A 55,687-nucleotide genomic window follows, 5' to 3' on the forward strand; every position below is an offset into this window, starting at 1 on the left:
CAGCCGGCGCAGCACGCCGGGGATGCGCGGGAACTCCGCCTGGAAGCCGCGGCGCAGCCCGGTGGTGAGGCCGTCCAGCCGGCCGGCCCGGAAGCTCGGGTCGAGCATGACCCGGCCGGTGAGGGCGATCACCCAGGCGATGTAGCCCCAGTACGCGAGGAAGTCGCGGGAGAACTCCTCGCCGAAGGGCAGGGTGGTCGGCACCACCCGGTGGCCCATCGCCTCCAGCCGGGCGGCGGTCTCCTCGACGGCCCGGCGGGTCGCCTCGTCGGTCTTGGCGGTCGGTGAGTCCACCACCAGGCCGATCCGCAGCCGGCGCTCCCCGGGCCCCTCGACCAGGCCGAGCGGGGGCAGTTTCGGGTTGCGGTGGTGGCGCTCGGCGGCGGCGAAGAAGGCGGCGGTGTCGCGCACCGTGCGGGTCACCACCCCGTCGGTGACCAGGTCGATCGGCAGCTTGCCGCCCTGGGCGTTGGTGACCAGCCGGCCGCGGGTGGGCTTGAGGCCGACCAGTCCGCAGCAGGCCGCCGGGATGCGGATCGAGCCGCCGCCGTCGTTGGCGTGCGCGATCGGCACCACGCCGGCGGCCACCAGGGCCGCCGAGCCGCCGGAGGAGGCGCCGGGCGAGTGGGAGGTCTTCCAGGGGTTGCGCACCGGCTGGGCGGTGGCGAACTCGGTGGAGGCGTTCAGGCCGAACTCGGGCAGCCGGGTCTTGCCGAGCACAGCCAGGCCGGTGGAGAGCAGCTGGTCGGCGAAGGGCGCGTTGCGGCGGGCCGGGCGGGCCCGGTAGGCCTCGCTGCCCATGGCGGTCGGCAGGCCGCGCAGGTCGACGTTGTCCTTGAGGTAGGTCGGCACGCCCCAGAGCGGGCCGCCGATGCCCTCGCGGCTGATCCGGGGCCGGTCGTGGCTCGCGTGGGCGACGGGCAGCAGCGCGCCGTCGATCCGTCCGGCGCGGGCGACGGCGGCCGCGACCAGCTCCCGGGGGTTGACCTCGCCGGCCCGGACCAGGGCGGCCAGGGCCACCGCGTCGTGCGTGCCGAGGGCGTCGTCGGTGAACGCGTGGGCCCGCTCGTCGGCCATCCCAACTCCCAACCGGTAGTGCCACGTGACTGTACCGGTCGGTATACCAGCCGGTAATCGTACGGAGGTTCGCAGTGTAGGCGTGTGGCACCGCCCCCGGATACCCCCGCGCGGACCGCCCCGAACCGGCCGTCAAGCCCGGCACGGCGCACGGCCGTTCTATCTGCGCCCCCACGTTCACCCCACCCGCCGGTCACCAGCCGTTTCACCGACGGGCCCCGGGAAAGATCACCGACGCCCGACGAACCCGCCCTCCCCGAGGTGACGCCCGTGCCCACCCAGTACCGCCCGACCGACCAGTACACCTCGGCCACCGCCCCCGGCGCACTCCCCCTGCTCGGCCACGCCCCCGCCCTCCTCCGCAACCCGCTCGACTTCGTGGCCGGGCTGCCCGCCCACGGCGACCTCGTCCGGGTGCGGCTCGGCCCGCTCGACGCGTACGTCGCCTGCCACCCCGACCTGGTGCGCCGGCTGCTCACCGAGCACCGCACCTACGACAAGGGCGGCATCATCGTCGAGAAGGCCCGCGAGGCCTTCGGCAACGGGCTCGCCACCTGCCCCGCCGCCCTCCACCGGCGCCAACGCCGCATGCTCCAACCCGCGTTCCACCGCGACCGGCTGCCCGGCTACGCCGCCATGATGGCCGAGGAGATCGCCGGCACCACCGCCCGCTGGCGCGACGGCGCCGTGGTCGACGTACCCGCCGCGATGTACCGCCTCTCCACCGCCGTCACCGCCCGCTGCCTGTTCGCCGCCCACGAGCGGGCCGGCGCACTGCCCGTCCACACCTCCATGGACGTCGTCGCCCACGGCGTCGCCCGGCGGATGATGCTGCCGCTGCCCGGCGCCGACCGGATCCCCACCCCCGGCAACCGCCGCTTCGCCCGCGCCCGGCGGGACCTCCGGGAGATCACCGACCGCCTGATCGCCGACTACCGCGCCGCCGGCACCGACCACCACGACCTGCTCTCCACCCTGCTCGGCGCCCGCGACGAGGACGGCCGGGGCCTGACCGACGACGAGATCCACGACCAGGTGGTCACCTTCCTGCTGGCCGGCATGGAGACCACCGCCGCCACCCTCTCCTGGGCCTGGACCCTGCTCGCCGCCAACCCGGCCGTCCGCGAGCGCCTGCACACCGAACTCGACACCGTCCTCGACGGCCGCCCCGCCCGCCACCAGGACCTGCACGCCCTGCCGCTCACCGCCCGGATCGTCAGCGAGACCCTGCGGCTCTACCCGCCCGCCTGGATCCTCAGCCGCACCACCACCGTCGACACCGAACTCGGCGGCCACCCCCTCCCGGCCGGCGCCACCGTCCTCTACAGCCCCTACCTGCTCCACCGCCGCGCCGACCTCTTCCCCTGCCCCGACCGCTTCGACCCCGACCGCTGGCTCACCACCGCCCACCCCGCCCCCGGCATCTACACCCCTTTCGGCCTCGGCGCCCGCCGCTGCATCGGCGACGCCTTCGGCACCACCGAAGCCGCCCTCGCCCTCGCCACCATCGCCGCCCGCTGGACCGTCACCCCCACCCGCGACCGGCCCATCCGCCCGCACCGCAGCGCCTCGCTGTCCCCCCGCCCCTTCACCGCGACGCTCGCCCACCGCATCCGCTGAGGGGCGCACCGGCCCGGCGTCCACCGGTATTCGGTACTGTCCCGAGGTGGCCGGTCGCATCCGGACCGGCCGGACCAGCCGCTCGACCGGGACACCATCAGACCATGAACGCTCGACGCCCGTTGGGGCTCCTCACCGGGCTGCCGCGCGCCGTCCGCACCTACCCGCGGCGCTCGCCGCTGACGCTCGTCTACGTCGGGCTGCTGCTGCTCGGACACGCCTGGGTCGAGTACGGACTGTCCGAGGCGCAGGCCGACGACCTGCGCGGCTACATCAGCACCAACCTCGACAACCTCCACGACCACCCGGCCCGCGCCCTGGTCGGCAGCGCGCTGCTGTACGACGGCACGCTCACCGACATCGCCTCCACCGGCTTCGGCGGCACCCTGATCACCCTCGGCCTGGGCATCGTCGTCGGCCTGGCCTGGGCCGAACGCCGCTTCGGCACCCCGCGGGCCGCCGCGGTGTTCCTCGCCGGGCACGTCGGCGCCACCCTGATCACCGCCCTGGTGATCGTGCTCGCCCTGCACCAGGGCTGGTACCCGGAGAGCGTGCGGGAGGCCTCGGACTACGGCATCAGCTACGGCGCCCAGGCCGCCCTCGCCTTCGCCACCCTCGCGCTGCCCCGCTGGGCCCGACTGCCCTGGGCCGCCTTCGTGCTCGCCTGGCCGCTGGCCGGCGACCACGACTGGCCCGGACCGCTCCCGGAGTTCACCACCGTCGGCCACCTGCTCGCCGCCACCCTCGGCTTCGCCCTGGCCACCGCCACCGCCCGCGGCCGGCGCCGCGGCACCAGCCTGGCCGCCGCCCCCTCCGAGGGCTGACCCGGCCCGGGGTCGTCAACGTGGGGTGCGTCCGCGCGGGGCCGTCAACGTGGGGCCCGTCAGTGCGGGGCCGTCAATGCGGGGCCGTCAACGTGGGGTCCGTCAGTGCGGGGGCCGGCGGTCGGCGGCGATGGCGGCCAGCAGCCGCTCGATCGACGCCAGCCGCTCCCGCAGCTCCTCCACATCGCCCTTGGTGGCGCTCCGCTCGGCCGCCCGGAGGGTCACCAGCAGCTGCCCGTCCGGCTCCAGCCGGGCCCGCGCGACATCGCTGACGTCGTCACCGTTCTGCACCCGGATCGCGTGCTCCAGCTCGGACGGGCGCAGCGCCAGGTCGTGCAGCGCGCCGGGCACCAGCTCGCCGTCCCGGACCACCGTGGTCGGCGCGCCCTCCAGGATTCGCGCGGCCCGCGGGTCCCGGGCCAGCCAGCGGGTCACCCCGGCGTTCACCGCGACCAGGGTGACCGCGCCGATCGTGCCGCCCAGCAGGCTGTTGTCGTTGCCGATGATCGCGTTCTGCACCACGTTGGAGAGCAGGAACACCACCACCATGTCGAAGGTGTTCAACCCCGCCAGCCCGCGCTTCCCGGCGAGCCGGAACAGCACCAGGATCAGCACGTAGACCGCGATCGTCCGGAGGATCTTCTCCACGATCGGAATCTGGACGACCACCAGGTCATGCCACACGGCCCCGCTCCTCCCACCACGACTGTCCGGAACGGGGCCGACGCTACTCTCCGGGGCGTCCTAGGAGCGCCGCTTCGGCTTGCCCCGCCGGGCGGCGGCCCCGCCTCGGCCACCCGCCGCCGGCTTCGGCTTCGGCTTGGGCTTCTGGGACTGCTGCTGGGGCTTGCGCTGCGCCGCGGCCTTCTTCTGCTGGGCCTCGGCCGCCGCCCCCGCCCCGCGGCCGCGCGAGCTGTTGACGGTCCGCCCCCGGACGATCCCGATGAACTCCTCCACCAGGTCCGTGGTGCGCTCCTGCGGCCAGGACAGCGCCACCTGCGACTGCGGCGCCTCCAGCACCGGCCGGTAGGTGAGGTCCCGCCGGTGGTGCAGCCGGGCCAGCGACTGGGGCACCAGCAGCACGCCGACGTTGGCCGCCACCAGCTCGACCGCGTCCGCGGTGGTGTCCGGGCGGGCGATGGCCGGGCGCCCGGGCAGGGTGTCGGCGGTGAAGCCGAGGGTGTCGTCCAGCGGGTGGAAGACCACCTCCTCGGCGAGGTCGTCCAGGGCCACCTCCTCGGCGGCGGCGAGCCAGTGGTCCTTGGGGAAGAGAACCACGGTGCTCTCGGTGTAGAGCGGGATCGCGCTGAGCACGTCCTTGTCGACCGGCAGCCGGACCAGCCCGGCGTCCACCGCACCCTCGCGCACCGTCCGCTCACCGTCGGTGGAAGGCACCGCGACCAGGTCGAGCGGGACGTCCGGGAGCCGCTCGACCCAGACCCGGGCCCATTTGCCGGGGGTCACGCCCGGAACGTACGCGAGCCGGAAGGGCGGGTTCACCTGCATGTCTGTCACAGGGCAAGGCTACCGACCGTGACCGGAAGCGCCCGCGCACTCCCTTACCCTTGTCACATGACATCGCTCAAGCAGAAGACCAGCCAGACCATGAAGCCGGCCACGGCGGCCAAGAAGCTGGGGATCTACCTCGCCGCGGCGCCGACCGACTTCCAGGAGGGCGTGGTCTCCCGCGAGGAGCTCAACGCGCTGCAGGCCGAGCCGCCCCAGTGGCTCCAGGAGCTGCGCAAGAACGGCCCGCACCCGCGCCCGGTGGTCGCCGCCAAGCTCGGCGTCTCCATCGCGGGCCTGGCCCGCGGCGGCGTGACCGAGGCCCTCACCACCGACGAGATCGACGCGATCAAGGCGGAGAACCCGCTCTGGCTCCAGCACGAGCGCGCCAACCAGGTGGACCTCCGCAAGGAAGAGGCCCGGATCAAGGCGAAGCACGAGAAGGAGGCCGCCGAGCAGGCCGCCAAGGCCGCCAAGGAGGCCAAGGAGACCAAGGGCCGCTGAACCCGGCTCCGGCGGCGGCGCGTTCACCACGTGCGGACGGAACTCCTTCCCGTCCGCCGTGTATTGACCGCGCCGTCGCCGACTCCGAATAATCGGCCCCATCGGGGCCGCCCCAGGGAACCCGTGTCGCACTGAACACACCGGACCCGGGAGCGACCCATGACCGACCAGCCCGCCGGCCCCGCCCAGCAGGCCGGCGCCTCTTCGCAGGCCGACTCCTCCTCGCGGGCCGGCGTCTCCTCTCCGGCCGGCACCTCTGCTCCGGCCGGCACCTCCGCTCAGGCTGAACTTGCCGCCCTCGCCGAGGAGTTCTTCACCGCCGAGAACGCTCACGACCCCTTCGAGGCCACCCTCGCCGGCACCGAGGGCTACGCCCACGAGGTGCCCGACCCCTCCCGCGCGGCCGCGCTGCGCCACCGCGAGGTGCTCCAGGGCTTCGGCGCCCGGCTGGCCGCGATCCCGCTGGACGGGTTGACCGGCGAGGACCGCATCACCCACCGGGTGCTCGCCCGGCTGATCGACAACAACAGCGGCCGGATCGCCCACGGGCTGGCCGACTTCAGCGTCTCCGCGACCATCGTCGCCCCGCACAACACGGTGTTCAGCTCGCTCGCCATGACCTCCGTCGACCAGGAGGGCGCCGACGCCTACCTGGAGCGGCTGGCCGGCCTGCCCGGCTACTTCGACGCCGTCCTCCAGGTCAGCCTGGACGCCGCCGCCGAGGGCCGGCACCCGCTGCGCAGCGGGGTGGACGCCGCGATCAACCAGCTGGACGGCTACCTGGCCGCCGAGCCGACCGCCGACCAGCTGCTGCGCCCGCTCCAGGGCCGCCGGGAGTTCGAGCGGGCCCGGGCGATCGTGCGCGACGGCGTCCGGCCGGCCGTGGCCCGCTACCGGGCCGGGCTGGCCCAGCGGCTGGCCCCGGGCGCCCGCCCGGACACCGAGGCCGGAGTCTGCCACGTGCCCGGCGGCGCCGAGGGCTACGCCGACGCCGTCGGCCGCTACACCCGCCCCGGGCTGGCCCCGGAGGAGGTGCACCGGATCGGCCTGGAGACGGTGGCGGCGCTGCGCGAGGAGTTCGCCGAGCTGGGCGGCAAGGTGCTCGGCGTCAACGGCACCGACGCCGTGCTCACCACGCTGCGCGAGGACCGGTCGCTGCGCTTCGGCAGCTCGGCCGAGATCGTCGCCCTGGTGGACGGCGCCCTGGAGCGCGCCCGGCGCGCCTCGGCCGACTGGTTCCGCCCGTACCCGATCGCCGACTGCGTGACCAGGGAGATCGACCCGCTGGAGGCGGAGACCGCACCGCTGGCCTACTACCAGCCGCCGGGGCCGGGCGGGCTGCCCGGCACCCACTGGATCAACACGCTGAACCCGGAGAGCCGGTTCAGCTACGAGTACGAGGCGATCGCCTTCCACGAGAGCGTGCCCGGCCACCACCTCCAGCTCGCCGTCGCCCGCACCCTGAACCGGCTGCCGCGCTTCCGGCAGCAGCCGAGCGGCCAGCTGACCGCGCACGTCGAGGGCTGGGGCCTGTACACCGAGCGGCTGGCCGACGAGATGGGCCTGTACAGCTCGGAGCTGTCCCGCTTCGGCATGCTCTCGATGGACGCGCTGCGCGCGGTGCGCCTGGTGGTGGACACCGGGCTGCACCACTACGGCTGGTCCCGGGAGCGGGCGATGGCTTTCATGCGGGACAACACCGCCACTCCCGAGGCCAACGTCCGCAACGAGATCGACCGGTACATCGCCTGGCCCGGCCAGGCCACCGCGTACCTGATCGGCCGTCGGGAGATCGTCCGGCACCGCGAGCGGGCGCAGGCCGCGCTCGGCGGGCGCTTCGACGTCCGGGAGTTCCACCACGAGGTGATCGGGCACGGCAGTCTGCCGCTGGGCGTGCTGGAGGACCTGATCACCGACTGGATCGCGACGCTGCGCCGGTTCTGACGGCCGCGGTGCCGGCGGCCGTTCCGGCGGCGGCTGCTCAAGGCACCGACGCGTCCGCCCGGGTGTCGACGCGTCCGCTCGGGTGTCCACGCGTCCGCTCAGGTCGCGGAAACGATTCCGCGCGCCCGCGACAGTCCTCCCGCGCCGGACGTGGCGTCACCCGTTCGGCCCCCTCCACACGGTAGTGTCCGCTGGCGCGGCCTCCGGCACCCTCGCCGGCCGGCCGCCCGTACTACCGCAACGACCTGGAGGAACTCCGTGCCGGCTCCCGCCCGAGGCGCCCTCGCCATAGCCGCGGCCGTCCTGCTCGCCGCAGCCGCCGGCTGCTCGTCCGGTGGCGGCCAGACCGCCAAGGACGGCTCGCACGCCAAGGAAAGCTCCCACGCCAAGGACGGCGCCCACAGCTCCGCCCCGGCGGCCGCGGGCGACGCCGCCCAGCCCGCCCCGGCCGCGATCGTGACCGGGCCCGGCCCGAAGAGCTCCTACGACGCCCAGCCGCAGCCCGCCGCGGGCAGCTGCCACTACCGCTACACCGCGGACAAGCAGCCTCTGCCCGACCCGAACTGCACCCCGGGGGCGATCAGCCCGGCCGTCAACCAGGGCAACATCAACGACACCATCTGCAAGCCGGGCGGCTACACCTCGACCATCCGCCCGCCGGTCAACATCACCGGCAAGGAGAAGACCGGGAACGCCAAGTCGTACGGCTACGACGGCCCGATGGGCGACGCCGAGTACGACCACCTGATCAGCCTCCAGCTCGGCGGCGACCCCAACGACCCGCGCAACCTCTGGGTCCAGCCGCCCTCACCCGGGCACGTCTCCGGCAAGGGCCCGAACAACCCCAAGGACTCGGTGGAGACCCATCTGCACACCGCGATCTGCAAGGGCCAGGTCACCCTGACCGCCGCCCAGCAGGCGATCGCCGCCGACTGGACGACGGCCGAGGCCAAGCTCGGCATCAGCAAGGGCGGCGCCGCCGCAGCGCCCACCGCGGAGGCGGACGCCGACGGCGACGACGGCAGCTGACGGCGGCTGACGGCAGCTGACGGATCGTTTCAGCCGTCCCGGCGAGCGGCAGCCTCAGAGCGACTCGACCAGCTCGGCGATGGTGTCGAACGGCCGGTACTCCGCGAACTCCGCGCCCAGCGCGCGCGCCCGTTCGCGGAACCGGCCCTCGCCGAGCACCCGCTCGACCGCCCGGCCGACCGCCTCCGGCTCCGGGCGGCCGGTGCGCAGGTCCAGCCCGACGCCGGCCCACTGCACCCGGGCCGCCACCTCCGGCTTGTCCTCGCTCGCCCCCGCCACCACCAGCGGCACCCCGTACCGCAGCGCCGTCTGCACCCCGCCGAAGCCGCCGTTGCTCACCAGCACGTCGGTGTGCGGCAGCAGCCGGTCGAACGGCACGTACCCGGCGGCGCGGACGTTGCCCGGCAGCCGTCCGCCCAGCAGCTCGGTCAGCGCCCGCGGGCCGTCCGGGCGAGCGGTGGCGGCGACCACCAGGACGTCCCGCTCCGCCAGCGCGCGGACCGTCGGCGCGACCAGCTCGGACAGGTCGTCATTGGCCAGCGTCCCCTGGGTCGCCACCACGACCGGCCGCTCGCCGGTGACCTCCGCCCACCACTCGGGCAGCGGCTGGTCCTCGCCGACGTTCGCCGGCAGCCCGCCGATCAGCCGGTAGGAGGCCGGCGCGTCACTGCGCGGGTACTCGAGGCCCGGCACGGTCAGCTGCAGGAACACGTCCGGTACCGTCACCTGCGCCAGCCCGCGCGGGCCCTCCGGCAGCCGGACGCCCACCTGCGCGAACACCTTCTCCGCGTACCGCTGCAACGGCTCGCCGCGCCGGTCCATCTCCTCCTGCAGCGCGCGGTTGCGGATCCGGCCCTCCTCCCCCGGCAGCGGCGGCAGCGCCGGCCCGAACGGCGCGGTGTCCACGCTCGGCAGCATCGACGGCGTGGTCCCCACCCCGATCAGCGCCGGGCGCTCCGCCCGCGGACGGTCGAGCGCCAGCGGCAGCGCGCCCTGGACGAAGGAGTCGGCGATCACCGCGTCGGCCGGGAACTCCGCCAACAGCGCGAGCAGCGCCCGGTACTGGTGCGGGACCGGGTCGAGGAAGATGTGCCGCACGTCGAAGGCGATCCGCTCCGGACCGGGCGCCAGCTCCGCCCGCCCCGGGAAGGACGCGTCGAGGTCGCGGTCGTCCCAGTCGGCCCCGGCGGGCAGCGCGGCGAAGCGCACCCCGGCCCGCCCGGCGGCCTGCGCGAAGCGCGAACCACCGAGGAAGACCACCTCGTGGCCGCGCGCGGCGAGGTCGGCGGAGATGGCCAGCAGCGGGCTGACGTGCCCGTGCGCGGGCAGGGCGGTGGTGATGATCCTGGACAGCGGAAACTCCTGTGGTCGGGCCCGGTTCGTTCTGCGACTCACCGTAGGCAGGGGTGGTAGACGAGCGATGAACGGATCACCTGCCCAGCACGGCGCCGCCGTTCAGGCCGATCACCTGACCGGTGAGGCAACCGGCCGCCGGGGACGCGATGAAGGCGACCGCCTCGGCCACGTCCGCGGGGTGCCGGCCCGGCCCACCAAGGTGCCGGCGACCTTCCGGGCGTGGAACTCCTCGGTCCGGTCTGCGCCGAAGATCTCGGTGTCCACCACGTAGCCCGGCGCGAGCACGTTCACCGTGATCCCGTCCGGCCCCCACTGCCGCGCCAGGTCGAACGCCCACCCGTGCTACGTCTTCCAGTGCCGGTCGTGCCCGGACCGGCCGGTGGGTCATCACCGGGACTGCTCCTGAGCGGCACGGCCGGCTACTCCGCCAGCCGCTCCGCCATGCGCAGCAGGTCGGGCGCCCGCAGGACGCGTCCGCCGGAGCCCGGCAGGGGCACGTGCAGCGGCTCGGTCCAGCGGGGCGGGATGGCCGCCAGGCCGTAGCGGGCGCCGGCCAGGCCGCCGGTGACGGCGGCGACGGTGTCGGTGTCGCCGCCGAGGTCGACGGCGGCGTGCAGGGCCGCCTCGAAGCCGTCGGTGGTGCGCAGCGCCCAGACGGCGGAGCCCAGGCAGGGCCAGACGGCGCCGTTGGGCTCGGTGGCGCGGTCGGGGTGCCAGTCCGGGGCGAGGACGGTGGCGTAGCGCTCTCGTTCGTCGGGGTCCACGGCGGCCAGAACGGCCGGGAGTTCGGCGAGCGGGTCGGTGCCGTCCAGGGCGAGGCGGACGAGTTCATGGAAGATCGCCGTGCCCTCCCAGGCGGCCCGGTCGCCGTGGGTGAGGGCGGCGATCCGGCGGGCGGCGTCCATGGTGCCCTCGCGTCCGGCGCGGGCGAAGGCGACGGCGGAGGTGGCGGCGCGCATCAGTGAGCCGTTGCCGGCGGCGCGCAGGGTGGAGTTGAAGTGGATGGCGGCGGCGAGGTCCCAGGGGTGGCCGCCGGTGAGCACGGACTCGGTCTGGATGCCGATGTCCTTGGGTTCGGCGGTGGCCCAGCGGCGGAACCGGTCGAAGATGTCCGGGAGGTCCAACTCGCCCCGCTGGAGGAGGGATTCGGCGACCAGGACGGCCATCTGGGTGTCGTCGGTGGCCTCGCCGCGCTCCCAGCCGCCGCCGGCGACGAGTTCCGCGCCGCCGGACGGGAAGCGGGCGGTCAGGGCGCGGGCCGGGCCGAACTCGTAGGGCGCGCCGAGGGCGTCGCCCACCGCCGCCCCGAGGACCGCCCCGGCCGCCCGCCCGTCCCGCCCGGCTCGCGCGTCCGGCTCGGTCACGCCCGGCCCGGGGTGATCGGCAGGCCGCGCTTGTGCTCGGTGCGGCGGTAGTGGCCGAGGACGGTCCGGAAGACCTGCTCGCTGACCGGGTGGCCCTCCAGGAAGTCGTCCAGGTCGTTGTACTCGACGCCGAGGGCGTCCTCGTCGGGCTTGCCGGGAGCCAGGTTCTCCAGGTCCGCGGTGGGGACCTTGCCGACCAGCTCCTCGGGCGCGCCCAAGTGGGCGGCCACCGCGCGGACCTGACGCTTGGTCAGGCCGGAGAGCGGCATCACGTCGGCCGCGCCGTCGCCGAACTTGGTGAAGAAGCCGACGGCCGCCTCGGCGGCGTGGTCGGTGCCGACGACCAGGCCGACAGCGGCGCCCGCGGCCGCGTACTGGACCACCATCCGCTGGCGGGCCTTGACGTTGCCGCGCACGAAGTCCTCGTGGGCGTGGTCGCGGAAGGTGAGGCCGGCCGTCAGCAGCGCGTCGAAGGCGGCGTCGGTCGCGGGCTTGACGTCGACGGTCAGCAGCTCGTCGGCCCGGATGAAGTCGAGGGCGCGCTGGGCGTCCGCCTCGTCCGCCTGGACGCCGTACGGGAGCCGCATCGCGGTGAAGGAGGCCTGGTACCCCTCGGCGCGCAGTCGCTCGACGGCGAGCTGGCACAGCCGCCCGGTGGTGGTGGAGTCCACCCCGCCGCTGATGCCCAGCACCAGGGTGCGCGCGCCGGAGGCCCGCAGCTGGTCGGCGAGGAAGGCCACCCGGCGTTCGGCTTCCTTCGCGGGGTCGGTGACGGGCACCACTCCGAGGGCCAGGGCGATCTCGCGCTGGACGTCCGCGGGCAGGGTTTCGGTCATGGTCGGCTCCTTCGGATCGGTACCACGACATCATCCACCCGGGCCGCGCCCGGGCCTGCGGCGGGCCCTGCTCAGGCTGCCCGGGCCCGGCCCCGGATCCGGATCCGGCTCAGGCTGCCGTGTCCGGTCCTCGCCCCGGGCCCGGATCCGGCGCCGGGTGCCGGAGGATGTCGAGCACCACGCCTCCGTCCACCGTCTCCTGGGCGACCAGCAGCGCCGCCAACTCGTCCAGGTGGTGCCGGTGTTCGCGCAGCAGCGCGACGGCCCGGCGCTCGGCGCCGCGCAGCAGGCCGGCCACCGCCTCGTCCACCGCGCGCTGGGTCTGCTCGGAGTAGGGGCGCCGAAGCAGGTCGTCGGGGTGCTCGCCGAGGTACTGGGGGGAGCCGCTGGAGTAGCCGACCGGTCCGAGGTCCGGGGAGAGGCCGAACTCGCGGACCATCCGGGTGGCCACCGAGGTGGCGTTGGCGAGGTCGTTGGCGGCGCCGGTCGAGCCCTCGCCGAAGACCACCAGTTCGGCGGCCCGCCCGCCGAGCTGGACGGTGAGCAGGTCGGTCAGGTAGCCCTCGCTGTACAGGTGTCGCTCCGCCTCGGGGAGTTGTTCGGTGGCGCCGAGGGAGACCCCGGCCGGGAGGATGGTCACCTTGTCGACCGGGTCGGCGTGCCGGCAGAGCGCGGCCGTCAGGGCGTGGCCGGACTCGTGTACGGCGACGGCGTGCCGTTCCTCGGGCAGCAGCGCGTTGGAGGATTCGCGGCGTCCGAGCAGGACCCGGTCGCGGGCGGCGTCGAGGTCGGCGGCGGTGATGGTGGCCCGGTCGGCGCGCACCGCGTTGATGGCGGCCTCGTTGACCAGGTTGGCGAGGTCGGCGCCGGAGAAGCCGGGGGTGCCGCGGGCGATCCGGTCCAGGTCGGCGTTCGGGTCGAGGGTCTTGCCGCGGGTGTGGACGGCGAGGATGGCGGCCCGCTCGGCCTGGTTGGGCAGTGGCACGGTGACCTGCCGGTCGAAGCGGCCGGGGCGCAGCAGGGCCGGGTCGAGGGCGTCCGGCCGGTTGGTGGCGGCGATGACGACGATGCCGGTGCTCTGGTCGAAGCCGTCCATCTCGGAGAGCAGCTGGTTGAGGGTCTGCTCGCGCTCGTCGTTGCCGCCGATCCGGGTGCCGCCCGCGCGTCGGCCGCCGACGGCGTCGATCTCGTCGATGAAGACGATGGACGGGGCGCGTTTGCGGGCCTCCTCGAAGAGGTCGCGGACCCGGGAGGCGCCGACGCCGACGAACATCTCCACGAAGCCGGAGCCGGTGACGGACAGGAAGGGTACGGAGGCCTCGCCGGCGACCGCCCGGGCGAGCAGCGTCTTGCCGGTTCCCGGCGGGCCGACCATGATCACCCCGCGTGGCCCCTTGGCCCCGGCGGCGGCGTAGCGCTCCGGGCTGCGCAGGAAGTCGACCACCTCGCTGACCTCCTGTTTCACCCCCTCGTACCCAGCCACGTCGGCGAAGCCGGTGGCGGGCCGCTCGGCCTCGATGATCTTCGCCCGGGAGCGGCCGATCGCGCTCAGCCCGCCGCCGAGCGAGCGCGCCGCCATCCGGCCGGACCACAGGAACAGCCCGCCGAAGATCAGCAGCGGCAGGAACAGCAGCAGGGAGGACCAGATCGAGCTGCCCCCGCTGGAGCGGCTGCCGGTGACGCTCACGTGCTGGTCGGAGAGCGCCCGGCTGAGCTGGGAGGTGTCGAGGGCGGTCGGGATCTGGCTGGTGAAGTGGGTGCCGTCCTTGAGCGTGCCGGACACCCCGCCGGTGTCGCTGACGTCCACGGTCTGCACCTGGCCGGCGTCGACCCGGGTGAGCAGGTCGGTGTAGCCGTAGCGCGGGCCGGTCGGGCTGGGCTTGGCGAGCAGCACCAGGAGCAGCAGGGTCACCAGCACGGCGACGGGCAGCAGCCAGCGGCGCGGCGCGGGCGGCGGCTTGGGCGGGGTGCCGCCGGGGCCGGGGCCCCGCCCCGGTCCTCCGCCGGGGCCGGACCACTGACCAGGGCCTCGGCCGGCTCCTCCACCGGCCCCTCCACCGGCCCCTCCGCCGGGCGGGGTCGCTGGGTGGCGGGCAACGCGCAGACGCGTTCGTCCGATCATCCACGCTCACCGCCTCTCGGGCGCCGCCGGGCCTCACCCGCGAGCCCCGCACGGACCTCCGCTCGGGGCCCACCCCTCCATGGTCGACCCCTGCGGCCCCGGATGGGAGCCGGAGCGAGCCCCGGGTGGTCGTCAGGAGAAGTCGAGCGAGTCCGTCCGGGTCCGCTTGAGCTCGAAGAACTTCGGGTAGCCGGCCAGCAGCCGGACGCCCTCGAAGACCCGCAGCGCGTCCTCCCCGCGCGGGATCGCGCTCAGCACCGGGCCGAAGAAGGCCACCCCGTCCACGTGGATGGTCGGGGTGCCGACCTCCTCGCCGACCGGGTCCATGCCCTCGTGGTGGCTCTTGCGCAGCGCGATGTCGTAGGCGGTGCTGTTGGCCGCCTCGGCGAGTTCCTCGGGCAGTCCGGCCGCCACCAGGGCCTCGCGGATGACGGTGTCGTCGGCGGGCCGGTCCTGGTCGTGGAAGCGGGTGCCGAGCTCGGTGTACAGGTCGCGCAGCACGTGCTGGCCGTGCTGTTCGGCGGCGGCGATGCAGACCCGGACGGGGCCCCAGCCGGTGGTCATAAGACGCTGGTAGCGCTCCGGCAGGTCGGTGCGGCCCTCGTTGAGGACGGACAGGCTCATCACCCGGAAGGTGAGGTCGAGTTCGCGCTGGCGGGCGACCTCCAGGATCCACCGGGAGGTGATCCAGGCGAAGGGGCAGACGGGGTCGAAGTAGAAGTCGACCTTGGTGGCCTCGGCGTTCACGATCTCGTTCTCGAGCGCGTTCTCGTTCTTGCTCTCGTGCGCGTTCTTGTTCTCGTTCTTGTTCACGTGGATGATCCTAGGGCCGGATTGGACCAGTATCCAGGGCCAATTGAAGCCACTTGCAGTGGGCCACTTCTCAGCTGCAGGTGGCCCCGTCGGCGGGCACCTTACCGTCCAGCAGGTAGGCGTCCACGGTCTGCTTCAGGCACGGGTTGCCGGTGTTGTACCCGCCGTGACCCTCGCCGTTGAGGGTGACGGTGACGCCGACGCCCGCGCCCAGCTGCTGCGCCATCGTACGGGCGCCCTCGACCGGGGTGGCCGGGTCCCCGGTGGTGCCGACCACCAGGATCGGGGCGGCGCCCTGGGCGGAGACCTCCGGGTGGTCGGCCTTGCCGGGGACGGGCCAGCCGGTGCAGCCGGTCAGGCCCCAGGCGGTGAAGGCGCCGAACACTGGGGAGGCGGCGTGGAACTGCGGCAGCTGCTGTTCGACGTCCTGGTCGGAGTAGCGCTGCCGGGAGTCCACGCAACTGATCGCCCGGTTGGCCGCGTTGAGGTTGTTGTAGTGGCCCTGCGGGTCACGCCCGAGCAGCGAGTCGGCCAGCCGGAGGAGGGTGTCGCCGGTGCCCGCCTGCATCGCCTCGGTGAGCCCGGAGGCCAGCGCGGGCCAGGCCTGCCGGCTGTACAGGGCGGCGGCGATGCCGGTGACGGCCAGGCTGTCGGTGAGCTTGCGTCCGCTGCTGGTGGGCAGCGGCGACTGCGCCAGCTTCTGCAGCAGGTCGGTGATCCGCGCGGTGCCCTCGGCGCCGCCGCTGCCGGTCGGGCAGGCGGCCGCGTACTGGGCGGCGCAGGCCTTCATGAAGTCGTCGAGGGCGAGTTGGAAGCCCTGGGCCTGGCCGAGCGCGCTCTGCTCCGGGTCCTTCGTCGGGTCGATCACCGAGTCCAGCACGACCCGGCCGACCTCCTGCGGGAACAAGTGCGCGTAGACGCCGCCGAGTTGGGTGCCGTAGCTGATGCCGAAGTAGGACAGCTTCTGGTCACCGAGCACCTGCCGCATCAGGTCGAGGTCCCGGGCGGCGCTCTCGGTGTCCACGTACGGCAGCACCGGGCCGGAGTTGTGCTCGCAGCCGGCGGCGAACTGCGCGTTGCTGTCGTCCAGCGCCTTGACCTCGGCGGGGGTGTCCGGGGTGCCGTCGACAGCCGCGTTGGCGTCCATCCCCTGGTCGTCCAGGCACATCACCCCGGCACTGTCGCCGACCCCGCGCGGGTCGAAACTCACCAGGTCGTAGCGGGTGTTGAGGGAGGCGTAGGCGGAGGCCAGGGCGGGCAGGGTGGCCACGCCGGAGGCCCCGGGGCCGCCGAAGTTGAAGAACAGTGAGCCGATCCGGTGCTGTTCGTCCTTGGCCTTGCTGCGGATCATCGCGAGGTCGATGGTCTTCCCGTCGGGCTTGGTGTGGTCCAGCGGGGCCTTGAGGGTGGCGCACTCCCAGTCGCTCGCGGGCGCGGTGCCGCCGCCCTGCGCGGCGCTCGGGGCCGGACAGGCCTTCCAGTCCAGCCGCTGGGCGGCCAGACCGGTGGCACTCGCGTCGGTGGCCGGGGAGCTGGGCGCGGGCTCGGCGGCGGAGCGGCTGTCGCCCTGGCAACCGGAGAGCGGGGCGAGCAGCAGCGCGGCCAGGCCGAGTGCGCCGGCGCCGCGGACGACGGTGTGCATGGGACGGTCCACCTCTCGGTTGGCCGGGCTGGTGCGCCGGGCCGGTCTGCCGGACTGGTCTGTCGGGCTGGTCTGCCGGGCTGGTCTGCTCGGCTGCTCTGCCGAGTGCACCGGCGCACGACAGGACGGCGTACGCCCTGGTGCGTCGGGAAGGCGTACGCCCCGGCGCTCGGCACCGTCGGCGCATCACCGACCCTAGGGGCCGGGGCCGGGCGACGCCCGCCGGAGTCTCCGGACGGGGGGCGTGCGCCGAACGGGCTCTCACCGGCTGACCGGGTGAGGGTTCAACCGGGCCACGGGGTGGCAGCCTTACCGCCGGCCGTCGGTGCGTCGCCGGCATGGCGCTGGTGCCTCGCCGGTGCGTCGCCGGTACGTCGTAGGCGCACCGGGGGGCCGTCGCGGGCACGTCATGGGCGTGTCTCGGGTACATCGTGGACAGGGGGCGCGTTGAGCGACGACACCGATTTCGTCAGCGTGGACGTCTTCATCACCACCAGCCGGCAGGAGGTCCTGCTCCAACTGCGCGACGACAAGCCGGACATCCGGTGGCCCGCCCACTGGGTCGTCCCCGGCGGCCACCGCGAGCCCGGCGAGACGCCGTACCGGACCGCGGTGCGCGAACTGCGCGAGGAGACCGGGCTGCACGTACCCGGCCTGCGTCCCTTCCACCCGGTGCTGGCCGCGACCGACCACCGGGGCGCCCGGCGGCGCGCCTTCCACGCCCAGGTCGACGTCGACCCGGCCGAGCTGGTCCTCGGCGAGGGCCAGGAGCTGCGACTGGTCCCGTTCGCCGAGGCGCAGCGGATGAAAATGCCGCCCGCGCTCAAGGGCTACCTGCGCCAGCTGGAGACCCGACTGACCGTCGGGCGGACCCCGGACTGGGCGGTGGTCGACGACATCCACCGCCATCTCTCCGACCACGGGGAAAGCCTCGGACTGCCGCTGCTGCACCTGCAGGTGGTGAAGATCCAGGAGGGCGCCGGGGAGGTCGCCGAGGCCCTGCTCGGCGTGCTCGGAGCCAACCCGCGCAAGGGGGTCAGCCACTCCGTGGCCGATCTGCAGGGCGAGCTGTGCGACGTGATCACCGCCGCCATGGTCGCGCTGCGGGACACCACGGCGGACCCGGGCGCCGTGCTCGCCGAGCACCTGGCCGGGTGGCGGCCTTCGCGGCCTTCGCGACCTTCGCGGCGGGAGGGGTAGCGGGTCGCGGGTTCTTAGGGCCGCAGGGCCGCAGGGCCACAGGGGCGTTCGCGGCCTGGCGTGCTGACGTACTGACGTGCTGTCGTGTCTGCCGTGTTTCTGTCGTGCGTGCGCTACCTTGCTTCGCCTGCTATCTTGCATCGCATGGTACCTGGCATCACAAGCTCCGAGCAGGGCGACGAGCCCGACGGGCCCGACGGCCGGCCCGCAGGTGGGCCAGCCGCGCCCGACGCGCCAGGTGCGCCCGACGGCCCGGTCGCGACCCAGCTGCGCAAGGGCGTCCTGGAGTACTGCGTCCTCGCGCTGCTGCGCGACGGCCCGCGCTACGGGGTCGAACTGCTCCAGGAACTCGGCCGCCATCCGATGCTGGCGACCAGCCAGGGCACCATCTACCCGCTGCTGTCCCGGCTGCGCCGCGCCGGGCTCGCCGACACCTTCCTGCGCGACTCGGCCAGCGGCCCGTCCCGCCGGTACTACACCCTGACGGCGGCCGGGCGGAGCGCGCTGGAGGAGTTCACCGCGCTGTGGCCCGCCTTCCGTGCCACCGTCGACCACGTCCTCGCCCCGGGAGAACACCCGTGAACAACCCCATCGAACACCCCCTGGTCCGCGCCCACCTCGACGCGGTCGCCCACGGCACCGCCACGCTGCCGCCGGAGCGCCGCCGCGAACTGATGGCCGACCTGCGCGAACACATCGAGGTCTCGCTCACCGAAGCCCCGCTCACCGAGGCCGCCGTCCGCTCCGTCCTGGAGCAGCTCGGCACGCCCCGGCAGATCGCCGACGCCGCCCTCGCCGAGGAGGGGCTGGCGCCGCCCGCGCCGGAGACGGCGGGCTGGACCAACCTCACCCTGGCCCTCGCCGTGCTCGCACTGCCGCTGGCGCTGATCCCGGTCGCCGGGCCGGTGCTCGGGTTCGTCTCGGCCGTCCTGGCGGCCGTCCGGGTGACCAGGTCGCGGCAGTGGACGCGGCGGGAGAAGCGGCAGGCGACGCTGCTCCTGCTCTCGCCGCTGGTCCTCACCCCCGCGGTCGCGCTGGTCGTCACGGTGCTCTCGTCCGGACTGACCCCCGGCGCCCTGCTCGCCACCTGTGCGCTGGGCTTCTGCCCGAGCCTGGTCGCGACCCTGCTGCTGTCCCGGGCCGCCGCCCGGGTGCGCACGGCGGGGCTCGCGGCCTGACGTCGCGGGGCTCCCGACCCGGGGGCCTGTGGGGTCAGGCGGCCCGGCGGCCCGGCGCGACACGGCCGTCCCCTCGTCGGCCCGCCCGCTCGATGAGCAGCCCCGCCAGGCCCGGGCGGTGCCCCCGGTGGGACGGATCCAGCAGCCCGACGGCCCCCGCCGGGCGCCCGGCCCCGGCCGACTCCCGGACCACGTAGCGGGATCCGGCATCGGGGCAGGCCCTGATCTCCCCACCGCCCGCTCCACGCGGCCGACGGCGGCGGGCAGCCGGTACCGCAGCCGGACGCTCCCCTTCGGGGATCCGACCCGGGCAGACACCCCGTCCGGGTACCCCAACTCCTCCTCGGCACTGCCCTGTTCGAGGTACCGCGTGCACGCGGCGGCACGATCCAGTCCTCGCCGCCGCCGCTCGACCACGGCAGGGCGCGCGGCACCCCGACGGCTCCCCGCCCCGGCCGTGCCGGACCGGCAGCCGGGCGAGGTGGCCGTGTCCGAGGAGCCGAGCGACCGGACCGGTCGGCACCCAGTCGAGGTAGGTGGCCCCGGGCCCGGCGGTCGAGTTCAGCGGCAGCCATGATCGGGGCCCCTACCGCCCGTCCCGATCCGCGCCCTCGACACCGGGCCAGTAGGCCGATCGGCTGCCCGACCTGGGGGAACTGGTCGCCAGAACCTGCCGATCGGCACATGTGCGGGCGGGCGATGGCGCGTGAGGATGGCGGTCAACGGGGCCCCTCCGGTGGGGCCCGGAAGGAAACTCCGCCATGACTGCCCTGACCGACCTGACCGACCTGACCGACCTGACCATCGTCCCCGCCCTGCCCGTCCTCCCGCTGTCGTCCCTGTCGCCCCCTCCCCCGCTCACCTCAGCGCAGTTCCAGCCCCGGCCTGCCGCGCACCACGTACGCCGGCAGCCGCAACTCACCCAGTACCGCCGGGGGCAGGCGCAACCCGAACCGCCGCCCGACCGCGCCGAGGGTCCGCCGACGGACACCCGCGCAGGGCGAACTCCCGGGCGCGCAGGGGGTGACACCGTCCGCCTCCAGGACGTTGGCGGCAACCAACTCCGGCACCAGCAGGTCGGGTTCCTGTCCCCAGCGCCAGCGCTCCTGGCCGAGGCCGAAGCCGCAGAGCACCGCGCCGTCCCGGGCGTAGTCCAGCAGGGCGGGCGGCTGCTCCGGCATCGGGCGGAAGTGGACCACCTCCACGCCCTCGCGCGCTATCTCGGTGAGCAGTTCGCCACCGGTGGAGTCCCCGTACTCGATCGCGAAGGACCAGCCGTCCGCCTCACCGACCCGGATCACACCGTCGCCGTCGTCACCAGGGCGGTAGACCTCGATGTCCAGGTCCCAGATCTCCCGGCCGCTGATCGGCCTGGTCACCGTAGCCGGGTCGGCCCCCATCCGACGGGCGAGATCCTCGGTCGGGACCCCCCGGGCGAACACCACTCCGGTCAGTTCCCCACCCGCGTCCGCCAGCCACTGGATGCCCTCACCACCCCGCTCCTCGGCCCCGCGCGAACCGTCACCGACGACGCCGATCATGACGCCCCTCCCCTCGCGCCGACCCTGCGATGGCCAGGCGCAGCCGGTCCGCACCATAACCGAGATCGCCGACACGCAACGCCGAACGACGGGGCGGACGATGGCCGGGCAGAGGAACTCACCAGGAGCGCACCGCCGTTCGCCCAGCTCCACCCCTGCCCAGCTCCCGCCCCTCGCTGCCGCCGCGTTCGCCCCGCCAGCAACACGGCTCACCGTCCACCCCTCACATGAGAAGGGCAGGCACCCGACCCACCCGAGAAACCACCACCGAAGGTCGAACCCGCCGCTTCCCACGCCTTGCCCAACCCTCCCGACTCCCCTCCGGCTCCAGAAGGCCCCCCGAACGCAGCAGGCCAACACTCGCACCCAAGAGGTTCGACACCGGAAGTCGGACCCGCCGACTTCCCCTACCGTGCCCAGCCGGCCCACTGCGCTCGGAAGAACACCCCGCCCCCGAGCCCCGCCACCACCCCGCACCAGCCGGACCCGCGCCCGAACGGGCCTGCGCAGGAAGTCGGACTGGCCCGACTTCCTGCGCGATGCCCAACTGCCCCGACCACCTCCGGCGTCAGGCCCTCTGGCGGAGCACCGTTCGCCGCATCAGGAGGGCGTAGACCACGGCGGCCACCACGATGCCCACCGGGAGGGCCAGGTCGACACCCGTGAGGGCCGCGACGGGGCCGGTGTAGAGGGTGTCGACGCAGAGGGCCGAGGTCGTCACGCCAGCGAGCAGGGCGAGGGCGCCGGCCGGGTTGACGCCCGCGCGGTACCAGAAGGAGCTGCCGGGGGACTCGTCGGTGAGGGCTCGGCCGTCGTAGTGGTTGCGGCGCAGCAGGATGTCGATGGCGTAGATGGCGGTGCTGGGGCCGAGGAGGACGACGGTCAGCTGGAGCACGTTGCTGACGGTGTCGAGGAAGTTGGAGACCAGCAGCGCGTAGAGGGTCAGCGCGACAGCGACCGTGCCGTCCACGAGCACGCTGAGCGTTCGGCGGATGCGGATGCCGACGGCTTGCAGGGCGAGGCCGGCGCTGTAGGCGGTGAGGGCGTTGACGGCGATGGTGCCGACGACCAGGGAGAGCAGGAAGATCGGGTTGAACCAGCCGGGAAGGATCTTCTGGAGCGCGGCTTGGGGGTCGGTCATGTCGACGGCGGTGGCCCCGAGCACGCCGAGTCCGCCGACGGCGACGCTGGGCAGGAAGCCGCCGAGCGCGGTCCAGCCGAGGACGGCGCGGGGGGAGGTGGTAGCAGGGAGGTAGCGGGAGAAGTCTGCGCTGGTGGTGTACGAGAGCGGGCCGGAGCCGATGAGGGTGATGCCGGCCAGGACGGCGGCCCACAGTCCGCCGCCGGTGAGCGGTTCCGGCTGGCTCCAGCCGAGGTCGGCGTGCCGGAGGACGGCGTAGCCGACGACGGCGAAGGAGGCGGCGAGGGCCAGGGTGATCGGCAGGTAGAGTCGCACGATCATGGCGTGCCCGTACACGCTGATGGTGAGTGTGACCACCACGATCGCGATCACGATGGTGATCTTGATCGGGATGTTCGGGGTGATCCCGACCTGCTCGGCGAGTGAGAACGCCGCGACGGCTGCCGCCGCGAGGTTCAGCGCGAAGTAGCAGACGGAGATCATCCACCCGGTGACAGCGTTGTTCACCCGGTTGCCCCGGACGCCGTACATCGCCCGCGTGATCACCTCGCTGGGTGCGCCGGCGGCCGGTCCGGAGACGGCCAGCAGGCCGGTGCTCAGCCAGAACAGGTTGCCGACCACGACCACCGCGAAGGCCTGCCAGAGGCTGAGCCCGGTCAGGACGAGGGCCCCGCCGACCACCAGGTTGAGGTAGTTGACGCTGGCTGCCGCCCAGACGGCGAAGAGTTCGCGGGCGCGGCCGCGCCGTTCGGTGTCGGGGATGTGGTCGATGCCGTGGACTTCGACCCGGCCGTTCCGCTCCTGCTGAGGTGGCGGGGACGGCTGGGGTCGCGGTCCGGCGGGTCCGGCGGGGAAGTCGGACTGGGGACGGTCCGGGAGCGTGGACGCCATGGGGGGCCCTCCGTGGGGGTGTCGTGCCCACCTGCTTGCTTATTGGTCGCACACTCAATAGCATCCGGCACATGACGTCAAGCGTTCAGCGCAAACGGATCCGGAAGTCCCCCGACGACCGCCGGGCGGAGATCGTCGGGGCCGCTGCCACCGTCGCCCTCACCGAGGGCCTGGAGTGCATCACCCTGCGCCGGATCGCCGAGCAGCTGACCGTCAGACCGGGCCTGATCAGCCACTACTTCCCGGCCGTGGAGGATCTCGTCGCCGAGGCGTTCGGCAGCGCCGCCACCACCGAGCTGGAGACGCTGCTGCCCGCCGACCCGCCGGATGGTTCCCCGCTGAACCACCTCGCCCGCTTCTTCGCCCGCACCACCGGCCCGGCCTACGACGACATGAGCCGGCTCTGGCTCAACGCCCGCCACCTCAGCCGCTACCGCCCGGTCCTGCGCGAGCGCGTGCTCGGCCAGGAGACGCTGTGGCGGGGCCGCCTCAGCGGCGTCGTCCGCGCGGGGGTCGAACAGGGCGAGTTCCGCACCGAGGACGCCGTCCTGACGGCCGTCCGGATCCTGGTGGTGATCGACGGCCTCGCCTCCCACGCCAACACCGGCCTGGGCAACCACCCGTCGGCCGTCATCCGGCTCGCCGCCGCCACCGCCGAACGCGAACTCGGCCTGACGGAAGGCACCCTCGCCCTCCCCGAGCAGCCCGGCGCCCCGGCCGCCCCGACCGAAGCCGGTGCCGAATCCCCGGCCGCCCCGGCCACCCCCGCCAATGCCCCGGCCACCCCGACCGAAGCCATCGCCGAGGCCGCCCCCACCCCACCCACCACCGAAGAGCAGTCCTGACCCCGACTCCCCCACCCCGCACCACCGCTGGAGCCGAAGTGCGCACCTCTCTCGTCCTCCTCTCCGCCCGCCTGCTCGACCCCGCGTCCGGCGGGTTCCTCCCGCAGTCCGCGCTTGCCGTGGCCGACGGCCGGATCGCCGCCCTGGGCGACGACCGGACGATCCGCGAACTCGCCGACGCCGCGACGACGGTGATCGACCTCAAGGGCGCCGTGGTCACCCCCGGCCTGGTGGACGGCCACCTGCACCCGGTCACCGGCGCCGAGCTCACCCACGGCCTGGACCTCTCCGGCTGCACCGACCTGCCGTCCGTCCGCGCCGCCCTCGCCGCCGAGGTCGAGGGCTTGGCCCCGGGGGCCTGGCTGCACGCCTGGGGCCTGGACCCGAACGTGTTCGGCGACCGTCCCGTCGCAGCCGCCGCCCTGGCTCCCGTGCTGGACGGCGTCCCGGCGCTGCTCCAGCTCTTCGACGCCCACTCCATGCTCGCCAGCCCGCGCGCCCTGGAGCTGGCCGGCGTCGACGGCCCGCGCACCTTCGCCCAGGCCGCCGAGGTGGTCTGCGACGCCGACGGCCGCCCCACCGGTCTGCTGCTGGAGGACGCGGCCTGCGAACTGGTCGAGCGCGCCGCTCCCCAGCCCACCCGCGCCGAGCGCCGCACGCGCCTGGCGGCCGCCCTGCGCGCCATGGCGGCGAACGGCCTCACCGGCGGCCACGCGATGGACGCGGGCGGCGACAGCCTCGACCTCTACGCCGAGCTGGACGAGGCGGGCGAACTCCCGCTGCGGCTCCGGGTCGCCCCCTGGTGCCAGCCCGGCGTGGACCGGGAAGGACTGCGCGCACTGGTCGAACTTCAGGGCCGGGGCGGTGAGTTGTGGCGGGTGAACGGCGTCAAGCTGTTCATGGACGGCACCATCGACAACGGCACCGCCTGGCTGGAACGCCCGGACTGCCACGGGGAGTCCACCCACGCCTTCTGGCCCGATCCGGCGCACTACACGCGGGTGGTCGAGGAGTTGCACCGGGCCGGAGTGCCGACCGCCACTCACGCGATCGGCGACGCGGCCGTCCGCCACGCCCTCGATGCCGTCGCCAAGGCCACCGCGAACAACCCTGCCGACGGCACCCCCACCCGACCCGCCCCCGTCCGGCACCGGATCGAACACATCGAGACCATCCCGGACGAGGCAGTGCGCCGCTTCGCCGAGTTGGGCGTGATCGCCTCGATGCAGCCCACCCACTGCTGCGACTTCACCCGCGCCGACCACACCGACAACTGGTCCCGCCGCCTCGGCGAGGAGCGCGCCGACCGGGCCTGGCGCTGCCGCGACCTGTGGGACGCGGGCGCCACCGTCGTGCTCGGCTCCGACTGGCCGATCGCCCCCTACCCGCCGTTGGGGGTCATGGCGGGGGCCCGCCACCGCCGTCCGTCCCGGGACCTCGACCAGCCCCCGCACAACCCCGGCCAGGCCCTCACCGCGCTGGAGGCGCTGCGCGCGATGACCGTCAACGCGGCCTTCGCGGCGGGCGAGGAGCAGTTGGCGGGCCGGATCGCGGTCGGCCACCGCGCCGACCTCACCGTCCTCGCCACCGACCCGCTCACCACCCCCGCCACCGAACTCGCGGCGGTCCCCGTCCTGCTCACCGTCCTGGACGGCCGGCCCACCCATCGCGCCGACCGGCTGTCCTGACGCGGAACACGCCGGCATCCCAACGCCCGGCGGCCCCGCCCCGTGCCCCCTTCGGGGCGCGGGGCGCGGGGCGAGGGGCGCGGGCCGCCCAGTCCCGGGTATATCCCCGGCCACGGTGGCAGGATGCTCCACACCGCAGCCACCGGCCTGCTCACCGGTCTGCGGCAATGTCGGTCAGATCGGCCGGGCAGTTAGATCGGCCGGGCGGTCAGATCGGCCGGCCAGGGCGGCAACGGCGGCCACGGCCACCAGGCCCACGACGACGCGGGGGTGCCCCCGCCCAGAACGACCTCGCCCACTACCAGCAGTCCGTCCACTCGTCCAGGTGACCCTAGGGGAACCGTCCCGGTACCCCCAGGGGCCCGGGGTAGGTGGGGTTGCCCCCCTGAGAAACCTGGCGGCCCTCCCCAGCGCGCCCCACCCCCTCCTCGGCGGAGGATTCTCTCACCGGCCCGGACAGCCGGACGAGTTGAACCGATCAAACCCACGAGCCGAGGAGTAGCCATCATGACCGTGACCCGGAAGCCCATCGCCCGACGGACCGTACTGGCCGCCACCACGGGCACCGCGGTCGCCGCCACCGCCACGCTGCTCACCCCGGGAACGGCCAGGGCCGCATCCGCGTCGGCCCCGACCCCGACCCCGACCCCGGCCTCGGCCCCGCAGTCCGCGACCGTCTCCGCGGACCTGGACCGGATCGCCCACCTCCTGCGGTCCACCGAGCCCGACGCCCCGACCGGCGGCCTGCGGGCCCTGGGCGCGATGATCGGCGACGCCCGGGTGGTCGGCCTCGGCGAGGCCACCCACGGCTCGCACGAGTTCTTCACCATGAAGCACCGGGTGTTCCGCTACCTGGTCGAGGAGAAGGGCTTCACCACCTTCGCCCTGGAGGCCAGTTGGTCGGCCGGCCTGCTGATCGACGCGTTCGTGCAGGGTCAGGGCGACGCCGACGCCCAGCGGCTGGCCCGCCGGGTCATGGCCGGATCGCCGTGGCAGCGGCGGGAGTTCGCCGACCTGATCGGCTGGATGCGCGCCTACAACCTGAGCGGGCCGCAGCGCCCGGTGCACTTCGTGGGCACCGACCTCGGCCTCCCCGGGATCGGCGACCAGCCCTTCGCCGAGGTCAGCGCCTACCTGCGGAAGGCCGCCCCCGCCTCGCTGTCGGGTGTCGAGCAGCTGTACGCCGGCCTGCGGCCGTTCGCCGACGCCATCGGCTACGTCACCCGGACCCCGCTGCCCGAGCGGCAGCGCAACGCGGACCTGGCGCAGCAGGCGCTGGAGCTGGTCGCCGCGGCCGGCCGGGACGGTGACGAGGGGTACGACTGGGCCGTCCTGCACGCCCGGAACATCGCCCGGACCTTCGCCTTCACCACCATGCGGACCGACGACGCCGCCTCCGTCACCGCCGCGCAGCTGCTCCGCGACCGGGCGATGACCGACAACACCGTGTGGTGGCAGCGCCGCTTCGGCGGCAAGGTCCTGCTCTCGGCGCACAACGGCCACGTCGGCTTCCTGTCGACCGACCCCGCGCTGTACCCCCGGACGGAGGGCTCCCTCCTGCGGGACGAGCTCGGTGCCGGGTACGTCAGCATCGGTTTCACCTTCGGCGGCGGCTCCTTCCTCACCAAGGCCGACCCGTTCGCCGACGACTGGCGCAGCACCACGGTGCCGCCGGCCACGCTCGGCATGAACGAGTACCTCCTCGACCGGGTCCGCCCCCGCGACTTCTACGTCGACCTGCGCCAGGCCTCGCCCGCGGCCCGCACCTGGCTGGGGACGGCCCGCCCGACCTACGACGCCGGGTCGATCTTCAGCCGCGACCCGCTGCCCACCCTCGCCCTCGGCGCGAACTACGACGTGCTGATCCACCTCCACCGGGTCCGCGCGGCCGACAAGCTCTGACCACCGCCCCGGCTGTGGGCGCGACGAGCCGCGCGACGACGGCCGCGCCCCCTTGTGTCCGCGACGACCTGCCCTGGTTCAAGCCGAACCCCACCTCCGCCCCACCGAGCACGCCGACGCCGGCACACCATCGAACTCCTCGGCAACCACGGCGAGTCGGCCCCGGACCAGCGCCTCCCGCGAGCCCTCCCGGCGGACGACCGGCCGGCCTTCGAGCGGGCCCTCGCGCCTCCCGCCGCACCCCGTCGGAGCGCGCGCGTGCCGTCTGACATGATCGTCCCCCATCGCCCCGGCGGCCCACCCGCCCGAGGACGGCACGACCCGAGGAACCAGGGCATGAGCAGGAAGAACAGGTCGACGAGGACCTCCGGCCGGGCGGCCCGCACCGCACACGTCCCCGGAACGGCACGGGCCCGGATCACCGCGGCCGGGCGGCGCCGGCCGCAGAGCTGGGGCATTGGCTTCCTGGCGGCGCTGGTGCTCGGTGTGGCCGTCATCGCCCTTGGCTTCCTGGGCGGCCGGGCGGCCGCCACCTCCTTCGCCTACGCCGCCGGGATGAGCGGCCGGCCGGGCATGCTGACCGTCGACCGCTGCTGGGGTGACAACCCGGCGAAGCCCCGTCTGATCACCTCCTGCGCCGGGGAGTTCCGCTCCGACGACGGCCGGACGGTGACCGAGGGCTCGCCGATCGGCAGCAGCCACCGCCTCGGCGCCGCCCTGCCCGTCGAGTACGGCGACGGCGGCTACCACGCCACCGGGCTCTCCTACGCGACCGGCGATCTGGCCGGGCTGCTCGCCGTGGTACCGGTCGGCGCGCTCGGCCTGTGGCTGGTCTGCCTGGCGTTCGGCGTCACCCCGGCCGGGGCCCGGCTGCGGGCCGAGCTGTCGCCGGACCACAACCGGGCGGTGCGGTACGTCCTGTGGGGCAGCGTCGGTTGCCTGCTGGCGGCCGGCGGCTGCCTGCTCGTCGGCGTCGCCGGCCGGGGTGCCACGCCCTGACCGTGGCCCCACACCCTGACCGTGGCGGCCGAAGGCTCAGCGGCGGTGGTGGAGGCGACCGTAGAAGAAGAGGCCGACGAGGGTGATGGCGCCCAGGGCGCAGACGAACAGCGCGATGGCGATCAGTGCCACGGTGGTGCCGTCGATGCCCTGGACGTACTCGTACGAGGTGTGGCCCGCGGAGTCGACAGTGATCCGGTCGCCGCCCGGGTGGTCGGAGAGGTAGCGGATCAGGAGGACGACGACGACGGCGCAGCCCGCGGCCGCCAGGAGCAGCCAGGCCCCGGCCCGACGGGTCCACTCGTCGCCCTCGCTCCGGCGGGCGTCCGGGCAGCGGTCGGCCACCGCGGCGCCCAGCGCGCGGGCGGCGACGGCCAGCCCGTCGATCCGCACCCGCCCGCCGTCGGCCAGGCGCAGGACGCAGCGGTAGTCGTTGCCGAACCGGTGGGCGTGGGCGCCGACCGAGGTGTGAGGGCGCGGGATGGTGATGACGGCGATCTGGTTCCAGGTCCAACTGGCCTTGCGGCCCGATGAGTTGCCGTGGACCAGGCCGTGACTGCGCACCTCGAAGTACTCACCTTTGCCGCCGCGCAGGGCCCGCGTCGCCTGGGTGATGCCGATGACGAGTCCGCACAGGCCGAGGCCGAGGGCGGTGCCGAGTCCCTTGCCGCTCCCCGAGGCGCCGCCGTCCCGGAGCAGGGCCCACAGCCCCAGCCAGCCGGTGAGCACGCCGATCGGCAGGGCCCAGGCGGCATTGACCCATCGGGTGCGGTTGTCGACCGGGTGACGGCTGACCAGGTCGCCGAGCGGGTCGGGTGCGGGTGCGGGTGCGGTGTCGGCCACGCCCGCAAGTCAAGCAGGGCCGCCGGAGCCCTTCAAGAGCCCTGCGGCCGGCTTCATCGGCCCGCGCGGGCGGCACGGGCGGGCGGCACGGGCGGCACGGGCGGCCGGCCCGGCCGGGAGGTGTACGGCCCGCTCCGGGGGCGTACGGGCAGGTCGGGAGGCGTACGGCCGGTCGGCCCAGCGCGCTCCGGTGAGCCGTGGGCCGGTTCGAGTGGCGCGCCTATCGTGGGCTGGTGACCGATCATCGGACCGTCCGACCACCTGTCGCCCGGGCGGACTACCTGCTGGCCGCCTTCGCCTTCGCCGTCTGCATGACCGGGACCACCCTGCCGACCCCGCTGTACGGGCTGTACCAGGAGCGGATCGGCTTCTCCGAGTTGACGGTGACGGTGGTGTTCGCCGTGTACGCCTTCGGGGTCATCGGCGTCCTGCTGCTGGTCGGCAATGTGTCCGACTCGGTCGGGCGCCGGCCCGTACTGCTGTGCGGGCTGCTCAGCTCGGCTTGCAGCGCCGTCGTGTTCCTGACGGCGGACAGCGTGCTCCTGTTGTGCCTGGGCCGGCTGTTGTCCGGCCTGTCGGCGGGGTTGTTCACCGGCACCGCCACGGCGTACGTGCTGGAACTGGCGCCGCCACGGCACCGGGGGCGGGCGGGCTTCGTCGCGACCGCCGCCAACATGGGCGGCCTGGGGTTCGGGCCGCTGCTGGCCGGCCTGCTCTCCCAGTACGCGCCGCACCCGCTGGTGCTGCCGTTCGTCGTGCACCTGGTGCTGCTCGCCGCGGCCGTCTGCGCCCTCCTGCGGCTGCCGGAGACCGTCGCCGGCGCCCGTCCGCTGCGCACCGCCCGGCCGGTCCGGCCCAGTCTGCCGCCGGAGGTCCGGCGGGTGTTCGTACCGGCCGGGATCGCGGCCTTCGCCGGGTTCTCCCTGCTGGGCCTGTTCACCTCGGTCAGCCCGGCCTTCCTCGCCGAGGGCCTGGGCGTGCACAACCGGGCGGTGGTCGGCCTGGTCGTCTCCTCGGCCTTCCTGGCGTCCACCCTGGGCCAGTTGCTGGTCCCCCGGCTGGGCACCGCGCGGGCCATCCCGCTGGGCTGCCTGGTGCTGATCGCCGGGTTGGCCCTGCTGGCGGGCTCGCTGGCCTGGACCGTCCTGGCGCTCCTGGTGCTCGCCGCGCTGGTGGGCGGCGCCGGGCAGGGCATGGGCCTGCGCGGCGCGGTGGGCGAAGTCGCCGCCGCGAGTCCGGCGGAGCACCGTGGCGGGGCCCTGTCGGCGCTCTTCGTGGTCGGCTACTTCGGCATCTCGATCCCGGTGATCGGCGTCGGCGTGCTCACCGGGCCGCTCGGCCTCGCCCGAGCGGGCCTGGTGTTCGCCGCCTGCATGGCCCTGCTCGCCGCCGCCTCCGGCGCCTACCTGCTCCGTCTGCTCCGTCAGGCGGGCGCCGGGGCCTGATCACGGGCCGACCCACCCCCGACAGGACCTGCGGGTGGGCAGCTACGAGGCCCGCGTCCGCCCGGCGCGGATCCGCTGACGCAGGAAGAGCGCGGCGCGGTCGAGCGCCTCGTCCGCCTCGTCGAGGACGCCGGCGAAGCACTGGAACACGTGCGGCGCGTCGGCGGTGATGTCCAGGATGACGTCCACGCCCGCCGCGCCCGCCCGCGCGGCCAGGCGGGTGGAGTCGTCCAGCAGCAGTTCGTTGGCGCCGACCTGGATCAGCATCGGGGGCAGGCCGGTGAGGTCGGCGTGCACGGCCGGACTGAGCAGCGGCTGCCGGGGGTCGGCCCCGGCGAGGTACATGGCTCCGGTGTGGTCGAGGGCGGCCCGGGTGAAGATCGGGTCGACGCCCTCCTTGGTGCGCATGCTCGCGCCGGTCCGGGTGGCGTCGAGGCCCGGGGAGAAGGCCAGCACGGCGGCGGGCTGCGGGAGGCCCGCGTCCCGGGCGGCGAGGCAGGTGGTGACGGCGAGTCCGCCGCCGGCGGAGTCCCCCGCGAAGGCGATGGCCGAGGGGTCCGCTCCCTGGTCGAGGAGGGCGCGGTAGGCGCTCAGGCAGTCCTCGATCGCGGCCGGGAAGGGGTGTTCGGGGGCGAGCCGGTAGTCCAGCGAGTACGCGCCGAGGCCGGTCCTGGCCACGAGGTTCCCGGTCAGCGAGAGGGCGGTCTCGGGCGAGCCGAAGACCCAGCCGCCACCGTGGAAGTAGAGGATCGTCCCCGCTTCCGCTCCGTCCGTCGCTCCGACCTTCGGTTCGTCCGTCGCTCCTGCCGTCGGTTCGTCCTTCGGCACGACGCGCAGGGCGGGCCGGTCGCCGAGGACCGTCGGCGCCGTGCGGATGGCGCCGTGGGGCACGATCATCCCGGCCATCAGCTCCCGGAACCCGGCCCGGATCTCCTCCACCGACGGCGGCCGCACAGGCCCCGCCTCCTCCGGCTGCCCCGCCGGTCCCGACTGCCGCAGCATCGCGTCGATCCGGCTGCGCTGCTCCCTGCTCATGAGCCCACTCCCCATCCCAAGTAGCTTCCCGTACACTATATGCCGTGGAAGATACATCACCCGGCGACCGCCCCGCATCCGGCCTCCCGGCGCTCTTCGCCGACCTGGTCCGGTGCGAGACCCGCCTGTACAACGCCCTCAACGACCGGCTCCGCGAGCGGCACGGCATCGTCACCTCGCAGTACGAGTTCCTGGACTACCTTCGCCGCCACCCCGGCAGCCGGGTGGCGGACCTCGCCGCCGAGTTCGCCATCGGCGTCGGCGCGACCAGCAAGGGCGTCGACCGCCTGGAGAAGCAGGGCTGGGCCGCCCGTCGGCCGAACCCCGCGGACCGCCGGTCCTCGCTGCTGGTCCTGACCGACGACGGCACGCGGCTCGTCGAGGCGGCCGAGCGGACCTTCACGGAGGGCCTGGCCGAGCTGCTCGCGGGCACCCTCGACGCCACCGCCCTGTCGGCGGCCGCACGGACCCTGGCCACCCTGCGCTCCGCGCTCGAACGCGACCAGGTCGGCGCCCCCACCGGCTGACCCGCGGCCCGCCCCCCGGAGACGGCCCGCAAGGCGACCCGGACCACGGCCGCCGCGCCGGTCGCGATGACGACCGGTGCCACGGGTGCGGCGCGAACAGCAGGAGCAGCAGGAGCAGCAGGAGCAGCAGGAGCAGCAGGAGCAGCAGGAGCAGGCTCAGCCGGTGATCGGGCGACCGTCCAGCCGGACGTGGTCCACCGCCCAGTACCAGTTGTTGCCCGCGTCGTACATCCGGAACTTCAGCGTCACCGAGCGCGCGCCCGCCGGGACGGCCCGTCGCCGTAGGCGAGGTCGCCGGCCAGGAAACCCTGAGCTGTACAGACCACTTGACGCCGCATGATCAACGTCGCCCACCATCGGCCCCGTTGGCTTCCTCTACGCTGGGGCGAGGCCCCGGACGCCGGGCGCCGACCGACGCGCACAGCCACCGGGGGGAACCGCGTGATCCGCGTACAGCAGCACACCTTCACCTTGATTCCCTGGCCGTGGCGCGTCATGCCCTGGGTCCAGGTGCCCGAGGGGCTGGAGTTCACCCTCTACGACGTCGTCGACCCGATGGCGCGCGGCGTCGAGGTGCCCGGCACCCCGGAGGAGGCCGCCCGCTGGAAGGTCGGCCACGACGCCTACCGGAGCCTGCTGCAGGAGGCCGAGGAGGACGTGCGCCACGCCCACGGAGTGCGCTGCCGGGCCGGCTTCATGGTCGACATGCACTCGGTGCGGCTGCGCCGCTACGACCTGATGCCCAACCGCAAGGCCCGCTCCCGGCGGCTGTTCGACGAGTGCCTGACCAGGATGCGCCGGTACGAGGAGACCTACCGGCCGATCCTCCAGGACATCGAGGCCCGGATCGCGGAGGCCTCCGCCGACGCGGCCTGAGGTCTGAGGTCTGAGGTCTGAGGCCTCCCGAGCGGTCCTCCGCACTCGGCGCGGCTACCGGACGATGACGACCTTGCCCGCGACGGTGCGCGACTCGGCCAGCGCGAGCGCGGCCGCGGCCTCGTCCAGCGGGAACCGCGCGGCGATCTCGGCGGTGAGCGCGCCGTCGGCCAGCAGCGCCAGCACCCGGGTGAGGTCCTCGCGCAGCCGGGCCCGGAAGGCGGCCGGGCGGCGGCTGCCCGCCCAGAAGTTGTAGAAGTGGGCGGACCGGCCGTTGGGGAGGCCGTTCCACAGCGCCAGCCGGGCGAACAGCTTGAGCACCGGGAGCCGCGAGTCGCCCTCCTCGTCCTTGGTGGCGGCGGTGCCGTAGGACACCAGGACCCCGCCGCGGCGCAGCAGCCGCCAGGACTCCTCCAGTCCGGCGCCGCCGACGTGGTCGAACACCGCGTCCACGCCGTCCGGTGCGAGCTCCCGGATGCGCCGGTAGACGTCGGGGTCGCGGTAGTCGACCGGGGTCGCGCCCAGTCGGCGGACGGTGTCGTGGTGCCGGGCGGACGCCGTGCCGATCACCGTGATCCCGGCGTGCCGGGCCAGTTGCACCAGCGTCGACCCGACGCCGCCGTTGGCGCCGAGCACCACGATCGTGGCGCCCTGGGCCACCTTCGCGGTCCGGTGCAGCATCTGCCAGGCCGTCACCCCGTTGACCACGACGGTCTCCGCGTCGGCGGCCGTCACGCCGTCCGGCACGGGCACCAGGTCGGCGGCGTCGAGCAGTTGGAGGCTGGCCCAGGCGCCGGTCTTGGTGACGGCGGCGAACCGCTGCCCGACCAGCGCGGGGTCGACGTCCGGGCCGGTCGCGACGACCGTGCCGACCACGTCGTACCCGGGCACGAAGGGGAAGGGCGGCTGGTCGTAGTACTTGCCGCGGCGCATCTGCTGCTCGGCGAAGGAGACGCCGGTCGCGTCCATCCGCAGCAGGACCTTGCCCGCGGTGGGCAGCGGGAGGTCCCGGGTGCGCACCTGGAGGCCGTCCGGGTCGACGGTGCCCGGCAGGACGACCTCGGTGGCACGGGTGAGGAGGGTGTCGTTCATGGCTTGTTCTCCGCTTCGGCTGGCTCGTGGCCTTCGGCTGACTCGCTTGCTACGGCCGTAAAGTTACACCCGTAACCTCACAACAGACAAGGGCTTCGCCACGTAAGTTCTCACCTGTAAGCTCACGCCATGGGAAACGAATCGAGCGCACCCCCCAGCCGCCCCCGCAACCGCCGCGGGGAAGGCGCCCGCCTGCGGGACGACATCGTGGCCGCCGCGGTCGAACTACTCGACGAGACCGGCACCGAGACCGCCGTCACCCTGCGGTCCGTCGCCCGCCGGGTCGGGATCGCCGCCCCCTCGATCTACCGTCACTTCCCCGACCAGCCGGCCATCATGCTGGCCGTGGTGCGGCAGGCCTTCGACGAACTGGAGGCAGAACTACGGGCCGCCCAGGACGCCGCCGGCGAGGACCCCCGAGAGCGGCTGCTCGCCCTCTGCCACGCCTACCTGGGGTTCTCCGAGGACCACCCGGAGCGCTACCGCACCATGTTCGGCGGGGTCTGGGTGCCCGCGCTCCAGGACACCGCCGTGACGGCGGAGGAGATGAGCAGCCTCGGCCAGGCGTCCCTGCAGCTGCTCGCCGAGGCCCTGACCGGGTGCGTCGCCGCCGGCCTGGCCACCAGCGACGATCCGTTCGCGGACACCGTCGCGCTGTGGCTGGGCCTGCACGGGCTGGCGCACCAGCGGGCGGTGACGGTCGCCTTTTCGTGGCCGCCGGACATCGCCGAGCGGCTGATCACCACGCTGGCGCACCTCAAGGCCGAGTAGCCCCCGGCGGCGGCGTGGCCGGAAAGCCGCCGGCCCCCGCCCGGCAGTCGGGCGGGGGCGGGCGGGCCGGCGGGCCGGCGGGCAGGCGGGGCCGGCAGGCAGGCAGGCAGGCGGGGGCCGTCAGCGGACCAGCCGCCCGTCACGGGCGACCACCCGGCCTACGCGCACGACCGGTTCGCGCGGCGGGAGGTCGATCACCGCCTGCGGCAGGCACTCGCCGCCCAGCAGCAGGAAGTCGGCCGGCGAGCCCGGCGCCCGCCTCCTGACCGGCCCTCAGCCCCAGCCCGGCACCGGCGGCAACGGCCAGCCCGGCAACGCGGGAACGCCCGACCCGGACGGCGGCGGCCCGTCCACCCGCAGGCCCGTCGCCGGGCCGCGCCCGGCCAGCCAGGCGAGCAGGGCGTGCCCGGGGCCGCTCACCACCGGCCCCGCCCCGGCGACCGTCCAGCCGGCCGGCCCGCCCGGGCCGAGGTCCTCGGCCTCGATCCGGGCCAGCGGAACCCCTCGGGCACCCAGCGTCGCCGCCGTCTCGGCCAGGGCCCGCCACACGAAGCCGTCCGGCCAACCGGCCGACGTGAAGCCGTGGTCCAGGTCCACCCCGTGTACCTCCAGCTCCCGCCAGGCCCGCCACAGCAGGTACCAGGCCGGGTGCCGCCACCCCGCCAGCGCCGGGACCAGCACGGCCCGGCGGGCGGTGGGCAGTTCGGCGGCGTCCCGCAGCAGCCCGTCCAGGCCGGCCCGCAGGTCGGCCACGAGCGCCTCGGCGCCGCGCCCCGCGCCCTCGTTCAACTGCCGTGCCAGCGCGGCGGCGTCGGCCCGCGGCCCGGGTGCGGTGCCGGTCCGGGCCAGGGCGAACATCCACCGGTAGGCATCGGCGCTGCGGGCGAGGTGGGTCAGCACATGGCCCCGGCTCCAGCCGGGCAGCAGCGAGGGCTCGCGGGCCTGCCCGTCGGTGAGCCGCTCCAGCCCCGCGCACAGGCGCTCCGCCGAGGCCCGGACCTCCTCGTACAGCTCCTCGAAGTCCGGCCGCCGATCGGGCTCCACCGCGCTAACGCCCAGCCTCGGAGACCGTCCGCCAGTCGGGCGTGCCCGCCCGGCTGTCGTACCCCTCGAAGCGGGCGCCCGGCGCGGGGCCGTCCGCACCGTCCAGCCACCCGACCCGCCGCAGCTCCGGGCCGAACCGGGCGGACGGTCCGATGTCCGTCACCAGCGCCCAGACCCGTTCCACCCCGGCCCGGACGAACACCTCGCCCTGCGCGCCCGGACCATCCGCGTACCGCATTGCGCTCCCCCTCGACTGCCTGACGCACTCGACCCCCGACGTCCTACGGGTCGACACCCGCCCTGCCCCCGCCTCTGAGCGTCCGGAACGCCGCGAAGGCAACGGGCGGGTTGCCGCCCTCTCGCGGGCCCTGCCATCGATGGTCGTTCCTGCCGAACCTCCAAGTCAATCCACCGATTTCCTGGGGCGCCTCCAAGGTTGAGCTTGGGTCGAGCCCTGCGGCCACCGGCTCGGCCCCGGCAGTACCCTGGGCGCTCGTGACCCTCGACGACCTCCGCGTCTTCGCCGCCGTCTGCCGGGCCGGCTCGCTCAGTGCCGTCGCCCGCGACCTGGCGTGCAGCCAGTCCGCCGTCAGCCAGCACGTCAAACGGCTGGAGCACGAGCTGGGCCTGGCCCTGATCGAGCGGCATCCGCGCGGCGTGGTGCCCACCCAGGCCGGCCGCCAGCTGCAGACCGCCGTCGCCACCGGTCTGGGCGGCATCGATCACGCGCTGCGCACCATCGCCGAACTCGCCCGCGGCGAGGGCGGATCGGTGCGGATCACCACCGGCGCCACCAGCATCCGGCACTTCATGTCCGCCGCCGTGGTGGACTTCCGCCGGCGGTTCCCGCAGGTCAGCCTGGAGTTCCAGACCGGCGTCTCCAGCCGCAGCTGCCTGGAGGCGCTCACCGCCGGCCATGTCGACCTGGCCTGGATCACCCTCGGCGCCCCGGTCCGCGGCATCGAGCAGCGGCCCGTCGCCGACCTGCCCTGGGTGCTGGCCGTGGCGGCCGCCGACCCGCTCGCCGCCCGGGAACGCATCGAGCCCGCCGACCTCCAGGACGCCCGGCTGATCGGACTGCCGCAGAACTCGGTCTCCCGCTCCCAACTCGACGACTGGCTCGGCAAGTCGGGGATCCGCCCGGTCTTCGACACCAGCGTCACCGACTGGGACACCGCGATCCTGCTGGCCGAACTCGGCCTCGGTCACGCCGTCGTGCCCGCGCTCCCCGAGTGGCAGGGCCCGGGCCACCCCGGCCTGCGGCTGGTCCCGCTGCCCGACCTGCCCGGCCTCACCGTCGGCTGGGCCGCCCGCGACTGGGACACCCTGGGGCCGCTGGCCCGGGCCTTCGCGGAGACCGTCGCCACCCACTGGGGCCGTCCGGCTCCGCCGCCGGTCAGCTCTGGAGCCCGTCCGCGAACTCGCTGACCGACCGGAGCCCGCCGCCACCCAGGAGCCGGGCCACCGGCAGCCCCTCGTCACGGGACGTCACCTCCGCCAGCTGCCCGAAGTCCTCGGGCAACAGGTCCAGCAGGCTCAGCACCTGCTCGCCGGTCCGCAGCTCCAGCACCAGTTCGCAGCGCAGCTGCCGTGGCAGTTCCGGGCGGTGGGTCACCCCGTGCCACCACACCGCTCACAGGTAGTGCCGCCCGGCGGGCGCCGCGTGCGACCTCAGCCACGCCGGGTCCAGCCGCTGGGAGAGGCCGAGGCCGGCGGCCCGTTCCTCCAGCCGCAGCAGCCCCGGGGTGTCGACGGCCATCAGTTCACCCGGCAGTGCCCGTTCCGCGTCCATGCCGCCATCCTGGCGCACCCGCGCCGTCTCACCCCGGCCTGCCGTCAGTTCGTGTGGAAGGAGTGGCTGCGGCCGATCTCGGTGAAGCCCCGCCGGGCGTACCACTCGCGCGGCCAGTCGGCCGCGTCCGCGAGCAGGAAGAGCTGCGGGATCCCGGCGGCCGCCGCCAGCGCCAGTCCGCTGGCGAGCAGGGTGTCGCCGTGGCCCGCGCCGCGGTGCGCGGCGGCGGTGACCAGGTCCTCCACCTGGGCCAGTCCGGCGGCCGGTTCGAGGTAGAGGTCGACCCAGGCCGCGATCTCGCCGTCCGCCGCCCGGGCGGCCAGGAAGTGCACCCGCTCGGCGCCGCGCAGCCGGGTCGGCCGGCGGTCGGTGAGCTGGCGGATCAGTTCCTCGCCCTCGTGCCACTCCGACTGCTGCCGCAGGACGGCCTCCCGCAGCTCGGCGAACTCCGTGGGCCGGGCGGCCGGTTCGGGCAGCGCGCAGCCCGCCGTCTCCCGGGCCAGGACCACCGCGGCGCCGTCCTCGTACCCGGCCTCGGCCAGCACCGGAGCGGCCCGCTCACCGCACTCCTGGTCCAGCACGGTGATCGCGTACTGCCGGCGCTGCCCCAGCCAGCGCTCCGCCAGTCCGGGCAGCTCCGCCGGGTCGGTGCCCGGCCCGGTGACGATCAGCTGGTTGTGCTCGTGGGAGAGCACGTGCTCGGCGTCCCGGACCGCGAAGACCCCTGGGAACTCGGGCAGTTCGAGGAGCTCGGCGGCCTGGCGGCGGGCGAAGGCGGCACGGAAGGCGGACACGCGCGCAAGCAGATCGGACATCCTGCCATGATCGCCCCGCCCACCGCCCCGGCCAAGCGAATATCCACCGGCCGGCTCGCCGCGCCACCGCGCCGCTCCCCCACCACGCCACGGCACTCCCCGCCACCGTCCGCACCCGCGCCGGCCCCACCCCCGCCGAGCCCGGCCCCCCTGCCTGCACCCGCCGTCCTCCCCGACCCGCCAGGCAACCCGCCGTCCTCACCGGGCCGGCTTCCTACTCCGCCCCCGCCATCCCTCCCCGTTCCGCCGCCCGCCCGAAGCGGGCCGACCACTCCGCGATCAGCTCCCGCAGCTCCGGTGGGTGGACGACGTGGAACTCCGCGCCCAGGGAGCCCAGGGCCATCGCGGGCCAGTCCAGCGAGTCGGCGGTCATCCGCAGCCGGCAGCGGTCGGCGTCGACGGCCTCGACCTCCCCCCAGCGGCCGATGCGGTCGCGGACGCGTCCGGCCGGGGCGTCGACGAGGGCCTCGACGCGGTTGCTCCGGGGCATGCCGCTGAGGCCCGCGCGGACGAACTCGGCGGCGTCGGCGGCCGGGAGGGTGCGCGGGGCGAAGCGGGCGCCGGTGGCCTCGGCGGCGGTGAGGCGGTCGAGGCGGAAGGTGCGCCAGTCGGCGCGGTCGAGGTCGTAGGCGACGAGGTACCAGCGCCGGTCGAGGCAGACCAGCCGGTGCGGTTCGACGTGCCGCGCGGTGCGGTGCGCGGAGGCGGCGGTGTACGAGAAGCGCAGCCGTTCGCCGTCGCGGCAGGCCAGGGCGGCGGCGGTGAGGGCGTCGGGGTCGACGCGGGTGCCGCCGGTGGCGCCCCAGTCCACGGGGACGGTGACGGCGCGCAGCGCCTCGACCCGGCGGCGCAGCCGGGCGGGCATCACCTGCACGACCTTGGCCAGGACCCGTACGGAGGCCTCGGCGACGCCCTCCACCGGGCTGTCGGCGGCGGCCTGCAGCCCGACCGCGAGGGCGACCGCCTCCTCGTCGTCGATGACGAGCGGGGGCAGGGCCGCGCCGGCGGCCAGCTGGTAGCCGCCGTCGACGCCGCGCTGGGCTTCGACGGGGTAGCCGATGTCGCGCAGCCGGTCGATGTCGCGGCGCAGGGTGCGGACGGAGACGCCGAGCCGGTCGGCGAGTTCCTCGCCGGGCCAGTAGCGGTGGGTCTGGAGCAGGGAGAGCAGCCGCAGGGTCCGGGTGCTGGTGTTCGCCATGTCTCGATTGTGGCCGGATTCAGGTCAGGAAGTGGCCGCAATGGTCCGTAGCGTGGTGGTTGTCCGAGGGAGCAGGAACCGAACGGAAGGCCAGCGCCATGACCACCACCACCCCCGCCACCCCCGCCACCGCCGCCACCGGCGAGCGCGCCGACCTCCTGGTCGCGCTGGAGAAGCAGCGGCACTTCCTGCGCTTCACCACCCGTGACCTCACCGACGAGCAGGCCGGTCTGCGGACCTGTGCGAGCGAGCTGTGCCTGGGCGGTCTGGTCAAGCACGTGACCTCGGTGGAGCGGATGTGGGCGGACTTCATCGTGACGGGCCCGTCCGCGATGCCGGACTTCACCACCTGGACGGAGGAGGACGTCGCCCGCCGGGCCGACGAGTTCCGCCTGCTGCCCGGCGAGACGCTGGCCGGGGTGCTCACCGAGTACGCCGAGGTCGCGCGCCGCACCGACGCGTTGGTGGCCACGCTGCCCGATCTGGACGCGACCCAGCCGCTGCCGAAGGCGCCCTGGTTCGAGAAGGACGCCGTGTGGTCGGCCCGCCGGGTGCTGCTGCACATCGTGGCCGAGACCGCCCAGCACGCGGGCCACGCCGACATCATCCGCGAGTCCCTGGACGGCGCGAAGAGCATGGGCTGAGCCGGGCGGGGGCCCGCCGCACCACGGCGGGCTCCCGATGGCCGGTTCCCGGCCGGTCCGGGCTCAGATCTCGTCGACGAGGGTGAAGCCGGCCCCGTCCACCGCGCTGCGGACGGCCGCCGTCTCCAGCGGCTGGGCGGAGGCGACGGTGACCCGGCCGCTCGGTGCGTGCGCGACGACCTCGGTGACGCCGGGGATGGCGGCGAGGCCCGCGCTGACGGTCTTCTCGCAGTGGCCGCAGCTCATGCCGTCGACGGTGAGGACGGTGGTGATGGACATGTCGGCGCCTCCAGGCGGGTCGGGTGACGGATCCGTCGGGGGACGGATCAGGGGGGTGACGGATCAGGGGGGTGGGTCAGCGGTGCACGGCTGATCGACCCGCCCTACGACAGCGGAATCCCGCCGCGAACCCCAGGGACACGCCGCACGGGTGGCACCATCGAGTGGTTCCGGGAACCGACCGCCCCCTGCAACCGACCGAGCGCCCTGAACCGTCTCCCCCGACGTCCCCGTTCCTCCCGTCGTACGCCCATTCGGCCCTGCCCAGGAGTTGTCCCACCACCATGGCCGTCAGTCCCGCCGCCCTGTCCCGTCGAATACGGCACGCCGCGCTCGCCCTGGCGCTGGTCGCGGCGGTGACCGCCGGCCTGCTGTGGTGGCAGCCCTGGCACCACGAGCCCGCGCCGCTGGCCTTCACCACCGCTCCGGGCGGCTCCGAGCGGTTCGGCACCGGGGAGCACCTGTACCGCTACAAGGTGCGGGTGGAGGACGGGATCGCGGAGAGCCCGGCGCAGTTCGCCGCCGAGGTGGACGCGGTCCTCGGCGACACCCGGCGCGGCTGGGCGGCCGGGAACACCGCGTCCTTCCAGCGGATGCCCGCCGACCCGGTGGACTTCACGGTCTACCTGGCGACCCCGCGGTCCACCGACCGGATCTGCGGCCAGTACGGGCTGGACACCGGCAGCTGGGTGAACTGCGGCGTCCAGCACCAGGTGGTGATCAACCTCAAGCGGTGGACGGAGTTGTCCGAGTTCTACCAGGGCCGGCCGGAGCTGTACCACGCGCTGGCGATCAACCACGAGGTCGGCCACATCCTCGGCAACGGGCATGTCGACTGCCCCGGCCCGGGCGCCCCGGCGCCGGTGATGATGCAGCAGATCAAGGGCCTGCACGGCTGCGCCCCCAACGGCTGGCCCTACTCCGAGACCGGCACCCTGCTGACCGGCCCGCCGGCCCAGGCGCCGAGCAACGCGCCCTGACCGCCACGGCACTCCCCCGGACCCGGATAATCACTGGTCGGACCGGGTACCGCCGCACGGCGCCCCGGTCCCGATCGTGTCCCTACCGTCCGCGCGTGGAGTGAAGAACCTTGTTCGATGTGGAGAACCTCGACTACCCGGCCCTCCTGGAGGCCGCCGAGGCGGCCGCCCGGGCGACCACGGGCCGGGGCCGCGTCGCCGACTACATCCCGGCCCTCGCCGAGGCCGACCCGGAGGCCTTCGGCATGGCCGTGGCCACCGTCGACGGCGAGCTGTACGGCGTCGGGGACTGGGAGCAGCCCTTCTCCATCCAGAGCGTCTCCAAGCTGTTCTCACTCGCCCTCGCCCTCGCCTACAGCAGCGACGGCGGCGCGGGGCTCTGGCGGGGCGTCGGCCGCGAGCCCTCCGGCAACCCCTTCAACTCGCTGGTGCAGCTGGAGACCGAGCACGGCATCCCGCGCAACCCGTTCATCAACGCGGGCGCCCTGGTCGTCACCGACCGCCTGCAGTCCCTGACCGGCGACGCCTCCGGCGCGGTCCGGCAGTTCCTGCGCCGCGAGTCCGGCAACCCGCTGCTGGACACCGACCCCGTGGTCGCCGCGTCCGAGGCCGAGCACGGCCACCGCAACGCCGCGCTCGCCCACTTCATCGCCAGCCACGGCAACCTGCGGAACCCGGTCGACACCGTGCTGGAGCACTACTACGCCCACTGCGCCGTCGCCGCCAGCTGCCGCGACCTCGTCCTGGCCGGCGCCTTCCTCGCCCGCTACGGCGTCCGCACCGACGGCACCCGTCTGATGACCCGCAGCGAGGCCAAGCGGATCAACGCCGTCCTGCTCACCTGCGGCACCTACGACGCCGCCGGCGAGTTCGCCTTCCGGGTCGGCCTGCCCGGCAAGAGCGGCGTCGGCGGCGGCGTCCTCGCCATACTCCCCGGCCGCGCCGCCGTCTGCGCCTGGGGCCCCCGCCTCGACCAGGCCGGCAACTCCGTCGCCGCCGTCACCGCCCTGGACACCCTCACCACCCTCTCGGGCTGCTCGGTCTTCTGACCGCGACGAGGCCCGGTCGCAGCAACCACCGCGACCGGGCCCAACCACCGTACGAAACGCGGGACTTACTCCACCGTCACGCTCTTCGCCAGGTTGCGCGGCTTGTCCACGTCGCGGCCGAGGGCGACCGCCGCGTGGTAGGCGAGCAGCTGGAGCGGGATGTTGAGGAGCAGCGGGTCCAGCTCGGGCTCGCTCTTGGGAACCAGGATGCAGTGGTCGACGAGCTTGTCCTCGGGCCGGCGGTGGGCGACGGCGATGACGCGGCCGGAGCGGGCCTTGATCTCGCCGAGGGTGGTGAGGTTCTTGTCGAGCAGTTCGTCGTCCGGGACGAGGGCGACGGTGGGCAGTTCGGGGCTGATCAGGGCCAGCGGGCCGTGCTTGAGCTCGCTCGCCGGGTAGGCCTCGGCGTGGACGTAGGAGATCTCCTTGAGCTTCTGCGCGCCCTCCCGGGCCACGGGGTAGCCGCGGACCCGGCCGATGAACATCATGCCGGTCGAGTCGGCGTACTCGCCCGCGAGTTCGGCGATCGCGTCGCTCTGCTCGAGCACCTCGCGGATCTGGTCGGGCAGGGCCTGGAGGGCGGAGACGATCCGGCGGCCGTCGGCGGGCGAGAGGTCGTGGATACGGCCGAAGTGCAGGGCGAGCAGGGCGAAGGCGACCACCGTGGAGGTGAACGCCTTGGTGGAGGCGACGGAGACCTCGGGCCCGGCGTGGAGGTAGATGCCGCCGTCGCACTCGCGGGCGATGGCGCTGCCCACGGTGTTGACGACGCCGAGGACGCGACCGCCCTTGCGCTTGATCTCCTGGACGGCGGCGAGGGTGTCGTAGGTCTCGCCGGACTGGCTGACCGCGACGTACAGGGTGTCGGCCTCGATCACCGGGTTGCGGTAGCGGAACTCGGAGGCAGGCTCGCTGTGCGCGGGGATCCGGGAGAGTTCCTCGATCAGCTGCGCGCCCATCTCGCCCGCGTAGTAGGCGGATCCGCAGCCGAGGATCTTGACCCGGCGGATCTCGCGCAGTTCCCGGGCATCCAGGTTGAGGCCGCCGAGGTGGGCGGTGCTGAAGCGCTCGTCGAGCCGGCCGCTGAGGGTGCGCTCGACGGAGCCGGGCTGCTCATGGATCTCCTTGAGCAGGTAGTGCTCGTAGCCGCCGGTGTCGAAGGAGTCGATCTCCCAGTCGACGGTGGACGGCTGGCGGTGGGTGGTGCGGGCGTCCGCGGTGAAGGTGCGGAAGCCGTCGGCCCGGACGGTGGCGAGTTCGCCGTCCTCCAGGTGCACCACCTGGCGGGTGTAGCGGACGAGGGCGGAGACGTCGGAGGCGGCGAACATCTCCTTCTCACCGATACCGAGCACGATCGGGCTGCCGTTGCGGGCGACCACGATGCGGTCGGGCTGCGCGGAGTCCAGCACCGCGATGCCGTAGGTGCCGACGACCCGGCCGAGCGCGGCGCGGACGGCGTCCTCCAGCTCGACGCCCTCGGTGGCGTGGGCGGCGATCAGGTGGGAGAGCACCTCGGTGTCGGTCTCGGAGCGGAACACCGCGCCGTCGGCGGTCAGCTTGGCGCGCAGTTCGTCGGCGTTCTCGATGATGCCGTTGTGGACGACGGCGATCCGTTCGGCGTTGTCCAGGTGCGGGTGGGCGTTGGCGTCGCTGGGCACGCCGTGGGTGGCCCAGCGGGTGTGGCCGATGCCGGTGCCGCCCTTGAAGCGGGCCGGTACGGCCGCGGCGAGGTCGGCGACCCGGCCCTTGACCTTGCGGAGCTTGAGCCCGCCGGTGCGTCCGGCGACGGCGACGCCGGCCGAGTCGTAGCCGCGGTACTCCAGCCGGGCGAGCCCTTCCAGCAGGAAGGGGGTCGCGTCCTTGGGGCCGATGTAGGCCACGATTCCGCACATGCGTGGACTCCTCCAGAAGTAGGGATGGGACCGGGCTCAGCCGTAGACGATCCGGCGCAGCTGGCGGGCCGAGAGCTCCGGCGCCGCGACGCGGCGGCCGGGCAGCTCCTCGGCGAGCCGGGCGAAGATCCGTTCGTTGGTGAGGCCTCGTGCCTGCAGCTCGCCGTGGCGGCGACGGACGTACTCCTCGGTGGTCTCGGAGAAGTACGCCAGCACCTCCGCCACGACCCGCGCCGCTTCCCGGGGCCCGAGCGGGCTGGTCCGGGCGAGGTGGGCGAGGAGGTCTTCGTGAGGGTGGGATGAGCTCGGCACGACTGAGAACTCTAGGTCGCGTCGCTCGCCGAAGCCAAAGATCTTGCCCGAAATCGGGCAGACTTCACGACTTTCGGCCCAGGTAACCAATCGGACCCCCTGCTGCCACCTTCCCGACGGACTCTTGATGCCATGCCGATTCCGCCCTTAGCGTGATCTCCGGCACACCTAGCCGAAGACCGGAGGGCTTGCTGATGTGCGGGATCACCGGATGGGTCGCCTACGACCGCGACCTGACCGCCGAACGGAACGTCCTCGACGCGATGACGGCCACCCAGATCTGCCGCGGCCCCGACGCCGGGGGCGTCCACCTCGAGCCGCACGCCGCGCTCGGCCACCGCCGCCTCGCGGTGATCGACATCGAGGGCGGCGTCCAGCCGATGGCCGTCGAGCACGACGGCCGCCCGCTGGCCGTGCTCAGCTACAGCGGCGAGGTCTACAACCACCGCGAGCTGCGCGCGGAACTGGAGGCGGCCGGCCACCGCTTCCGCACCCGCAGCGACACCGAGGTCGTGCTGCACGCCTACCTGGAATGGGGCGAGGCCCTGGCCGAGCGGCTGAACGGCATGTTCGCCTTCGCGATCTGGGACGCCCGGCGCGAGGAACTGCTGCTGGTCCGCGACCGGATGGGCGTCAAACCGCTGTACTACCGCCGCACCCCGGACGGCGTGGTGTTCGGCTCCGAGATGAAGGCGATCCTGGCCCACCCGTCGGTCCGCGCCGTGGTCGACCTGGACGGGCTGCGCGAACTGCTCGCCCACACCCGCACCCCCGGCCTCACCCCGTACCGGGACGTCCTGGAGGTCCGGCCCGGGCACGTGGTGCGGGTGCGCCGCGGCGGCGTCTCGGTGCGCCGCTACTGGGCCCTGGAGGCGCGCGAGCACACCGACAGCCTGGAGTCGACGATCGCCACCGTCCGGGCGCTGCTGGACGACATCGTCCACCGCCAGCTGGACGCGGACGTGCCGCTGTGCTCGCTGCTCTCCGGCGGCCTGGACTCCAGCGCCGTCACCGCCCTCGCCGCCCGGACGCTGGCCGCCGCCGGCGCCGGCCCGGTGCGCTCCTTCGCGGTGGACTTCGCCAGGCGGCCCGAGGACTTCCACGCCGACCCCGTCCGGCAGTCCCAGGACGGGCCGTTCGCCCGGCTGCTCGCCGACCACGTCGGCGCCGACCACAGCGTGATCGAGCTGGACGCCGCCGAACTCGGCGACCCGGCCCTGCGCTCCGCCACGGTGCGCGCCCGCGACCTGCCGAACGGCGTCGGCGACATGGACGTCTCGCTGCTGCTGCTCTTCCGGGACGTCCGCCGCCACTCCACCGTCGCACTGTCCGGCGAGTCCGCGGACGAACTCTTCGGCGGCTACCGCTGGTTCCACGACCCCGCGGCCATCGCCACCGACGACTTCCCCTGGGCCGCCAGCGTCGCCGCCATCGCCGGCGCCGGCTCCGCCCCGCGCGAGCGACTGCTCGACGCCGAACTGCTCCGCAAGCTCGACCTGGACGGCTACCGCCGGGCCCGGTACCGCGAGGCGCTCGCCGAGGTCCCGCACCTGGACTCCGCCGACCCGCTGGAGCGGCGGATGCGCGAGATCTCGTACCTCAACCTGACCCGCTTCGTCTGCATCCTGCTCGACCGCAAGGACCGGATGAGCATGGCCAACGGGCTGGAGGTGCGGGTGCCGTTCTGCGACCACCGGCTGGTCCAGTACGTCTTCAACACACCGTGGGCGATGAAGGCCTTCGACGGACGGGAGAAGAGCCTGCTGCGCGCCGCCGTCCGGGACGTGCTGCCGGCCGCGGTCGCCGATCGGGTGAAGAGCCCGTACCCGGTGTCGATGGACCCGCTCTACCCGGCGCAGCTGCGCGCCGAACTCGCCCGGCTCGCCGCCGAGCGGAAGTCCCCGGCCCTCGACCTGCTCGACCGGCGGCGGCTGAACGACGCGCTCGCCCCGGACACCGACCCCCAGTCCGTCCGGCTGGCCGTCGACCTCGCGCTGGACCTCGACGCCTGGCTGACGGACTACCAGGTGACGCTGGAGCTCTGACACCCCTTCCCCGACGGCGCGGCATCCCCCCCACCCGGACGGGCCGTTGCGCCGTCCGGGCGAACGGCGGGAACCGGAGCCCCCGGCCGACGGTTGACCACCCCGCACGGGTCGTCGACCGTCGGGCTCCCTCGACCATCGAAGCCCGGCCCGCCCCACCGGGGCGTCCGGACGATGCGGTAGCGTCGCCGACACCTCCCGAATGGCGGGCGAAAACGCGGAATCCCGCCCCCGTGCCGTCAGGATGGGAGGAACCGTTCACCTCGATCCGCCGGGGGATCCCGTCATGCAGCCGCGAGTCTTCGCGATTCTCACCGCCGTGCTCCTGGGCGTCCTGGGCCTCGGCTCGGTGGCCGTCACCGACTGGTCGCCCGCCGCGGCCACCACGTCACCCGCCACCCCCACGGCTCCCGGGGTCCCCGGCACCCAGCCGGTCACGGCCGGCGCCGCGAGCGCCACCCCGACCGGCGACCCGGCGGTGTGGACCCGCTCGACGCTGCGCAACAAGATGATGGCCGAGATGGACGCCACCGACCCCGGCGTCGCCCTCGCCGACCTCGACCGGATCACCAAGGAGAAGCCGTACACCGTGCGCTTCTGCCACCCGATCGCGCACGAGCTCGGCCACGCGGCGGTCAAGCGCTTCAACGCCGACTTCCAGAAGGTCATCTCCTACCCGCACGAGACCTGCGCGGCCGGCTACCTGCACGGCGCGGTCGAGGAGATGCTCAACGCCTCCACCCAGCCCGAGGTGGACCTGCTCAAGCTGTGCGCCCCCAAGAACAGCGGCCCCTGCATCCACGGCGTCGGCCACGGCACGATGTTCGTCGCCAAGCAGGACGTCGCCAAGGCGCGCGACCTGTGCAACAAGTTCACCAGCGACCAGAACCGGATCCGCTGCTCCGAGGGCCTGTTCATGCAGCTCTTCGGCCCGGACGAGGAGGACGAGCAGGCCAAGGCCAACCTGCCCGCCGACAAGCTCGCCCAGGACCCGCTGTACCCGTGCAAGGACCAGCCCTCGCTGTTCCAGTCCGCCTGCTTCTTCTACGCCCCGACCTTCTACCTGTCCTCGCACGACTACCCGAACCACCCCGAGGTCTACGCCGACGCCCTCAAGTGGTGCCTCAACGGCAAGGCCGGCGGCGGGGCGGTGGACTGCAGCCGGGGCGTCGGCTCCCGGACCATGAAGTACAACCTGGACCGCGAGGACTGGGCCGCCCAGCAGTGCGCCACCGCCGCCGACGGCTGGCAGCGCAAGGCCTGCGCGGAGGGGCTGGTCAGCTACTACACCGTCAACTACACGGACGGCGGCGCGGCCGGGCGGCTCTGCGCGAAGATCACCAGCAAGGAGATGCAGGGCTACTGCCGCTCCGCGGGCGGGCTCTCCGCCTCGCTCGACTGACCGCCGGACCGATCGTCCGACCGACCGCCGGACCGATCGTCCCCGTCCCGGCTGCTGGGCCCGCGCCGCACGGCGCGGGCCCGCTTGCGTAGGATCACCCGACCATCGCCTGATCAGGGTGCGCCGAGGACGCCGCGCCTGGCCCAGTCCGCCCCGGCCTCCTGGAGCACGCCATGACCACCGAGGACCCCCGCAGCAGCAACCCCTGCGGCGCCGACTTCCGCAGCGCCGCCCACGCCACCGCCGAGCTGGTCGCCGACTACCTCGCCGAACTGCCCGCCCGCCCGGTCTGGCAGCCGATGGACGACACCGCCCGGCAGGCCCTGCTCGACGCCCCGCTGCCCCCCCGGGGCCGCCCGCTCGCCGAACTGCCGGCCGCCATCGCGCGGGACGTCCTCCCGTACCCCATGGGCAACGGCAACCCGCGCTTCTTCGGCTGGGTCAACTCCGCCCCCGCCCCCGCCGGGGTGCTCGCCACCCTCGCCGCCGCCGCGATGAACCCCAGCTCGGCCGGCGGCGACCACGCCGACGTCCACCTGGAGCGCGCCGTCGTCCGCTGGATCGCCGAACTCGTCGGCTTCCCGCACCCGGCCGGCGGCGGACTGCTCACCTCCGGCACCTCGATGGCGACCATCGTCTGCCTCGCCGCCGCCCGCAACCGCGCCGCCCGCCGGGCCGGCCACGACGTCCGCGAGGACGGCCTGACCGGCCTGCCGCCGCTGGTCGGCTACGTCACCGGCGAGACCCACTCCTGCGTCCGCAAGGCCGCCGAACTCCTCGGCCTCGGCAGCCGGCACCTGCGCACCGTCGCCACCGGCCCCGACGGCCGCCTCGACCCCGCCGAGCTGCGGGCCGCCGTCGGGCGCGACCGCGCCGCCGGACTGCTGCCCTTCCTGGTGGTCGCCTCGGCCGGCACCGTCGGCACCGGTGCGGTGGACGCCTTCGAGCCGCTCGCCGACCTCTGCCGGGAACAGGGCCTGTGGCTGCACGTGGACGGCGCGTACGGCGCCTTCGGCCGGCTCGACCCGGCCATCGCCCACCGCTACGCGGGCCTGGAGCGCGCCGACTCGCTCGCCCTCGACCCGCACAAGTGGCTCGGCGTCCCGGTCGACTGCGGCTGCGCCCTGGTCCGCGACACCGAGGAACTGCGCGGCACCTTCAGCCTCGTCCCCTCCTACCTGCGCGACGAGGCGGCCGGGGAGCTCGGCTGGTTCTCCGAGTACGGCACCGAGCAGACCCGCCCGTTCCGCGCCCTCAAGGTCTGGGCCACCATCGCCCACCGCGGCCGCGCCGGCCTCGTGGAGGACATCGCCCGGTGCACCGCACTCGCCCGTCGGCTCGGCGAACTCGTCCAGGCCGACGAGGAGTTGGAGCTGCTGGCGGAGGTGCAGACCTCCATCGTGGCGTTCCGCCACCGGGCGGCCGGACGCGACGAAGCGGCCCGCGACGCCCTCAACCGCGAGCTGCCGGTCGCCGTCCAGCGGCGCGGCCGGGTCTTCGTCACCGGCGCCCTGCTCGGCGCCCACGAGATGCTCCGCGCCTGTCTGCTCAACCCCGCGACCACCGAGGACGACCTGCGGCTGCTGCTCGCCGAGGTCAAGGCCGCGGCCCGCGAGCTGCAGCCGTAACACACCCCGGCGGACCTTAACGGCCAGGTGACGGCGGGTTCGTGACCGGGAAACACCGGTCGGGCACGGTGGAGGCCATGGAGCACTCGAAGCCTTCCGTCCACCGTGCCCGTCGCTGGCGCCGGGACACCGTCGAACTCGCCGCCGCCTTCCTCTCCGTCACCGCCGCCGACCTGATCGCGAAGGTCGTCCTGCACGGCTCCGACGGCCCGATCGTCCTCGCCGGCTCCGCCCTCGCGCTGCTCGCCGCCGCCCTCCTCCACACCTGGTGGTCCCCCCACGCCCCGCCCCCGACCACCCTGTGGCGGGTCCGCACCACCACCCTCGCCCACACCGGCAGCACCCTCGCCGAGCACCGGATCACCCTCCTCTCCCGCCACCCCCACCCCACCGCCGACGAACTCTTCCTCCGCACCCCGGGCTCACTGACCCCCACCGCCCTCACCACCCTGCTCACCGCCACCGGCCACACCCTCACGGACAGCCCGACCCGGATCACCTGACCGGCCCCGCCGCCGGCAACCCGACGGCGAGCGGCGGAACGACCCCGACGCGCCCCACCCCGGATCGCCTCACCGGCACCGACCCCGTCAGCCCTCGGCGGGCAGCGCCGTCGCCGCCAGGGCCCCGGCCGCGACCACGCCCGCCGCCAGCAACAACGCCTGCTGGTAGCCGTGGTGGAGCAGCGGTGCGACGACCACCGGCCGACCCCCATCCCGGCGGCCAGCGCCGCACCGGCCCGGGTGAGCTGCGGCCACGGCGAGCCGACGGCCGTTCGCCCTTCGACCGCGGATATCCAACCGGTCGTCACGAGCGCACGCCCGGGTCGTTGGGGTGTGGTTCCAGCGCGGTGACCACGGCCGTCATCCAGGGCGCCATCGGCAGGCTGCCGAGCACCTCGGCCCGCAGCTCCGCCTCGTCGGCCGCCCGCCAGAGGCCGATGCTGCGCAGCTCGCCCACCGGCCGCCACAGCCGGGCCAGTCGGCCGGAGGCCGCCAGCTCGCGGGCGCGGACCGCCTCGGCGGCGCGGCGGCGGTCCACCTCCTCGGCGGGGGTGCCCTCGGGCACCTGGGTGGTGATCTCGACCAGGAACTCCTTCATGACCCGACTCCATATCCCCGGCGCGCCGACACCGGCGCGACCGGAACGCAGGGATGTGCGGCCGACCGGCCCTCGGATCGGGGCTCCGCCGCTGCCTCCATCGTCCGCCGCCGGCCGGTATGGCGCCACGACCGGCGCCCTCCCTGCTGGCAGGCCCAGCCTCCTACCGGCCGTAGCCTGCGGCGTCCGCAGAGCTGGCTGCCCTCGGGCGGCCAGGACCGCGTAGACGAGGACCGCTAGGCCCGGACCGCTGGGCCCGGACCGTTAGGCCCGGACCGCTCGACGCCCGCCGGTCAGTCCTCGGCCTCGACCTCGACGGCCGTGCGGATCTCCAGGGCGCGCTTGGCCAGGTCCTCCGGGCGGGTCTCACCCGTCCCGTCGATGACGCCGCCGACGGTGGTGCCGTCCGCCCAGACGCAGATCGTCCGGGCATCGGTCGGACCGCCCAGGACCGCACAGTCGAGCGCGCCGCCGAGCGGGCCGGCCGGGTAGTCCCGGCGGCCTCGGATGCTCTCGCTGCTCCCGTCGGGATCGCTGGACACGTCGGACCCCCAGACCGCGCCGAACTGCCGGTCCAACTCCCCCCGGGCGTCCGGGAAGCTCCCGGTCATCCCGGCGACCAGCAGGGTGCTCCGGCCCGAGCCGGCGGCGCCGTAGCCCGCCACCGACACATCGCGGTAGCGGCTCAACGCGGTCAGGTTCTTCTGGAGGCGGCCGCGTTCGGCCGTGACCACCTGGTCGTCCGGCATCCGCTCCTGGTCGCCGATCCGGTCCGCCAGGGCGATCCGGTGCGCGGGCGGGGCCCCGGCGCCGGTCACGGCGGCCACCGTCAGCGCGGTGAGCAGGCCGACGACGACCGCGGCGACCGCCACGGCCTTGCCGGACACCTTGCGGTACCAGGGCAGCGGGGCCACCGGCTCCAGGGTGTTGGCCCAGATCGCTTGCAGGCCGCCGGCTCTCTCGGACGGCTGGTCGTTCTCCGTGTCCGCCATCTCTCCCCCTCCACGTCGACGAACGTTCACAGGATCGCCGGATGTTACGTCAGCACGCGAATGGTCCGCAGCCGCCGTACGGATCCGACCGACGTGCACCGGCGGTCCCGCGGCGGGTGGCCCGGCCGACACACCCCCGGATCGGACGGGCCGGCCCGAGGACGGCCAGGACGGAGCAGGGAGCGGGTGCGCAGCATGGGATCGCCGGAGTATCGCCGCCGCGGTGGCGGCGGGGGTGAGGGTGCCGGTGGTGGCCGGGGCCGGGCAGGCGGCGGGCGCCTGATCGGGCGCCCGCCGGTCCACCTGGCACTCGCTCGGCGGCTCAGCCCTGGCCGGCCGGCTGCACCACGCACACGGCGTTGCCCAGCATGCTGCCGAAGCCGCCGAGCAGGGCGCCGGTGACGCTCTTGCAGGCGGCCGCCTCCTGCGGGGTCTTGGGGCCGTTGTTGCCGGTGTCAGCGGCGGCCGACTGGGCGAGGGCGAGCGGCGCGGCCAGCAGCAGGGCACAACAGGCGGTGGCCAGTGCGGAGTTCTTCGAGAGCATCGGGGAGCCCCTTCGGATCGAGACGGGTTCGGCGGAAAGCCGAGCCATCCCTATCCGAAGGGGCTCCCGCGGTCACGGATCCTGGGCCATCCGTGAGCGTGTCCGCGTCAGCCGCCGGACATCAGGGCACCCTCCGCCTCACCGCCCGGATGGCGGCGGCGAGTTCGAGCACCCCGTGCTCCTTCAGCACCCCGTAGTGGTCCCCGGCCAGTTCCACCGTGGTGGGCGGAGCGGCCGAGCAGCCGGTACTGCCCTCGATGAAGGAGTAGTCGTCGCCGGAGGCCGTGAGGACGGTCACCGGCGCCGCCAGCCGCCGCTCGGCCAGCTCGCGGAAGCTGTACTCGAACTCGTAGGTCTCGCCCACGATCCGGGTGTTCCGGCGGATCACCTCCGCGCCCAGCGCGGGCAGCATCCGGTGCACGCAGGCCACGAAGGTGGACTCGTCGATGGTCTCCGCGAGGCAGCGTTCCAGCTCGGGCCCGCTGATCGCGCCGGCGAACACCGAGAACAGGATGGTCACGTACCCGGGGTTGGCGTACGAGGACTCCCGGCCGTACCGCCGGCCGTCGGCCTGCCGGACCTCCGGGTTGCCGGGGCAGATCAGCAGCAGTTCCTCGACCCGCTGCCCGGCCTGCTCCAGCTGCCAGGCGGCCTCGAAGGCGACCCGGGCGCCGAAGGAGTAGCCCCACAGGGTGTACGGGCCCTCGGGCTGCACCCGGCACAGCTCGGCGACGTCGGCGGCGGCCGTCTCCCGGATGGTGGCGTAGGGCGTCTCGCCCTCGTTGATGCCGTGCGCCTGCACGCCGTAGAAGGCGCGGCCGTCGCTCGCCTCCCGGCCGAGCAGCCGCAGGTTCATCGGGTAGCCGCCCAGTCCGGGCCAGCAGAACACCGGCCGGCCGCGCTCCCCGGTCTGCAGCGGCACCAGTCGCGAGGCCGCCGCGTCGTCCGAGGCGGATGTCCGGGCGGATATCCGGGCGGCCAGGTCCGCCAGCCTCGGGCACTCGAAGACCACTTGCAGCGGCAGCGAGGTGCCGGCCCCGGCGGACCTGCTCACCAGGAGCGCCGGGCATGGACTCCACCGCCGGCCGCCCGCCGTCCCGACCGCATGAGGCACCGGTCTGGACCTGTGCCGGGGCCGTCCCGGTGGGACGCCGGCGAACCTCCGGGCATTCGTGCGTTCACGATCACGTAACCGGCCGGAAGCGAGCCGTCGGTAGCGTCGGCCACATGACGGCACCCCGCACTCGCCTCGAACGGCTCTGGCACCGGCCCTTCCGCAGGTCGAACACCAGGTTGGACCGCTGGTGCGCGGCGCCGGACGGCCAGGCCGCCCACACCGCCGGCCCGCACCGCCACGCCCGCCCGCACCCGGCGCCGCACCCGGCCGCCCCGGCCGCCCCGGCCGCCCCGGCCCAGGTGTCCCGGTTGTCCCTGCCGGACGGGACGGAGCTGCTGCTGCGCCCCGCCGGCCCGGCCGACAAGGCGGCGGCCCTGGCGATGCACGGCCGCTGCTCCCCCGCGGCGCTGCGGCTGCGCTACCACGGGCCGGTCCGCGACGCCGACCGCTACCTGGACCACCTGCTGGACCCCCGGCGCGGCCGAAGCCTGGTGGTGTCCGCCCCCGACGGGCGGGTCGTCGCCCTCGGGCACCTGATGTGGGACGAGGACGAGGCGGAGCTGGCCGTGCTGGTCGAGGACGCCTGGCAGCGGCACGGCCTGGGCCTGGCCCTGCTCCGGCGGCTGACCGCGGTGGCCCGGACGGCCGGGATCGGCACGGTGTACGCGGTGACCCAGGCCGCCAACGCCGGGCTGATCGCCGCGATGCGCCGGCTGGCGGCGCCGCTGGACTTCCACGCCGAGGACGGCACCCTGGTGATCACCGCCACCCTGGCCGCCACCGCCCCCGCGCCGGCCCCGGGCCGCTGATCCGCCGATCGTCCGATCGGTTCTTCACCACATCCTCACCGGACGCCCCCGGGAACCCGGGTCCGCGGCGGAGCGTCCCGCAAGGAACGAGGGTCCCTCCGCACACCGCCCTCCTTGACGGGCCGTCAGCACCCCCGGTAGCAGCGTCGCAGCAGGCGGCATGGGGTCCGGATCGTCCGGTCGGGCGACGGAGTCGGTAGGCTGGCCCCGTCCCCGCCGCCCGACGGCCCGTTATCCGGCCAGCGGGTGGTGCCGCAGCAAGGAGGAACCACTGAGCATGGCAGGCACCGAATCGGAGCCCACAGGCGCACGCGACGCCTCGCTGCCGGCCCGCGCCAAGATCGCGGTCACGGCCGGCAAGGTCGCCGCCGCCGTGTCCCGTAAGGCCGGTCGCGGAAGCGGCTCGGTGATCGGCGGCAAGGTCGCCCTCAGGCTCGACCCCGACCTGCTCGCCACCCTCGCCGACCACCTCGACGTCGTCCTGGTCAGCGCCACCAACGGCAAGACCACCACCACCCGGCTGATCGCCGAGGCGCTGCGCGCCGCCGGCCCGGTGGTCTCCAACGCCCTGGGCGCCAACATGCCGGCCGGCATCACCTCCGCCCTGGCCGGCGGTAGCGACGCCCGCTTCGGCGTGATCGAGGTCGACGAGAAGTACCTGGCGACGGTCGCCCGCGACACCCGCCCCAAGGCGATCGCCCTGCTCAACCTCTCCCGCGACCAGCTCGACCGCGCCGCCGAGACCCGCATGATGGCGGAGAAGTGGCGCGAGGGCCTGCAGGACACCGAGGCCGTGGTCATCGCCAACGCCGACGACCCGCTGGTGACCTGGGCCGCCTCCTCCTGCAAGAAGGTGGTCTGGGTGGCCGCCGGACAGGCCTGGAAGGAGGACGCCTGGTCCTGCCCCGCGTGCGGCGGCGTGATGCAGCGCCCCGGCGACGACTGGTTCTGCCAGGACTGCGGCTTCCGGCGCCCCAACCCGCACTGGGCGCTCCAGGGCACCCACGTGATCGACCCGCAGCGCGGCGCCTGGCCGATCCAGCTGCAGCTGCCCGGCCGGGCCAACCTGGCCAACGCCACCAGCTCGGCCGCCGTCGCCGCCGTGTTCGGCGTCTCCCCGCAGGTCGCGCTGGAGCGGATGCGCTCGGTGAGCGCCGTGGCCGGCCGCTACGACGTGGTCCAGTACCAGGGCCGGGACATCCGCCTGCTGCTCGCCAAGAACCCGGCGGGCTGGCTGGAGACCTTCTCGCTGATCGACGGCCCGCCGGCCCCGGTGATCCTCTCGGTCAACGCCCTCGACGCCGACGGCACCGACACCTCCTGGCTGTGGGACGTCGACTACGAGCGCCTCGCCGGGCACCCGATCTTCGTGATGGGCCAGCGCAAGCTGGACCTGGCCGTCCGCCTGGAGGTCGCCGGGCTGCAGTTCCACG

52 protein-coding genes and 2 pseudogenes (2 of these 54 only partly in view) are annotated in these 55,687 nt (G+C 74.4%); 26 read left to right on the plus strand and 28 right to left on the minus strand.

Features of this window, described 5'->3' with window-relative positions; genetic code table 11:
• A protein-coding gene (locus ACZ3YL_RS32840) for an amidase (RefSeq protein ID WP_465660924.1) crosses the window boundary here: on the minus strand, positions 1-1,077 show its 5' portion. 327 nt of this gene lie to the left of the window's left edge; the window shows 1,077 of its 1,404 coding nt (coding positions 1-1,077); its start codon is at positions 1,075-1,077; its stop codon lies beyond the left edge, outside the window.
• A gap of 270 nt (positions 1,078-1,347) precedes the next feature.
• Between ACZ3YL_RS32840 and ACZ3YL_RS32845 the strand changes: the two genes are divergently transcribed.
• Together ACZ3YL_RS32845 and ACZ3YL_RS32850 are read left to right on the plus strand one after the other, a co-directional pair.
• Entirely contained in the window at positions 1,348-2,697 is a 1,350-nt protein-coding gene (locus ACZ3YL_RS32845) for a cytochrome P450 (protein WP_465660926.1), read from the plus strand.
• Between the two features lie 104 nt (positions 2,698-2,801).
• Positions 2,802-3,521, plus strand: coding sequence for a rhomboid-like protein (locus tag ACZ3YL_RS32850; RefSeq protein WP_188310106.1), 720 nt, complete (start codon positions 2,802-2,804; stop codon positions 3,519-3,521).
• A gap of 102 nt (positions 3,522-3,623) precedes the next feature.
• Here the strand turns inward: ACZ3YL_RS32850 and ACZ3YL_RS32855 are convergent, their stop codons facing one another.
• Together ACZ3YL_RS32855 and ACZ3YL_RS32860 are read right to left on the minus strand one after the other, a co-directional pair.
• Positions 3,624-4,205 carry a DUF421 domain-containing protein gene (locus ACZ3YL_RS32855; protein ID WP_188310105.1) on the minus strand — a complete coding sequence of 194 codons (582 nt, stop codon included), beginning with the start codon at positions 4,203-4,205 and terminating at the stop codon, positions 3,624-3,626.
• A gap of 60 nt (positions 4,206-4,265) precedes the next feature.
• Positions 4,266-5,036 (minus strand): LysR family substrate-binding domain-containing protein, encoded by a 771-nt coding sequence (locus ACZ3YL_RS32860; RefSeq protein ID WP_465660928.1) that lies wholly within the window; start codon positions 5,034-5,036, stop codon positions 4,266-4,268.
• 57 nt (positions 5,037-5,093) lie between these two features.
• Here ACZ3YL_RS32860 and ACZ3YL_RS32865 point away from each other — a divergent pair, with 57 nt between their 5' ends.
• The 3 genes from ACZ3YL_RS32865 (at position 5,094) to ACZ3YL_RS32875 (ending at position 8,504) form a co-directional block, all read left to right on the plus strand.
• The gene (locus tag ACZ3YL_RS32865) at positions 5,094-5,531 is read left to right on the plus strand and encodes a DUF5997 family protein (RefSeq protein WP_188310104.1); all 438 of its coding nucleotides are present in this window, start codon (positions 5,094-5,096) and stop codon (positions 5,529-5,531) included.
• Positions 5,532-5,690: 159 nt separating this feature from the next.
• Positions 5,691-7,475, plus strand: a complete 1,785-nt coding sequence (locus tag ACZ3YL_RS32870; protein WP_188310103.1) for a DUF885 domain-containing protein — start codon at positions 5,691-5,693, stop codon at positions 7,473-7,475.
• Positions 7,476-7,733: 258 nt separating this feature from the next.
• Positions 7,734-8,504 carry a hypothetical protein gene (locus ACZ3YL_RS32875; protein WP_465660930.1) on the plus strand — a complete coding sequence of 257 codons (771 nt, stop codon included), beginning with the start codon at positions 7,734-7,736 and terminating at the stop codon, positions 8,502-8,504.
• Positions 8,505-8,558: 54 nt separating this feature from the next.
• Here ACZ3YL_RS32875 and ACZ3YL_RS32880 read toward each other — a convergent pair whose 3' ends face one another.
• The 6 genes from ACZ3YL_RS32880 to ACZ3YL_RS32905 form a co-directional block, all read right to left on the minus strand.
• Positions 8,559-9,899, minus strand: coding sequence for a glycosyltransferase (locus ACZ3YL_RS32880; RefSeq protein ID WP_188310101.1), 1,341 nt, complete (start codon positions 9,897-9,899; stop codon positions 8,559-8,561).
• 380 nt (positions 9,900-10,279) lie between these two features.
• Positions 10,280-11,224: an ADP-ribosylglycohydrolase family protein gene (locus ACZ3YL_RS32885; protein WP_465660932.1), complete on the minus strand. Its 945-nt coding sequence runs from the start codon at positions 11,222-11,224 to the stop codon at positions 10,280-10,282.
• The gene (nadE, locus tag ACZ3YL_RS32890; RefSeq protein ID WP_465660934.1) at positions 11,221-12,060 is read right to left on the minus strand and encodes an ammonia-dependent NAD(+) synthetase; all 840 of its coding nucleotides are present in this window, start codon (positions 12,058-12,060) and stop codon (positions 11,221-11,223) included. Before nadE ends, ACZ3YL_RS32885 begins: the two co-directional genes overlap by 4 nt.
• Before the next feature lie 109 nt (positions 12,061-12,169).
• The gene (ftsH, locus tag ACZ3YL_RS32895) at positions 12,170-14,182 is read right to left on the minus strand and encodes an ATP-dependent zinc metalloprotease FtsH (RefSeq protein WP_465660936.1); all 2,013 of its coding nucleotides are present in this window, start codon (positions 14,180-14,182) and stop codon (positions 12,170-12,172) included.
• A 132-nt stretch (positions 14,183-14,314) separates the two neighbouring features.
• Positions 14,315-14,932, minus strand: coding sequence for a mycothiol-dependent nitroreductase Rv2466c family protein (locus ACZ3YL_RS32900; protein ID WP_188310110.1), 618 nt, complete (start codon positions 14,930-14,932; stop codon positions 14,315-14,317).
• A 133-nt stretch (positions 14,933-15,065) separates the two neighbouring features.
• The gene (locus tag ACZ3YL_RS32905) at positions 15,066-16,637 is read right to left on the minus strand and encodes an alpha/beta hydrolase (protein ID WP_465660938.1); all 1,572 of its coding nucleotides are present in this window, start codon (positions 16,635-16,637) and stop codon (positions 15,066-15,068) included.
• A 447-nt stretch (positions 16,638-17,084) separates the two neighbouring features.
• Between ACZ3YL_RS32905 and ACZ3YL_RS32910 the strand changes: the two genes are divergently transcribed.
• The 3 genes from ACZ3YL_RS32910 to ACZ3YL_RS32920 all read left to right on the plus strand — a co-directional run bounded on the left by ACZ3YL_RS32910 (position 17,085) and on the right by ACZ3YL_RS32920 (position 19,015).
• On the plus strand, positions 17,085-17,837 hold the full coding sequence (locus ACZ3YL_RS32910; protein WP_465660940.1) for an NUDIX domain-containing protein: 753 nt from the start codon (positions 17,085-17,087) through the stop codon (positions 17,835-17,837).
• 144 nt (positions 17,838-17,981) lie between these two features.
• Complete coding sequence (locus tag ACZ3YL_RS32915; RefSeq protein WP_188310096.1) at positions 17,982-18,419, plus strand: PadR family transcriptional regulator; 438 nt, start codon at positions 17,982-17,984, stop codon at positions 18,417-18,419.
• Positions 18,416-19,015 carry an HAAS signaling domain-containing protein gene (locus tag ACZ3YL_RS32920; RefSeq protein ID WP_465660942.1) on the plus strand — a complete coding sequence of 200 codons (600 nt, stop codon included), beginning with the start codon at positions 18,416-18,418 and terminating at the stop codon, positions 19,013-19,015. The genes ACZ3YL_RS32915 and ACZ3YL_RS32920 overlap by 4 nt, the downstream gene beginning before the upstream one ends.
• An 863-nt stretch (positions 19,016-19,878) precedes the next feature.
• Here ACZ3YL_RS32920 and ACZ3YL_RS32925 read toward each other — a convergent pair.
• Together ACZ3YL_RS32925 and ACZ3YL_RS32930 are read right to left on the minus strand one after the other, a co-directional pair.
• Positions 19,879-20,556, minus strand: coding sequence for a DUF6461 domain-containing protein (locus ACZ3YL_RS32925; RefSeq protein ID WP_465660944.1), 678 nt, complete (start codon positions 20,554-20,556; stop codon positions 19,879-19,881).
• A 568-nt stretch (positions 20,557-21,124) separates the two neighbouring features.
• Entirely contained in the window at positions 21,125-22,588 is a 1,464-nt protein-coding gene (locus tag ACZ3YL_RS32930) for a purine-cytosine permease family protein (RefSeq protein WP_465660946.1), read from the minus strand.
• 71 nt (positions 22,589-22,659) lie between these two features.
• Between ACZ3YL_RS32930 and ACZ3YL_RS32935 the strand changes: the two genes are divergently transcribed.
• The 4 genes from ACZ3YL_RS32935 (at position 22,660) to ACZ3YL_RS32950 (ending at position 28,022) form a co-directional block, all read left to right on the plus strand.
• The gene (locus tag ACZ3YL_RS32935; RefSeq protein ID WP_465660948.1) at positions 22,660-23,433 is read left to right on the plus strand and encodes a TetR/AcrR family transcriptional regulator; all 774 of its coding nucleotides are present in this window, start codon (positions 22,660-22,662) and stop codon (positions 23,431-23,433) included.
• A 38-nt stretch (positions 23,434-23,471) separates the two neighbouring features.
• Entirely contained in the window at positions 23,472-25,121 is a 1,650-nt protein-coding gene (locus ACZ3YL_RS32940) for an amidohydrolase (protein ID WP_465660950.1), read from the plus strand.
• Positions 25,122-25,628: 507 nt separating this feature from the next.
• On the plus strand, positions 25,629-27,023 hold the full coding sequence (locus ACZ3YL_RS32945) for an erythromycin esterase family protein (RefSeq protein ID WP_465660952.1): 1,395 nt from the start codon (positions 25,629-25,631) through the stop codon (positions 27,021-27,023).
• Between the two features lie 336 nt (positions 27,024-27,359).
• Positions 27,360-28,022 (plus strand): hypothetical protein, encoded by a 663-nt coding sequence (locus ACZ3YL_RS32950; protein WP_465660954.1) that lies wholly within the window; start codon positions 27,360-27,362, stop codon positions 28,020-28,022.
• A gap of 36 nt (positions 28,023-28,058) precedes the next feature.
• Here the strand turns inward: ACZ3YL_RS32950 and ACZ3YL_RS32955 are convergent, their stop codons facing one another.
• The gene (locus tag ACZ3YL_RS32955; RefSeq protein WP_465660956.1) at positions 28,059-28,865 is read right to left on the minus strand and encodes a hypothetical protein; all 807 of its coding nucleotides are present in this window, start codon (positions 28,863-28,865) and stop codon (positions 28,059-28,061) included.
• 230 nt (positions 28,866-29,095) lie between these two features.
• Here ACZ3YL_RS32955 and ACZ3YL_RS32960 point away from each other — a divergent pair, with 230 nt between their 5' ends.
• Positions 29,096-30,310: an MFS transporter gene (locus tag ACZ3YL_RS32960; protein ID WP_411293036.1), complete on the plus strand. Its 1,215-nt coding sequence runs from the start codon at positions 29,096-29,098 to the stop codon at positions 30,308-30,310.
• Between the two features lie 42 nt (positions 30,311-30,352).
• Here ACZ3YL_RS32960 and ACZ3YL_RS32965 read toward each other — a convergent pair whose 3' ends face one another.
• Positions 30,353-31,345 carry an alpha/beta hydrolase gene (locus ACZ3YL_RS32965; protein WP_465660958.1) on the minus strand — a complete coding sequence of 331 codons (993 nt, stop codon included), beginning with the start codon at positions 31,343-31,345 and terminating at the stop codon, positions 30,353-30,355.
• Positions 31,346-31,389: 44 nt separating this feature from the next.
• On the opposite strand from ACZ3YL_RS32965, the gene ACZ3YL_RS32970 reads away from it, so the two are divergent.
• Complete coding sequence (locus ACZ3YL_RS32970) at positions 31,390-31,872, plus strand: MarR family winged helix-turn-helix transcriptional regulator (protein WP_465660960.1); 483 nt, start codon at positions 31,390-31,392, stop codon at positions 31,870-31,872.
• A gap of 441 nt (positions 31,873-32,313) precedes the next feature.
• The gene (locus tag ACZ3YL_RS32975; protein WP_188307186.1) at positions 32,314-32,748 is read left to right on the plus strand and encodes a hypothetical protein; all 435 of its coding nucleotides are present in this window, start codon (positions 32,314-32,316) and stop codon (positions 32,746-32,748) included.
• A gap of 54 nt (positions 32,749-32,802) precedes the next feature.
• On the opposite strand, the gene ACZ3YL_RS32980 is transcribed toward ACZ3YL_RS32975, so the two are convergent.
• Positions 32,803-33,840 (minus strand): medium chain dehydrogenase/reductase family protein, encoded by a 1,038-nt coding sequence (locus tag ACZ3YL_RS32980; RefSeq protein ID WP_465660962.1) that lies wholly within the window; start codon positions 33,838-33,840, stop codon positions 32,803-32,805.
• A gap of 129 nt (positions 33,841-33,969) precedes the next feature.
• Between ACZ3YL_RS32980 and ACZ3YL_RS32985 the strand changes: the two genes are divergently transcribed.
• A complete protein-coding gene (locus tag ACZ3YL_RS32985; protein ID WP_465660964.1) occupies positions 33,970-34,611 on the plus strand; it encodes a TetR/AcrR family transcriptional regulator in 642 nt (213 codons plus the stop codon).
• 120 nt (positions 34,612-34,731) lie between these two features.
• Here the strand turns inward: ACZ3YL_RS32985 and ACZ3YL_RS32990 are convergent.
• From ACZ3YL_RS32990 to ACZ3YL_RS33000, 3 genes and pseudogenes are all read right to left on the minus strand, one after another.
• Positions 34,732-34,863 (minus strand): annotated as a pseudogene (locus ACZ3YL_RS32990) (cytosine deaminase); the annotation flags it as partial.
• Positions 34,864-34,884: 21 nt separating this feature from the next.
• Positions 34,885-35,655, minus strand: coding sequence for a maleylpyruvate isomerase family mycothiol-dependent enzyme (locus ACZ3YL_RS32995; protein WP_465660966.1), 771 nt, complete (start codon positions 35,653-35,655; stop codon positions 34,885-34,887).
• Positions 35,656-35,659: 4 nt separating this feature from the next.
• Positions 35,660-35,893: a hypothetical protein gene (locus ACZ3YL_RS33000; RefSeq protein WP_465660968.1), complete on the minus strand. Its 234-nt coding sequence runs from the start codon at positions 35,891-35,893 to the stop codon at positions 35,660-35,662.
• 257 nt (positions 35,894-36,150) lie between these two features.
• On the opposite strand from ACZ3YL_RS33000, the gene ACZ3YL_RS33005 reads away from it, so the two are divergent.
• Positions 36,151-37,083 carry a LysR family transcriptional regulator gene (locus ACZ3YL_RS33005; RefSeq protein ID WP_465660970.1) on the plus strand — a complete coding sequence of 311 codons (933 nt, stop codon included), beginning with the start codon at positions 36,151-36,153 and terminating at the stop codon, positions 37,081-37,083.
• Here the strand turns inward: ACZ3YL_RS33005 and ACZ3YL_RS33010 are convergent.
• From ACZ3YL_RS33010 to ACZ3YL_RS33025, 4 genes are all read right to left on the minus strand, one after another.
• The gene (locus tag ACZ3YL_RS33010) at positions 37,052-37,270 is read right to left on the minus strand and encodes a hypothetical protein (RefSeq protein ID WP_465660972.1); all 219 of its coding nucleotides are present in this window, start codon (positions 37,268-37,270) and stop codon (positions 37,052-37,054) included. The two genes, ACZ3YL_RS33005 and ACZ3YL_RS33010, sit on opposite strands and share 32 nt — an antisense overlap.
• A gap of 18 nt (positions 37,271-37,288) precedes the next feature.
• Positions 37,289-37,447, minus strand: a complete 159-nt coding sequence (locus ACZ3YL_RS33015; protein WP_465660974.1) for a hypothetical protein — start codon at positions 37,445-37,447, stop codon at positions 37,289-37,291.
• Positions 37,448-37,491: 44 nt separating this feature from the next.
• Complete coding sequence (locus ACZ3YL_RS33020) at positions 37,492-38,262, minus strand: GNAT family N-acetyltransferase (protein WP_188304491.1); 771 nt, start codon at positions 38,260-38,262, stop codon at positions 37,492-37,494.
• A 214-nt stretch (positions 38,263-38,476) separates the two neighbouring features.
• Positions 38,477-39,460, minus strand: coding sequence for a helix-turn-helix transcriptional regulator (locus ACZ3YL_RS33025; protein WP_465660976.1), 984 nt, complete (start codon positions 39,458-39,460; stop codon positions 38,477-38,479).
• 98 nt (positions 39,461-39,558) lie between these two features.
• Between ACZ3YL_RS33025 and ACZ3YL_RS33030 the strand changes: the two genes are divergently transcribed.
• Positions 39,559-40,104, plus strand: coding sequence for a DinB family protein (locus ACZ3YL_RS33030; RefSeq protein ID WP_465660978.1), 546 nt, complete (start codon positions 39,559-39,561; stop codon positions 40,102-40,104).
• 63 nt (positions 40,105-40,167) lie between these two features.
• Here the strand turns inward: ACZ3YL_RS33030 and ACZ3YL_RS33035 are convergent, their stop codons facing one another.
• Entirely contained in the window at positions 40,168-40,383 is a 216-nt protein-coding gene (locus ACZ3YL_RS33035) for a heavy-metal-associated domain-containing protein (protein ID WP_188304488.1), read from the minus strand.
• A gap of 284 nt (positions 40,384-40,667) precedes the next feature.
• Between ACZ3YL_RS33035 and ACZ3YL_RS33040 the strand changes: the two genes are divergently transcribed.
• Together ACZ3YL_RS33040 and ACZ3YL_RS33045 are read left to right on the plus strand one after the other, a co-directional pair.
• Positions 40,668-41,363: a DUF3152 domain-containing protein gene (locus tag ACZ3YL_RS33040; protein WP_465660980.1), complete on the plus strand. Its 696-nt coding sequence runs from the start codon at positions 40,668-40,670 to the stop codon at positions 41,361-41,363.
• Between the two features lie 110 nt (positions 41,364-41,473).
• Complete coding sequence (locus ACZ3YL_RS33045; RefSeq protein ID WP_262985998.1) at positions 41,474-42,412, plus strand: glutaminase; 939 nt, start codon at positions 41,474-41,476, stop codon at positions 42,410-42,412.
• Positions 42,413-42,477: 65 nt separating this feature from the next.
• Here the strand turns inward: ACZ3YL_RS33045 and glmS are convergent, their stop codons facing one another.
• Positions 42,478-44,304, minus strand: a complete 1,827-nt coding sequence (glmS, locus tag ACZ3YL_RS33050) for a glutamine--fructose-6-phosphate transaminase (isomerizing) (protein ID WP_188304486.1) — start codon at positions 44,302-44,304, stop codon at positions 42,478-42,480.
• Between the two features lie 36 nt (positions 44,305-44,340).
• Positions 44,341-44,616, minus strand: a complete 276-nt coding sequence (locus tag ACZ3YL_RS33055; protein WP_188304485.1) for a hypothetical protein — start codon at positions 44,614-44,616, stop codon at positions 44,341-44,343.
• A gap of 194 nt (positions 44,617-44,810) precedes the next feature.
• On the opposite strand from ACZ3YL_RS33055, the gene asnB reads away from it, so the two are divergent.
• From asnB to ACZ3YL_RS33075, 4 genes are all read left to right on the plus strand, one after another.
• Positions 44,811-46,661, plus strand: a complete 1,851-nt coding sequence (asnB, locus tag ACZ3YL_RS33060) for an asparagine synthase (glutamine-hydrolyzing) (protein WP_188304484.1) — start codon at positions 44,811-44,813, stop codon at positions 46,659-46,661.
• Positions 46,662-46,947: 286 nt separating this feature from the next.
• Positions 46,948-48,063 (plus strand): hypothetical protein, encoded by a 1,116-nt coding sequence (locus ACZ3YL_RS33065; protein ID WP_188304483.1) that lies wholly within the window; start codon positions 46,948-46,950, stop codon positions 48,061-48,063.
• 173 nt (positions 48,064-48,236) lie between these two features.
• Positions 48,237-49,691 (plus strand): pyridoxal phosphate-dependent decarboxylase family protein, encoded by a 1,455-nt coding sequence (locus tag ACZ3YL_RS33070; RefSeq protein ID WP_465660983.1) that lies wholly within the window; start codon positions 48,237-48,239, stop codon positions 49,689-49,691.
• Between the two features lie 77 nt (positions 49,692-49,768).
• Positions 49,769-50,194, plus strand: coding sequence for a hypothetical protein (locus ACZ3YL_RS33075; protein ID WP_188304481.1), 426 nt, complete (start codon positions 49,769-49,771; stop codon positions 50,192-50,194).
• A 304-nt stretch (positions 50,195-50,498) separates the two neighbouring features.
• Here the strand turns inward: ACZ3YL_RS33075 and ACZ3YL_RS33080 are convergent, their stop codons facing one another.
• The 4 genes and pseudogenes from ACZ3YL_RS33080 to ACZ3YL_RS33095 form a co-directional block, all read right to left on the minus strand.
• Positions 50,499-50,792, minus strand: a complete 294-nt coding sequence (locus tag ACZ3YL_RS33080) for a muconolactone Delta-isomerase family protein (protein WP_188304480.1) — start codon at positions 50,790-50,792, stop codon at positions 50,499-50,501.
• A gap of 293 nt (positions 50,793-51,085) precedes the next feature.
• Complete coding sequence (locus ACZ3YL_RS33085) at positions 51,086-51,784, minus strand: hypothetical protein (protein WP_188304479.1); 699 nt, start codon at positions 51,782-51,784, stop codon at positions 51,086-51,088.
• A 322-nt stretch (positions 51,785-52,106) separates the two neighbouring features.
• The gene (locus ACZ3YL_RS33090; protein ID WP_465660985.1) at positions 52,107-52,328 is read right to left on the minus strand and encodes a hypothetical protein; all 222 of its coding nucleotides are present in this window, start codon (positions 52,326-52,328) and stop codon (positions 52,107-52,109) included.
• Positions 52,329-52,449: 121 nt separating this feature from the next.
• Positions 52,450-53,361, minus strand: a pseudogene (locus tag ACZ3YL_RS33095) (thioesterase domain-containing protein); the annotation flags it as partial.
• A gap of 194 nt (positions 53,362-53,555) precedes the next feature.
• On the opposite strand from ACZ3YL_RS33095, the gene ACZ3YL_RS33100 reads away from it, so the two are divergent.
• Both ACZ3YL_RS33100 and ACZ3YL_RS33105 read left to right on the plus strand, forming a co-directional pair.
• Positions 53,556-54,254, plus strand: a complete 699-nt coding sequence (locus tag ACZ3YL_RS33100) for a GNAT family N-acetyltransferase (protein ID WP_465660987.1) — start codon at positions 53,556-53,558, stop codon at positions 54,252-54,254.
• A 277-nt stretch (positions 54,255-54,531) separates the two neighbouring features.
• Positions 54,532-55,687, plus strand: partial view of a MurT ligase domain-containing protein gene (locus ACZ3YL_RS33105; RefSeq protein WP_188307220.1) — the 5' portion only. Its footprint extends 107 nt past the window's final position; only the first 1,156 of its 1,263 coding nucleotides appear in the window; it begins with the start codon at positions 54,532-54,534; the stop codon falls past the right edge of the window.

The organism is Kitasatospora sp. NPDC023176, from assembly GCF_055560495.1.

What these genes read in the sequence shown, in the direction of transcription:
- ACZ3YL_RS32850 (WP_188310106.1), top strand. Translation starts at nt 2,802, where the DNA reads ATGAACGCTCGACGCCCGTTGGGGCTCCTCACCGGGCTGCCGCGCGCC.
- ACZ3YL_RS32865 (WP_188310104.1), top strand. Translation starts at nt 5,094, where the DNA reads ATGACATCGCTCAAGCAGAAGACCAGCCAGACCATGAAGCCGGCCACG.
- ACZ3YL_RS32870 (WP_188310103.1), top strand. Translation starts at nt 5,691, where the DNA reads ATGACCGACCAGCCCGCCGGCCCCGCCCAGCAGGCCGGCGCCTCTTCG.
- nadE (WP_465660934.1), bottom strand. Translation starts at nt 12,060, where the DNA reads ATGACCGAAACCCTGCCCGCGGACGTCCAGCGCGAGATCGCCCTGGCC.
- ftsH (WP_465660936.1), bottom strand. Translation starts at nt 14,182, where the DNA reads ATGATCGGACGAACGCGTCTGCGCGTTGCCCGCCACCCAGCGACCCCG.
- ACZ3YL_RS32905 (WP_465660938.1), bottom strand. Translation starts at nt 16,637, where the DNA reads ATGCACACCGTCGTCCGCGGCGCCGGCGCACTCGGCCTGGCCGCGCTG.
- ACZ3YL_RS32915 (WP_188310096.1), top strand. Translation starts at nt 17,982, where the DNA reads ATGGTACCTGGCATCACAAGCTCCGAGCAGGGCGACGAGCCCGACGGG.
- ACZ3YL_RS32925 (WP_465660944.1), bottom strand. Translation starts at nt 20,556, where the DNA reads ATGATCGGCGTCGTCGGTGACGGTTCGCGCGGGGCCGAGGAGCGGGGT.
- ACZ3YL_RS32930 (WP_465660946.1), bottom strand. Translation starts at nt 22,588, where the DNA reads ATGGCGTCCACGCTCCCGGACCGTCCCCAGTCCGACTTCCCCGCCGGA.
- ACZ3YL_RS32935 (WP_465660948.1), top strand. Translation starts at nt 22,660, where the DNA reads ATGACGTCAAGCGTTCAGCGCAAACGGATCCGGAAGTCCCCCGACGAC.
- ACZ3YL_RS32945 (WP_465660952.1), top strand. Translation starts at nt 25,629, where the DNA reads ATGACCGTGACCCGGAAGCCCATCGCCCGACGGACCGTACTGGCCGCC.
- ACZ3YL_RS32950 (WP_465660954.1), top strand. Translation starts at nt 27,360, where the DNA reads ATGAGCAGGAAGAACAGGTCGACGAGGACCTCCGGCCGGGCGGCCCGC.
- ACZ3YL_RS32965 (WP_465660958.1), bottom strand. Translation starts at nt 31,345, where the DNA reads ATGAGCAGGGAGCAGCGCAGCCGGATCGACGCGATGCTGCGGCAGTCG.
- ACZ3YL_RS32980 (WP_465660962.1), bottom strand. Translation starts at nt 33,840, where the DNA reads ATGAACGACACCCTCCTCACCCGTGCCACCGAGGTCGTCCTGCCGGGC.
- ACZ3YL_RS32985 (WP_465660964.1), top strand. Translation starts at nt 33,970, where the DNA reads ATGGGAAACGAATCGAGCGCACCCCCCAGCCGCCCCCGCAACCGCCGC.
- ACZ3YL_RS33000 (WP_465660968.1), bottom strand. Translation starts at nt 35,893, where the DNA reads ATGCGGTACGCGGATGGTCCGGGCGCGCAGGGCGAGGTGTTCGTCCGG.
- ACZ3YL_RS33015 (WP_465660974.1), bottom strand. Translation starts at nt 37,447, where the DNA reads ATGGACGCGGAACGGGCACTGCCGGGTGAACTGATGGCCGTCGACACC.
- ACZ3YL_RS33020 (WP_188304491.1), bottom strand. Translation starts at nt 38,262, where the DNA reads ATGTCCGATCTGCTTGCGCGCGTGTCCGCCTTCCGTGCCGCCTTCGCC.
- ACZ3YL_RS33025 (WP_465660976.1), bottom strand. Translation starts at nt 39,460, where the DNA reads ATGGCGAACACCAGCACCCGGACCCTGCGGCTGCTCTCCCTGCTCCAG.
- ACZ3YL_RS33030 (WP_465660978.1), top strand. Translation starts at nt 39,559, where the DNA reads ATGACCACCACCACCCCCGCCACCCCCGCCACCGCCGCCACCGGCGAG.
- ACZ3YL_RS33035 (WP_188304488.1), bottom strand. Translation starts at nt 40,383, where the DNA reads ATGTCCATCACCACCGTCCTCACCGTCGACGGCATGAGCTGCGGCCAC.
- ACZ3YL_RS33040 (WP_465660980.1), top strand. Translation starts at nt 40,668, where the DNA reads ATGGCCGTCAGTCCCGCCGCCCTGTCCCGTCGAATACGGCACGCCGCG.
- glmS (WP_188304486.1), bottom strand. Translation starts at nt 44,304, where the DNA reads ATGTGCGGAATCGTGGCCTACATCGGCCCCAAGGACGCGACCCCCTTC.
- asnB (WP_188304484.1), top strand. Translation starts at nt 44,811, where the DNA reads ATGTGCGGGATCACCGGATGGGTCGCCTACGACCGCGACCTGACCGCC.
- ACZ3YL_RS33065 (WP_188304483.1), top strand. Translation starts at nt 46,948, where the DNA reads ATGCAGCCGCGAGTCTTCGCGATTCTCACCGCCGTGCTCCTGGGCGTC.
- ACZ3YL_RS33070 (WP_465660983.1), top strand. Translation starts at nt 48,237, where the DNA reads ATGACCACCGAGGACCCCCGCAGCAGCAACCCCTGCGGCGCCGACTTC.
- ACZ3YL_RS33075 (WP_188304481.1), top strand. Translation starts at nt 49,769, where the DNA reads ATGGAGCACTCGAAGCCTTCCGTCCACCGTGCCCGTCGCTGGCGCCGG.
- ACZ3YL_RS33080 (WP_188304480.1), bottom strand. Translation starts at nt 50,792, where the DNA reads ATGAAGGAGTTCCTGGTCGAGATCACCACCCAGGTGCCCGAGGGCACC.
- ACZ3YL_RS33085 (WP_188304479.1), bottom strand. Translation starts at nt 51,784, where the DNA reads ATGGCGGACACGGAGAACGACCAGCCGTCCGAGAGAGCCGGCGGCCTG.
- ACZ3YL_RS33090 (WP_465660985.1), bottom strand. Translation starts at nt 52,328, where the DNA reads ATGCTCTCGAAGAACTCCGCACTGGCCACCGCCTGTTGTGCCCTGCTG.
- ACZ3YL_RS33100 (WP_465660987.1), top strand. Translation starts at nt 53,556, where the DNA reads ATGACGGCACCCCGCACTCGCCTCGAACGGCTCTGGCACCGGCCCTTC.